Below are 55,211 nucleotides of genomic sequence, written 5' to 3'. Positions count from 1 at the left end.
TGATAACGCAACCTACACCCCGCGTCTGAAAGCTCAGTACGCTGATACAATCCGTGCCGCTCTGAAAGAAGAGTTCGGCTACAAGAACGATATGCAGCTGCCCAAGCTGGAAAAAATCGTTCTGAACATCGGTTGTGGTGCTGAGGCCGTCAAAGACTCGAAAAAAGCGAAAGCTGCTGTTGAAGATCTGACTGCGATTGCTGGCCAGCAGGCCGTTGCAACCAAGGCGAAGAAGTCAATCGCGGGTTTCCGCGTCCGTGAAGACATGCCGCTGGGTGCGAAAGTGACCCTGCGCGGTGACCGGATGTACGAATTCCTGGATCGTCTGATCACCATCGCGATGCCTCGCGTTCGTGACTTCCGCGGTGTGAAGCCGTCTTTCGATGGTCGTGGCAACTTTGCCATGGGCATGAAAGAGCACATCGTGTTCCCGGAAATCGACTTCGACAAGGTCGACGAGGTCTGGGGCCTGGATATCGTAATTGCCACCACAGCGAAAACCGACGCTGAAGCAAAGGCATTGTTGAAAGCGTTCAACATGCCGTTCAACGCGTAAGCGCCGGGAGGATTGAGACATGGCTAAGAAAGCAATGATCGAACGCGAAAAGAAGCGCGAACGCCTGGTGGCCAAATATGCCGCAAAGCGTGCCGAGCTGAAAGAAATCGCGAATGACGAAAGCAAGCCGATGGAAGAGCGTTTCAAAGCGCGTCTGAAACTGGCGAAACTGCCGCGCAACAGCTCGGCTACCCGTCTGCACAACCGTTGTCAGCTGACCGGTCGTCCTCACGCTTACTACCGTAAGCTGAAGGTCAGCCGTATCGCGCTGCGCGAGCTGGGTTCTGCTGGTCAGATCCCCGGCATGGTGAAATCGAGCTGGTAAGGGAGACATAGATATGAATGATCCTATCGGCGATATGCTCACCCGTATCCGCAACGCGCAAATGCGCGGCAAGTCCACCGTTTCCACCCCGGCTTCCAAGCTGCGCGGTTGGGTTCTGGACGTGCTGGCGGACGAAGGTTACATCCGTGGCTACGAAGCGACGACCGGTGAAAACGGTCATCCGGCCATCGAAATCAGCCTGAAATACTACGAAGGCACCCCTGTTATTCGCGAACTGAAGCGGGTCTCAAAACCCGGTCGTCGCGTATACATGGGCGTCAATGACATCCCGCAGGTCCGTCAGGGTCTGGGCGTGTCGATTGTCAGCACTCCGAAAGGTGTGATGTCGGACGCAAACGCTCGCTCCAACAATGTTGGCGGCGAAGTGCTCTGCACCGTCTTCTAAGGAGGTCTGTCAATGTCTCGTATTGGTAAAAAACCGGTCGAGCTGCCCAGCGGCGTTTCCGCCTCTGTGTCGGGTCAGACCATCGAAGTGAAAGGTCCGAAAGGCACCCGTAGCTTCACCGCAACCGATGACGTAACGCTGTCGGTCGAAGACAACGTTGTGCAGATCAACCCTCGTGGGATGTCCAAGCGCGCGCGCCAACAGTGGGGCATGAGCCGCACTATGGTTGCCAATCTTGTTGAAGGCGTGACAAACGGCTTCAAAAAAGAGCTGGAGATCCAGGGTGTTGGTTACCGGGCTCAGATGCAGGGCAACACCCTGAAGCTGAACCTCGGTTACAGCCACGATGTTGATTTCACTGCTCCGGAAGGTGTCACCATCACCGCGCCGAAGCAGACCGAGATCGTTGTGGAAGGTATCGACCAGCAGCTGGTGGGCGAAGTCGCGGCCAAAATCCGCGAATGGCGCCGTCCCGAGCCGTACAAAGGCAAGGGCATCCGCTACAAGGGCGAGTTCATCTTCCGCAAGGAAGGCAAGAAGAAGTAAGGACGCAAACAATGGCAAACAGCAAAAGAACCCTGTTTCTGAAGCGCCGCCTGCGCGTTCGGAACAAACTTCGCAAGGTCAACGCGGGTCGTCCGCGTCTGTCCGTACACCGTTCGAACAAGAACATCTCTGTTCAGCTGATCGACGACGTGCGTGGCGTGACCCTGGCCTCAGCCTCGACCCTGGAAAAAGATCTGGGTGTTGTCGGCAAGAACAACGTCGAAGCGGCGACCAAAGTCGGCGCGGCCATCGCAGAGCGTGCCAAGAAGGCAGGCGTCGAAGAGGCCTATTTCGATCGTGGTGGCTTCCTGTTCCATGGCAAGGTGAAGGCAGTTGCCGACGCCGCGCGTGAAGGTGGTCTGAAGATCTAAGACCTGCGGGCGGGTTTCGATCCGCCCCGATGATCCGGGGGCCTCGGCAATAGTCGGGGCTCACTTGGATTGAAGAAAACGGCGCCGTAAGCGCCACATGAGAAAAGGGATGCCAAATGGCAGAACGTGAAAACCGTCGGGGCCGTGGCCGCGACCGTGAAGAAGCACCGGAATTTGCAGATCGTCTGGTCGCAATCAACCGCGTGTCGAAAACCGTAAAAGGTGGTAAGCGCTTTGGCTTCGCCGCTCTGGTGGTTGTCGGCGATCAGAAAGGCCGTGTCGGCTTTGGTAAGGGTAAAGCGAAAGAAGTACCCGAGGCCATCCGTAAGGCGACCGAGCAAGCCAAGCGTCAGATGATCCGCGTGCAACTACGCGAAGGTCGTACTCTGCACCACGACATTGAGGGCCGTCACGGCGCTGGTAAAGTGGTCATGCGGACCGCACCTGAAGGTACCGGTATCATCGCCGGTGGTCCGATGCGTGCCGTGTTCGAAATGCTGGGCGTCAAGGACGTTGTGTCCAAGTCGCTGGGCTCGCAGAACCCGTACAACATGATCCGCGCCACCATCAACGGCCTGCAGAAAGAGCAGAGCCCGCGTTCGGTTGCCGCACGTCGTGGCAAAAAGGTTGCTGACATCCTGCCCAAGCGGGAAGAAGCACCAGCTGCTGCTGAAGCAGAAGCATAAGGAGAGCGACCCATGGCAAAAACCATCGTCGTCAAGCAGATCGGCTCCCCGATCCGCCGCCCCGCCGAACAGCGCGCAACCCTGATCGGTCTGGGCCTGAACAAAATGCACAAAACCCGCGAGCTGGAAGACACACCTTCGGTCCGCGGCATGGTCAACAAGATCCCGCATCTGGTTGAGATCATCGAAGAGCGCGGCTAAGCGCGATTTCGTTGTAGAATAAGAACGCCCCCGACCGGATCGGGGGCGTTTTTTATATTCCGGCCACCTTACCATCGAACTGGTTCTGGGTTTTTCGTATCATCAATCCCACGGGTTGCGCTGAACTGGCGCAGAGACCCGTGAATCCCAAAAGTAACATTGATTTTGAAAAAATGACGCAGATTGAGCTCAAGAGCAGTAAATTTCAAAACGGGTTTGGCTATGCGGTGCTGGCCTGTATCTGCATCGTCATCACCGCGGCGTACTGGCACGCGCAGAACCTCGGCGGCGGGGATCTTTGGCGCTATGACGAGTTTTATACCCATGACCGAACCCTGGGTTTTGCGGCGTTTCAGGACTGGTTTACAGTTTACAGCCTTGGCAAACCCTCACTCGAAAAGCCGCCCCTGCAATATTGGATGTCCGCGGGCCTGATCCAGGCAGGTCTGACCGATCTGATCGCGCTGCGCATACCCTCTCTGATCTTTGCAGCCGGAGCGATGATAGCCACCGCAGCGCTCGCGTATGTTATGTTTCCGCGTCAAGTTTGGCTGATGCCGATCTCGGTGTTGCTGTTGTCCACATCCGATCAATTCTGGCAATATTCAACCTCGGCGATGCTGGATGCGGGTGCGGTTTTTTTTGTAACGCTTGGTGTATTGTCGTTGTTCTTGTCGCTCAAGAACCCACGCTATTGGCCGACATTCCCGATTACTGTTTTTCTGGCCGGTTTGCAGAAGGGTCCGACACCGTTGGGGTTTCTGCTTATCGCTCTGATTGGTGTGGCGCTGACCTCGCGGTTCCATGGGGACAAACTGCGAGACATCGCCCGGAATCGACGTTTTCAGTACTCGGTTCTCGCTGCATTTTTCCTTGGGTTCATCTGGCAGATTTTCCAGCATGCAAAATATTGGGGGCAGGATAGGCTCAGCGGGTCGATCGAGGGTGAGATGATCAACCGCTTCATCCCCGAAAACCTGGAGTTCGTGTCTAGAACCATCTCCGGTTTCGACACGCTGATCCTGTATGACGAGCCCGTGATACGGCTGGCCGGTCTAGCAGGTCTACTGATGATTCCGTTCATCTATAGGACATCGGCCTATTTCGCCATGTCCTCGATCGCGGTCCTGTTTGTTTTGATCATGATCCTTGCCCAAGACAGCGTGTATGACCGCTATACACTCACGATTTTGCCTTTGTTGTGCGTCGGCGCGGCATGGTTGATCTTCTACATCTGCCGACGCCCTGTAATCGGATGCATTGCAGCGGTTCTGATTGTTGTTGCACTGGGCGGTCCGCTGCGACCGGTCGAGGTTCTGGCGCAATCGAAGTCGCGGGACTACGGCATGCCTATCGCCGAGATCCTTGGGCAATTAAACGACAGCTTTGAATCTGGTGAGACGGCAATCTTCTGCAGGCTCGAAAATCGGAACTTCCCCCGTGGCGCGGTGCACGTTCATGCGCCCAAGGCCGGACCGGGGCAGCATATCTATCTGCGCGGAGTGGACTCGCTTTCACGCGACATGCGCAAATACAAGGGCGGGCGGATACGTGGCCTGTGTCTGAAATCTGAGATCGACCTGCTCAGTCCGCATTTCGAGGGTGTAACAACCGAACCTGTGGGCGGCGGCTTTCATATTTGGACGGCTTCCCGTTATCGCCAGGCAATTTCCGAATGATAAGGCATATCGGCCAATACATTCGGCACCTGCGCTGTTTGCCTGTGCACCATCTCTTTGCAGGCCGAGTTGCTCTCGGATCGTCTGCCCGTGGCGTGAGTACACCTAGTTAGCCCACACACCGAAGCACCGCGCACGACTAATACCGATGATGATGACGGTTACACCTCATCGGAACCATAGTTTGATTGACATCTATTCTGTGTACGCCTCGGTCAGTTCCTGCCAAGTGGATTGAGTGCGCTCCAAGGTCGCCAGACTAATAATTCACTGGGCGAACCGATAAAAAAAGAGATTTCTTGGAACTTCGATAACCTTAGGAAATCAAGCGTTTTAAGCAGAAAACTTTGATGAACACGGTTAATTGTGCACGAAAAACACTCAATGTTAATTGAATATGAACGGTGTGTTCAAATGGTGTTTAATAGCTTTGGGCCAAACTCACTCTGCAAGTCAGGGTTGAAGACGATTCGACCAATGAGCCTTTGTTGAGAAGGGACCGAGAAATGGCTGAAACTGCAAACCAAGGTGCAGTTTGTGAAGTAGCTAGTGTAAAAAGTTGTTCAACGTCAAAACTGCACGAAAAAATACTTTCTAACTCGAAGCGGCGCGTGTCGAACTTCTGGAACTGCGAGTCTGGCTCTTTCACTGTAGAGGCTATGATCTGGATTCCGATGTTCTTTTTCTTGATGATTTTCGCCTTAAATGTCTCGATGGTTTTTGTGCAGGAATCATTAATTTTGCGCGTTGTCCAAACGGTATCGAGAGAGCACTCACTGGGTCTTTACCGCGACGATGCAGAAGCAGAACTCGATTTATCGAACCAGCTCTCGCACCTAGGTGCCAATGTCACCGTTGATGTGTCAAAATCTTTCAAGATGGCGACTGCATCAGTGCAAGTTCCAGCAGTTGATCTGATGCCAATGCAGTTCTTACGCAATACATTCAGCGGAGTTGAGATCGACGTAACAAGCAACCATCTCGTGGAGTTTTGAGATGAAACTCTCTGAATATCTCGCCAGTTTTTTCCTGAGTGACGAAGACGGATCGGCCACAATTCTGTCTCTGTACTTTTGCATTATATTGGTGGTCTTGGGGGGGTTAGCGATCGATTTCCAAAAGCGCCAAGCCGATAATCAAAGGCTGCAGAACGCGGCGGATTCTTCCGCTCATGCGGCGTTGTTGGCGCGTCAGACCAAGAGTGCCACGGACGCAAGGGCAGAGGGCATTGCCGTACTGACGAAGATGTTGCCCAGAACAAATATGGATACTGCGGTAAGATCAGCCGATTTCACATTTGGAACTTGGGATTTTGATAAGCGCACTTTTGTATCATCGCCCGTCGCGACCGAAGCCGTGCACGTCTATGCGGGAATGACGCAGGACCGAGGCAATCCAACTCTGAACTTCATTTTGTCTATAATTGGTTTTGACAGCTTTGATGTGGCTAGCGAAGCAATCTATGCCATGAAGCTCAAGCCATGTTCGTATCAAGGTCTCTTGGCTCAAGGCCCCCTTACAGTTGATTCTCAGAACTTCTATGGGCCGGGCTTTTGTATGCATTCCAACCAATATGTCAGTCTGAGGTCGAATAACTATTTCACGCCGGACAACTATGATGCAAATATCATGGGTGCCAAGGTCTCGATGCCTCATGCCGAAGATCTTCGTCTTCCTGATTCAGGCTTTGCGACAAACGCAAACCTTGAACATGCACGGACCGAAGGTTGGTACGATTTTTCCTCACTTAGCCAAATTCCTACGATCATCGACGAATTGACGACAGGCACCAGTGCGTTTACGCCTTCGACCGTTACCGAAGTGGCGGAAGATACGATTTCTGTAATGGAGATACGCCCTGAAGATATCACTTCCGGAAAGGCCTACAAGCATTCATGCTCAGGTGGCACTATTACGTTCAAGTCGGGTACTTATGAGAACTTCTCGATGGTAACCGATTGCAAAATCGAGTTTTCCTCGAACGTTGTGTTGGGGGATGCAACGATTGCCACAACCAACACGTCCGCACAATCTGTCTATTCGCATTCAGCATTACAGATGGGCAAGGATGACGACTGCGCGCCGGGCGGCGAAGCCAGCATTATCAGTATGGGCGGGTTTTATGCCAACGCAAACTTTTCTTCCTATGGTGGAACAGTCTGGACAGAGGGTGACATCTATTTTCATGCCAGAGCCAAGAAGATCGAAGGCATTACCATGAAGTCTTTGGGTTCTATTACCGGCACCTCGGAAGCAGAGATGAGAGTGTGTGATACCACCCCCATTTGGGAAGAATATGCCGAGTATGGGCCGCGTCTCGTAAGATAAAGATACAAGCCCAGGAATGGATCGCAATTAGGATATTCAGTCTGGGCTCAATCACATTTCGACGGGTGCGAATTGTGTACAGTATTTTCGTAACCAAGCCCCGACATTTAAGCCCTGACATTAAGGTCGCAGAACAAAGATGGCAGCTCGCATTGTCTGTAGACGACGGCTAATGCGAACCGGTGCTGTGAGCGCAACAAATGGCAGCCAAATTGCGCAATAAGTATCAAACTCGTCCCGCCATTCAGTTTTTGCATACCGGCTAGACCAAAACGCGCGTTGTTAGCGGTATCGAGCGCGCCTATCTCCCCCTTGTCCAATGAAGGAACAAATCAAGTGACATCGGGGAATACGCCCCGACATTCGAAAGGAATAAAGATATGGCACATACAGCTACACTGACACATGGCGGCTTCAACCTGAGCACCCGTATTGCGAACTTCATCGAGCGCGTAAAAGAAAACCGCGCCCGAGCGACCGAATACAACCGCACCTATACCGAGCTTCAGCGTCTGACCAACCGCGAACTGGATGATATCGGTATTCGTCGCTGCGATATCGCGGATATCGCGCGCGAGCATGCCTACTGCGGGTAACACCCCAACCACTCACCGTTGAAGAGGCGCCAATATGGCGCCTCTTTTGGTATTGGGGATGTGATTGAACAATACTTGCAACTGAGCGTGCAACGCTGTAGAGCGCTCCGGTGGATTTCCATCCACGAGAATCAAAACCAAAAAATGCCGTGGTTGGCCCATCACGCTTCGGGGGTCACATCCGGCTAAGGAGAAGCGATATGAAACTGCACGAATTGCGCGACAACCCAGGCGCCGCACCGAAACGCACCCGCGTTGGCCGTGGTCCCGGTTCCGGCAAAGGTAAAATGGGTGGCCGTGGTATCAAAGGCCAGAAATCCCGTTCGGGTGTGGCCATCAATGGCTACGAAGGCGGCCAGATGCCGCTGTACCAGCGCCTGCCCAAGCGTGGCTTCAACAAGCCGAACCGCAAGGAATTCGCCGTTATCAATCTGGGCCTGATCCAGAAATTCGTCGACGCCGGCAAGCTGGACGCCAAAGCTGCGATCACCGAGGATGCGCTGGTTGCCTCCGGTCTGGTTCGTCGCAAGCTGGACGGTGTCCGCGTTCTGGCCAAAGGCGAGATCAGCGCCAAAGTGAACTTGGAAGTAACCGGTGCGTCGAAAGCTGCTGTTGAGGCGGTTGAGAAAGCGGGCGGCTCACTTACGGTCACAAAAGCGGCTGCGGCAGAGTAAGCGCTTGTGAGCGGGCCAAGACCCGCTTACATAGACCACAGAGTTTTCCAAGACGCCGCCCGAGCCGGAAAACGGTTCCGGGCGGTGTTTTCATAAGAGAGACCGATTTATGGTATCAGCAGCAGAGCAAATGGCAGCCAACACAAGCTGGGCTGCCCTTGGTAAAGCCACCGATCTGCGCAACCGCATCCTGTTCACGCTTGCATTGCTGATCGTCTATCGTCTGGGCACCTTCATTCCGGTGCCTGGCATTGACGGTGCAGCCCTGCGCGAGTTCATGGAGCAGGCGGGGCAGGGCATCGGCGGCATGATTTCGATGTTCACCGGCGGGGCGCTGGGGCGGATGGGTATCTTTGCCCTCGGCATCATGCCCTACATTTCGGCCTCGATCATCGTACAGCTGCTGACATCGATGGTTCCCGCACTTGAGCAACTCAAGAAAGAGGGCGAGCAGGGACGCAAGAAGATCAACCAATACACCCGTTTCGGCACCGTGGCTCTGGCCACCGTTCAGGCTTATGGTCTGGCCGTTTCGCTGGAATCGGGCGATCTGGCAACCGATCCGGGCCTGTTCTTCCGTATGTCGACCATGATCACTCTGGTCGGCGGCACCATGTTCCTGATGTGGCTAGGTGAGCAGATCACTGCACGCGGCATCGGCAATGGTATTTCTCTGATCATCTTCGTCGGCATTATCGCCGAGGTCCCGGCTGCTCTGGCGCAGTTCTTTGCTTCGGGCCGCAGCGGCGCGATCAGCCCTGCCGTGATCGTGGGTGTGATCATCATGGTCATCGCGGTGATTACATTCGTGGTGTTCATGGAGCGGGCCCTGCGCAAGATCCACATCCAATACCCGCGCCGTCAGGCCGGTATGAAAGTCTATGAAGGCGGCTCCAGCCATCTGCCGGTCAAAGTGAACCCGGCGGGCGTGATCCCGGCGATTTTTGCAAGCTCGCTGCTGCTGCTCCCGGTGACGATCTCGACTTTCTCGTCGGGTGCCACAAATGGCCCGGTCATGTCGTGGCTGCTGGCCAACTTCGGCCCCGGACAGCCGCTTTATCTGCTGTTCTTCGCTTCGATGATCGTGTTCTTCGCCTATTTCTACACGTTCAACGTTTCGTTCAAGCCGGACGACGTGGCGGACAACCTGAAAAAGCAGAACGGTTTTGTGCCGGGTATCCGTCCCGGCAAGAAGACCGCCGAATATCTGGAATACGTGGTCAACCGCGTGCTGGTTCTGGGTTCGGCCTATCTGGCGGCCGTTTGTCTGCTGCCTGAAATCCTGCGGGGCCAGTTTGCTATCCCGTTCTATTTCGGCGGCACCTCGGTTCTGATTATCGTCTCTGTGACCATGGACACGATCCAACAAGTCCAGAGCCACCTGCTGGCGCATCAATACGAAGGGCTGATTGAAAAGTCCCAGCTGCGCGGCAAAAGCAAGAAACGCGGCAGAAAGGGAGCTGCTCGTCGATGAACATCATTCTTCTCGGCCCCCCGGGGGCAGGCAAAGGAACGCAGGCGCGTCACCTGGTTGAAACCCGCGGTATGGTGCAGCTGAGCACCGGAGACATGCTGCGCGAGGCCAAAACCTCGGGCACGGAAATGGGCCAGAAGGTTGCTGCGATCATGGACTCGGGCAAGCTGGTCACCGACGAGATCGTGATCGGCCTGATCGAAGAGAAACTGACCACCGAAAAAGGTGCTGGTTTCATCTTTGACGGCTTCCCTCGGACGCTGGCACAGGCCGATGCCCTATCGGCTCTGCTAACCAAGCTGGGCCAGTCACTGCATACGGTGATCGAGATGCGCGTGGACGATGACGCGCTGGTGGACCGGATCACGGCGCGATCAACCTGCGGCGGATGTGGTGAGGTCTACAACGACAACACCAAGCCGATTCCTGCGGATGGCAAATGCACCAATTGCGGCAAGGAAAATGACTTCGTCCGTCGTGCGGACGACAACGAAGACAGCCTGCGCACGCGCTTGATGGAATACTATAAGAAGACATCTCCGCTGATTGGCTATTACTACGCCAAAGGCGATCTGCGCCCGGTGAATGGGCTGGCGGATATCAAGGAAGTCACCGCTTCGATTGAGGCGGTTCTTGGCTGATATTAATATGGGCTTGACGGCACCGCCAAAAGCCCATATCGACCCCCATCCCTAAGGGGAATCAAGATCGCATGGGGGATTCGTCCCCAATGCCCCGACCACCTCGAATAATACTGGACCCTCTGGCGTCACTGCCACGGTCAAGTGTTGTGAAAAAAGGTTCCGGAGTTACGGAACCGCAACAAAAAGGAAAGTGACACGTGGCACGTATTGCCGGCGTAAACATCCCGACTGCAAAGCGGGTACCAATCGCCCTCACATATATCACCGGTATCGGAAACACCTCGGCCAAAGCGATCTGCGAAGCCGTAGGCATTGAAGCGCACCGTCGCGTCAACGAACTGTCCGACGCCGAAGTTCTGGCCATCCGCGAGCACATCGATGCGAACTTCACCGTTGAAGGTGACCTGCGTCGTGAAGTTCAGATGAACGTCAAGCGTCTGATGGACCTGGGCTGCTATCGCGGTCTGCGTCACCGCCGCAACCTGCCGGTTCGCGGTCAGCGTACCCACACCAATGCTCGTACTCGCAAAGGCCCCGCAAAGGCCATTGCCGGTAAGAAGAAATAAGGGAGGGTCTGACCGATGGCACGCGATAAGACTCGCATCAAGCGCAAAGAGCGCAAGAACATCGCATCGGGCGTTGCCCATGTGAACTCGACCTTCAACAACACCAAGATCCTGATCTCGGACGTACAGGGCAACGCCATTTCGTGGTCGTCTGCCGGCACCATGGGCTTCAAGGGATCGCGGAAATCGACACCCTACGCCGCTCAGATGGCTGCGGAAGACGCAGGCAAGAAGGCGCAGGAACATGGCGTCAAGACGCTGGAAGTCGAAGTTCAGGGCCCCGGTTCGGGTCGTGAATCGGCGCTGCGCGCGCTGGCTGCGGTGGGCTTCAACATCACGTCGATCCGCGACGTGACACCGATTGCTCACAACGGCTGCCGTCCGCCGAAGCGTCGTCGCGTCTAAGCGATTTTGAATTAGGCTGGGGCTGTGTTTTTGCACGGCCCCAGCACGTCATTTTGAACCTCGGGCGTCTGCACCTTGTTGGTCATGGGGCGCGGACAGGAATGGAGGGATTACATGATCCATAAGAATTGGGCAGAATTGATCAAGCCGACCCAGCTTGACGGCAAGCCGGGCAACGACCCTGCGCGTCAGGCAACCCTGGTTGCTGAGCCGCTGGAGCGTGGTTTCGGTTTGACTCTGGGCAACGCGCTGCGTCGCGTTCTGATGAGCTCGCTGCAAGGCGCGGCCATCACCAGCGTTCAGATCGACAACGTCCTGCACGAGTTCTCCTCGGTCGCGGGCGTGCGTGAAGACGTCACCGACATTATCCTGAACCTCAAGGGCGTATCCCTGCGCATGGAAGTCGAAGGCCCCAAGCGCCTGTCGATCAATGCCAAAGGCCCCGCCGTTGTCACCGCAGGCGACATCAGCGAAAGCGCCGGTATCGAGGTTCTGAACCGCGATCACGTCATCTGCCACCTGGACGATGGCGCCGACCTGTTCATGGAACTGACCGTCAACACCGGCAAGGGTTACGTCTCGGCTGAGAAGAACAAGCCCGAAGACGCGCCCATCGGCCTGATCCCGATCGACGCGATCTATTCGCCGGTCAAAAAGGTTGCCTATGACGTTCAGCCGACCCGCGAAGGTCAGGTTCTGGACTATGACAAGCTGACCCTGAAGATCGACACCGACGGTTCGATCACGCCGGAAGACGCGCTGGCCTTCGCCGCACGCATCCTGCAGGATCAGCTGTCAATTTTCGTGAACTTCGACGAGCCGGAATCGGCTGGCCGCCAGGACGAAGACGATGGTCTGGAGTTCAACCCGCTGCTGCTGAAGAAAGTGGACGAGCTGGAACTGTCTGTCCGTTCGGCAAACTGCCTGAAGAACGACAACATCGTTTACATCGGCGATCTGATCCAGAAGACCGAAGCCGAGATGCTGCGCACTCCGAACTTCGGCCGCAAGTCGCTGAACGAGATCAAGGAAGTGCTGTCCGGCATGGGTCTGCACCTTGGCATGGATGTCGAGGACTGGCCGCCCGACAACATCGAAGATCTGGCGAAGAAATTCGAAGACGCGTTCTAAGCGCGTCTTCCCCAATGCCCGGGTTGCCGGGGACTATATGGGCACTTCCGCCCCAAGGAGAGCCGGTGACACGCATCGCCGGCCAGACAAAGCAAAACGCGAAAGAAGGAACTAGAAAATGCGTCACGCACGTGGTTACCGCCGCCTGAACCGTACTCATGAGCACCGCAAGGCTCTGTTTGCAAACATGGCTGGCTCGCTCATCGAGCATGAGCAAATCAAAACAACTCTGCCGAAGGCAAAAGAACTGCGCCCGATCATCGAAAAGCTGGTCACTCTGGGCAAGCGCGGTGATCTTCACGCCCGTCGTCAGGCCGCTTCGCAGCTGAAAGAAGACAAAGACGTCGCAAAGCTGTTCGAGGTTCTTGGCCCCCGCTATGCCGAACGTCAGGGCGGTTATGTCCGCATCTTGAAAGCGGGTTTCCGCTATGGCGACATGGCTCCGATGGCGATCATCGAATTCGTTGATCGTGACGTCGACGCTAAAGGCGCGGCTGACAAAGCCCGCGTTGCTGCTGAAGAGGCTGCAGACGAATAATAAATTCTGACCATTTGGTCGGAAATAAACCTCCGCTCGGGCAACCGTGCGGAGGTTTTTCTGTTTTGAGGTTCAGATACGGGAATTGTCGGCCACGCCTATGCCTGCAGTGTGTCGACTAAGCTAGTCGCGGTCGCACAGTTCATCGGCTCTTGCATTCATGGCGCGGGCTTCGCATATCTTCGATCATTCCTGATTGGAGGTCACATGATCCGCAGTATTCTAGTGATAAGCCTGATGGTGGTGGCTGCGACTGCCTCAGCTGAAACGCGAGTGCCCCAATCACAGGCCGAGATTGGACTGGGTTTTGCCCCGGTAGTTCGGAAAGCTGCCCCGGCAGTGGTAAATATCTATGCCAAGATTATACGGGAAGGTCGAACCAATTCGCTGTTCTCAGACCCGTTCTTTCAGGACTTCTTTGGTCGGGGGTTTGGGGAGCCCCGTCAACGTATTCAGAACTCGCTCGGATCGGGCGTCGTTTTGTCGGAAGACGGCTATGTTGTGTCCAATTATCACGTGGTTGGGACAGCCACAGAGATACGGGTGGTGACCACGGACCGTCGTGAGTATTCGGCCAAGGTTGTGCTGGGCGATAAGGAAAGCGACATTGCCATCCTGCGGTTGGAGGAGGCGGGCGAGCTACCTTTTCTGCATCTGCGCGACTCCGATCATGTAGAAGTAGGTGAACTGGCGCTTGCGATCGGGAACCCGTTTGGGGTAGGGCAAACTGTGTCTTCAGGGATAATCTCGGGATTGGCGCGGACCGGTACAGCCACCGGTAATGCACGTGGATATTTCATCCAAACCGATGCGGCGATCAATCCCGGTAATTCCGGTGGTGCACTGATCGATGTGAATGGGGATTTGATCGGCATCAATACTTCGATTCTGACCCGGTCGGGAGGGTCAAACGGTATTGGATTTGCAATTCCGGCGAATTTGGTGGCGGAATTTCTACGTCAGGCGCGGGCAGGGAATGAAAGCTTCGTCAGCCCTTGGGCCGGTATGGCCGGTCAGCGCATGAGCGCGGATATTGCCGAGTCTTTAGGATTGGTCATCCCGATGGGCGTTGTGGTGTCGGACCTTCATGCGCTTAGTCCGCTGGCCGAAGCGGGCTTGCGGGTAGGCGATGTAGTCACGCATGTGGATGGGGATGAGGTGAATTCTCCAGCCGAGATGAAGTTTCGCATGGTGGTTGCCGGGGTGGGCGGCAAATCCGTGCTGACACGGCTACGGGGTGAGGAGCGTGCTGATATCGAAGTTGCATTGATCCGAGCGCCCGAAACGCCTGCCGCGAACGAGACGATTTTGGGCGAGGATACCGCGCTGCCGGGGCTTATAGTCTCCGGGGTCAATCCGGCGGTCATTGTGCGCCTCGGATTGAAGCTGTCTCAAACAGGTGTTGTTGTCGTCGATCCCGGACAATACGGCGCGCGGGCGGGCTTGCGTGCAGGGGATGTGCTTGAGGTTATAAACGGCGGCAAGATTGACGTGCCAGAAGATGTTGTTCAGGTTCTGACCGACCCGGGTCGCCGGGTTCAGGTTCAAATTGAACGCGGTGGGCGGACAATCTCATTGCGGTTCCGGATGTGATCCGTGAATGATCTGTTTGATACAGGGTCGAGCGAACCCACGGCTTCGCCGCACAGACCGCTAGCAGATCGGTTGCGTCCGCAATCCTTATCCGAGGTGATCGGGCAGGAACAAGTGTTGGGCCAGGATGCTCCGTTGGGAGTGATGCTGGCTTCTGGAAGCCTGTCGAGCCTGATCTTTTGGGGGCCTCCGGGCGTAGGTAAGACGACAATTGCCCGGTTGCTCGCGCAGGAAACTGATCTGCATTTCGTACAGATCAGTGCTATCTTTACCGGTGTTCCGGATCTGAAGAAGGTGTTCGAAGCCGCCAAGATCCGCCGTCAGAACGGGCAGGGCACTTTGCTGTTCGTTGACGAAATCCATCGCTTCAACAAAGCCCAACAGGACGGGTTTCTGCCGCATATGGAAGACGGCACGATCCTTCTGGTCGGCGCGACCACCGAAAACCCGTCCTTCGAATTGAACGCAGCGGTGCTCAGCCGATCTCAGGTGCTGGTGCTGGAACGTCTCAGCCTCGCTGATCTTGAACGCTTGACCCAACGGGCCGAGAAAGAGCTGGACCGTGCCTTGCCCCTAACCCCTGCGGCGCGCGAAGCGCTGCAGGAAATGGCGGATGGCGACGGGCGCGCGCTGTTGAACCTGATCGAACAGGTTGCCGCCTGGACCGTGGAAACCGCCCTGGATTCTGATGCGCTGTCGACGCGTCTGATGCGGCGGGCAGCGAAATACGACAAATCGGGGGACGAGCACTACAACCTTATTTCGGCCCTGCACAAATCGGTGCGCGGCTCGGATCCCGACGCGGCGCTCTATTGGTTCGCGCGGATGCTGACAGGGGGTGAAGACCCGCGCTATCTGGCACGCCGGATCACGCGAATGGCGGTCGAGGATATCGGACTGGCCGATCCGCAGGCGCAATCAATCTGTCTTCATAGCTGGGAAACCTACGAACGGCTGGGCTCGCCCGAGGGCGAATTGGCACTGGCACAAGCGTTGGTGTATCTGGCGCTCGCTCCAAAATCGAACGGGGCTTATGTGGGGTACAAGGCAGCGATGCGGTTGGCAAAACAATCGGGCAGTGAACCGCCGCCCAAACATATTCTTAACGCACCGACATCGCTGATGAAGGATCAGGGATATGGGGCAGGTTACGCCTATGACCACGATGCCGAAGATGGGTTCTCGGGTCAGAACTATTTCCCGGATGATATGAAGCGCCCGGTTCTCTATCAGCCGGTCGAGCGCGGTTTTGAGCGAGAACTAAAAAAACGGTTGGAGTACTTTGCCAAACTGAGAACGCAGCGCAATCCGGGCTAGGCTTGACTCTGCACCCGATGCGCGCGACAGACGCGCATGATTTCTAAGGCACTGAAACAAGCACAATCCGGGCGGATCAGCCGCGCGGAAAAAGGGGCAATGGCATGAGCGGCGTACAGGTGATCACCGTAGCAGAGGGCGATGGCGAACAGCGGTTGGATCGTTGGCTGCGCCGGCTGTTTCCCCATGTCAGCCAAGGCCGGATCGAGAAGATGTGTCGCAAGGGTGAGCTGCGCGTTGATGGCGGGCGGGTCAAAGCCGCGACTCGATTGGAGGTCGGGCAGTCCGTGCGTGTGCCCCCGCTACCGGATGCGGACCATAAGCCGGCAGTCGTAAAGCACCGTGTCTCGGACGCCGACGCAAAGATGATCCAGTCTTGCGTGATCTATAAGGACGATCACGTGCTGGCGCTGAACAAACCACATGGGCTGCCGGTGCAGGGCGGAAGCGGTCAGACGCGCCATGTGGACAGCCTGTCAGAAGCGTTGCGCTTTGGGTACGATGAGAACCCACGCCTTGTGCATCGGTTGGATAAGGACACATCTGGGGTGCTGTTGATGGCCCGCACGCGCGAAGCCGCCAAGGGGCTGACCGCAGCGTTCCGGCATCGCAACACCCAAAAGATTTATTGGGCGCTCGTTGCAGGGGTGCCGACGCCATATCTGGGTGAGATCAAGACCGGTCTGGTCAAGGCTCCGGGACATGGCAAACAGGGCGAAGGCGAGAAGATGATCGCTGTTCATCCGAGCGAAGTGAACGATACGCCCGGCGCAAAACGCGCGCATACGCTCTATGCCACGCTCTACCGTGTGGCGGGCCGGGCCGCATGGGTTGCAATGGAGCCGGTAACCGGCCGGACACATCAACTGCGTGCGCATATGGCAGCGATCGGCCACCCTATCATCGGAGATGGAAAATACGGTGGCTCGGGGCAGGAAAACCTCGGCGATGGTTGGGGGGCTCAGCTGGGCGGCATCATCAGCAAGAAACTTCATCTGCACGCCCGCAGCCTGTCATTTGAGCATCCGGAAACACGAAAACCCATCACGATCACAGCCCCATTGCCAGACCACATGAAGCACAGTTGGGATACACTTGGTTGGACTGAGGATCTAGCATCCGACGATCCGTTCGAGCAGCTGCGATGAGTGCGCCCTTGCGGCTGGTTCTGTTCGACGTCGATGGCACGCTTGTCGATAGTCAGGGTGCCATCGTGTCGGCGATGACTGCCAGCTTTCAGGCGCAGTCTTTGCCAGTGCCGAGCCGAAACGCAATCCTGTCCATTGTTGGCTTGTCTCTGCCCCATGCGATGGCAAATCTTGCGCAAGATCAGTCCGATCTGGTGCAGAACGCGCTAGTTGATGGCTACAAACAGGCCTATCACGCGCAACGGTTAGAGCAGGGCGCAGCCAGCTCGCCGCTTTATCCGGGCGCTCGGGAAGTAATTCAGGCACTCCATGATATGCCCGAGGTGCTGCTGGGCGTTGCGACCGGGAAATCCAAGCGTGGACTGGATGCGCTGCTAGAGGCGCATGGGTTGGAGCAGTATTTCATCACTCGGCAGGTGGCCGATCATCACCCGTCAAAACCGCATCCATCGATGATCGAAACGGCGCTGGCTGAAACCGACGTGGGGGCCGCTCATTCGGTCATGGTAGGCGATACCAGTTTTGACATGGAAATGGCTGCTGCCGCGCAGGTCGCAGGGATCGGAGTGAGCTGGGGATACCATGATCGATCAGCCCTGAGAGATGCCCAATACGTGATCGAGAGCTTCGAAGAATTGCCAATTACACTGGCCAACATCTGGGACTGAAAAATATGAGCGACTGGAAACCAAAACGCTTCTGGACCTCAGGCGCGGTCGTTGAGATCGACAACGGTTACACGGTTGAGCTGGATGGTCGTCGTGTCAAGACGCCGGCAAAAGCAGCGCTGGTTCTTCCCACGCATACCATGGCGCAGGCCATTGCGGATGAATGGGACGCGCAGGAAAAAGAGGTCGATCCGACCACGATGCCTTTCACCCGTTCGGCCAACGCGGCGATCGACAAGGTGCAGCATCAGCATGGTGAGGTTGCCGATATGCTGGCAGATTATGGTGATTCGGATTTGTTGTGCTATCGGGCGACGCACCCCGAGACTTTGCAAAACCGGCAGGCAAATGATTGGGACCCTGCTTTGGATTGGGCTGCCGATGCGCTGGGCGCACGATTAATTTCGCGCGTGGGCGTGGTGCATCAACCGCAAGACACAGAAACGCTGCAAACGTTGCGCGACCGGGTGCATGCGCTCAATGCCTTTCAATTGGCGGCGTTTCACGATCTTGTCAGTCTGTCCGGATCATTGATTCTTGGATTTGCCGTGGCTTTGGATTGGCGAGCGCCAGAGGAGATCTGGCATATTTCCCGGTTGGATGAGCTGTGGCAGATCGAACAGTGGGGTCATGATGACGAGGCACACGCTGCAGCCGAAGTAAAAAAAGCAGCGTTTTTGCATGCCAAGCGTTTCTTCGACATCTCGATCTGAGACTTTTTGAGCTCAAATCGTGATTTTGAGCCCCTTTTTGCCCAAATTGATCAATCGTTTTCAATGATCCAGCCCTTGACGTTTGTTGATGAATACGCCCAAACTCGGGCCACTAAAGGGGAGACACCTTTTGGGTAACCTTTCTGGCGCGTATAGTGCCGGATCGAACCGTCCCATAAAGGGATGGAAAATCAGGAAGAGGTAAAAATGAAAAAATCCGTAATCTTGGGCATGGCAACCATTGCCGGCCTGGCTGCTGGCGCAGCTGCGGCGGGGACTGTTGACGATGTCAAAGCACGCGGCAAGCTGAACTGCGGTGTGACCACCGGTCTGGTCGGCTTTGCTGCACCCGACGCGAATGGCGAATGGCAGGGCTTTGACGTCTCACTGTGCCGTGCTGTTGCAGCCGCTGTACTGGGCGATGCAAGCGCTGTTGAATTTGTCCCGACCACCGGCAAGACTCGCTTTACCGCGCTGGCTTCGGGTGAGATCGACATGCTGGCTCGTAACACCACTTGGACATTCAGCCGCGACGTAGACCTGAAGTTCGAATTCGTCGGTGTGAACTACTACGACGGTCAGGGCTTTATGGTTCCCAAAGCACTGGGCGTAAGCTCGGCCAAGGAACTGGACGGCGCAACCGTGTGCATCCAGACCGGCACCACAACCGAGCTGAACCTGGCGGACTTCTTCCGCTCGAACAACATCAGCTATGAGCCGGTTCCGATCGAAACCAACGCCGAAGCACAGCAGCAGTATCTAGCTGGCGCATGTGACGTTTACACCACCGACGCATCGGGCCTGGCTGCTACTCGCGCCACGTTCGAAAACCCTGGTGACCACGTCCTGCTGCCCGAAATCATCTCGAAAGAGCCTCTGGGCCCGCTGGTCCGTCACGGCGATCACGAGTGGGGCGACGTTGTCCGCTGGACTCTGAACGCTCTGGTTTCTGCTGAAGAGCTGGGCGTGACCTCGGCCAATATCGATGAGCTGAGCGCCGGCGCAGGTGACAACCCCGAAGTGAACCGTCTGCTGGGTACCGAAGGTACTCTGGGCGAAATGCTGGGTCTGGACGCTGACTGGGCTGCCAAGGCGATTAAAGCTGGTGGTAACTATGGCGAAGTCTTCGCCAAGAACATCGGTGAAGAAACTCCGATTGGTCTGGCTCGCGGCCTGAACGCACAGTGGACCGAAGGTGGCCTGCTGTATTCGCCGCCGTTCCGCTAAAATCCATTGGAAAGGGCGCAGGGCAACCTGCGCCCTTTTCTCATCAGAATGCTACGAGTTGCTCAAGAGTGGGGAGAACCCCGCCGACAATGAAGCGCTCGAAAAGCACGGGGATTCCTAAATATGTCAACTATGACTGACCCACCGAAAGCTGACTTTCGGTTGTCTATGCTCATAAACGACACCCGCTATCGCTCACTGACATTTCAGGTGATTGCGGCCGTCGTTATTGCGCTTTCCATCTGGTATCTTGGCAACAACCTGATCCAGAACCTCAGGGCCGCCGGCCTCAACATTTCCTACACATTTCTGGGCGACCCTTCGGGGTACGACATTAACCAGCGTTTGATTGAATATGACAGCCAGTCTTCGCATGGGCGCGCCGCTATTGTTGGAATTCTCAATACGCTGCTTGTCGCTGTTCTTGCCTGTGTTACAGCAACGGTGTTTGGTGTGATAGCGGGCGTATTGCGTCTGTCGAACAACTGGCTCGTGTCAAAGTTGATGGCCGTCTATGTCGAGATCTTCCGGAACATCCCGGTCCTGATCTGGATCATCATCATCTTCACAATCATGACGGCAGTATTGCCAGGGCCCAGAGCCTTCCGCGGCGATAACCCAACATCCAGCATGTTGTTTGACTTGTTCGCTTTCACCAACCGTGGTGTCTATATCCCGCGTCCGGAATTCGCCAATGGCTTGTTCAGCGCCACAATTTTGAATTGGGTTGTGGTGATCGTGTTTTTGGTCGGTTCTTGGTTTGCGTCTCGCGAAATTGAAAAACGCGCCACGCTGAAGCAGGAACAAACTGGTGAGCGTCCGAAAACCGGCCTTGTGAAACTGGCCGTTTGGCTGGTGCCTTTTGCGCTGCTGATGGCGGTGATGGGTCTGACTTGGAACATTCCCGAGCTGAAGGGCTTTAACTTCAGCGGTGGTATCAAAATCGGTGGCCCGCTGATCGCTTTGTGGTTTGCCTTGTCGATTTATACCGGTGCCTTCATCGCGGAAAACGTTCGCGCGGGTATTCAGGCGATCTCGAAAGGTCAAACCGAAGCTGCAGCTGCACTGGGTTTGCGCCCCGGGCGGATCATGAATCTGGTGATCCTGCCGCAAGCGCTGCGGGTGATCATCCCGCCGCTGATTTCGCAGTATCTGAACATCACCAAGAACTCGTCGCTGGCGATTGCCGTGGGCTATGCGGATATTACCGCAACGTTGGGTGGCATCACGCTAAACCAGACCGGTCGTGCGATCGAGTGTGTTCTGTTGCTGATGCTGTTCTATCTGACCGCTTCGCTGCTGATCTCAATGGTGATGAACGTCTACAACGCATCCGTCAAGTTGAAGGAGCGCTGAGCCATGGCTGATCAAACAACAAACCCGATCGCCTTTGTGGCCGATGGCACCATTCCTCCGTCGCCACCACCAGCGAACCAGACGGGTATTGTGAAGTGGTTGCGAGAGAATCTTTTCTCTGGCGCAACCAATACAATCCTGACTGTCCTGTCGCTGATGTTGATCTATGTGCTTCTGAAGAACACGTTGCCATGGATCCTGAATGGAGTGTGGAACGCGAACTCGCTTGCGGAATGCCGAGAGATTCTCGCCGGTAAAACAGGTGCGTGTTTCGCGGTTCTGACCGAACGCTGGCCTCAGCTTATCTACGGGTTCAAATACCCTACCGATGCGTATTGGCGGCCTAATCTGGCATTCGTACTGATGCTAGCGGCGGTTGCACCGGTCCTGTTCTTCGATCTACCGCGCAAACTACTGATCTTTACAGCCCTCTATCCCTTTATTGCCTTCTGGCTGATATGGGGTGGCACGATCTTGGTACCCTTCGTTGCCCTACTTGGCTGCGTTGCTGCGGGTGCTGTCTTTCAGAAGCTCGGGAAGAACAGTTTTGCCGCTGGATTTTTCGGGGCCATTATCGTTGCTTTGGTTGTCTGGAAGCTTGGCGGTGCTTTGATCCCAGAGGACGCGTCCGAGGGGGCATGGCTTTCCGCTGTTCCCAGCCGCGATCTAGGTGGCTTCATGCTCAACATGATGCTGGGCTTGGCCTGCGTTTCGTTGTCTGTCCCGTTAGGGATCGCACTTGCGCTGGGCCGTCAGTCGAACATGCCGCTGATCAAGTGGGTCTGCGTCATCTTCATCGAATTCATCCGTGGTGTGCCTTTGATCACACTGCTGTTTGTGGCTTCGGTGATGCTGTCGTATTTCTTCCCGCCTGACAGCACGGTCGACCTGTTCCTGCGCGTTGTGATCATGATCACCATGTTCTCGGCCGCCTATATTGCCGAGGTGATCCGCGGTGGTCTGGCAGCGCTTCCACGTGGACAGTACGAGGCAGCAGACAGTCTTGGTTTGGATTACCCGCAGGCGATGCGGCTTATCATCCTGCCGCAGGCATTGAAGATATCGATCCCCGGTATCGTGAACGTGGCCGTGGGCCTGTTCAAGGACACCACACTGGTTTCGGTCATCTCAATGTTCGATCTAGTGGGCATGATCCGGGGTCCCATCCTGGCGTCGACCGAATGGAACGGCGTCTATTGGGAACTTCTGGGCTTTGCCGCGCTTCTGTTCTTCGTCGTCTGCTACGGCATCTCTCAATATTCCCAGTGGCTCGAGCGTCGCCTTGCCACGGATCATCATTAAGGAGTTCAACATATGTCTGAACTTGCAATTGACCGCGAAATCGACCGCACCAAGATGCAGGTGAGCGACGAGGTCGCCATCGAAATCAACAACATGAACAAGTGGTACGGGTCCTTCCACGTACTGCGCGACATCAATCTGACCGTCAATCAGGGCGAGCGAATCGTGATCGCGGGGCCGTCCGGGTCTGGTAAGTCCACCCTGATCCGCTGCTTGAACGCGCTGGAAGAGCACCAGCAAGGCACGATTGTCGTGGATGGGACGGAACTGTCGAATGACCTCAAGAACATCGACAAGATCCGGTCCGAGGTTGGCATGGTGTTCCAGCACTTCAACCTGTTCCCGCATCTGACCATTCTGGAAAACTGCACGCTGGCACCGATCTGGGTACGTAAAACGCCCAAGAAAGAAGCCGAAGAACGCGCGATGCATTTCCTGGAAAAGGTGAAGATCCCGGATCAGGCGCTGAAATATCCCGGTCAGCTATCCGGTGGTCAGCAGCAGCGAGTGGCGATTGCTCGCTCGCTGTGTATGATGCCGCGGATCATGTTGTTCGATGAACCGACATCGGCGCTGGACCCCGAGATGATCAAAGAGGTGCTCGACACCATGATCGAACTGGCCGAGGAAGGCATGACCATGCTGTGTGTGACCCACGAGATGGGTTTCGCACGCCAGGTTGCCAACCGTGTGATCTTTATGGACGCAGGCCAGATCGTGGAACAGAACGAACCGGAAGAGTTCTTCAACAACCCTCAGAGCGAACGGACCAAATTGTTCCTAAGCCAAATTCTGGGTCATTGAACCGAGACCAGAAGATCAGAAAGGCGGGGTTTACCCCGCCTTTTTTTATTCCAGCAATTCGCGGGGGATTGTAAATCCAAGGACTTCACCACTTCCCCAACGAACCGAAGTCCAATCCGGTGCTTCAAAGTGGATAACCGTCGTTGCGCCGGTCGGATAATCGTAGAAGCGCGGATGGTTCGGGGCTTGGTGTACTAATCGATGTGCAAACTCTGCAATACCGGGATTATGGCCTAGCATGAGCACGGTCTCTGCCAAAGCCGACGAAAGCGCCTCAAACATTTGGTCGGGCCCGGCAAGGTAGAGGCCGGGGGTAAAGGACAGCTTTGATGCGCTTAGCCCCAACCGGTTCCATGTCTCCCGCGTGCGTTGTGCTGTTGAGCTGATGACTTCATCTGGTAACCAACCATTGCTTTGTAACCAGCGGCCGATCGCAGGAGCCGACCTTCGTCCGCGTTTGTTCAGTGGCCGGTCGTGATCTTGGACAAATGGATCTTGCCAACTGGATTTCGCATGGCGGGTCAGAATCAGAGTTCGGGTCATGATCGAAAAAAGGCGTTCATGTGATGCGCCGACTGTTCGGGTTGACGCTCGGCACCTGCGCTGACAGGGCAGGCGCGCCGCGCGATACACCCATCGTTCAGGCAGTCTTGTCCAGCTTCAGTACCCAGATATCCTTTGCAGGCGGCCACATCGTAGAAGCTGTGCGTATTCAGCGCTTCTACCGGACAGGTGGTCGCGCAAGGGGCGGGGCATTCAATACATGGGGATTCCTGTAAGTTGTGCGGGATCGTAAATTCCCCAGTGAAATGCAAAGCACCACGGAATGAAATCATCATTCCCACAGTATCGTGCACCAGTGCCCCTACCGGGCTGCTGAACGTGCGCCCGGAGTTTAGTGCCCAATCAATGAATGGCGCGTAAGGTGGGCCGCCAAACGGATAGTGTGCTGCGGCTGACAGGTCCTGTGCCAGTTCACCAATAACTCGCTTTGACCACCGGTCTACAGGATCGGGTTGACCATCCCTCCACTCAGGCGATGCAGCCAGAGTGGGCCAGAACGCTCCTGCCGTCCCCAGCAGGATCAATGTCCCACCGTCCAGTTGTTTGGCTCCCGACACGCGCGGATGTTGTGCACCCATAACTATCAGCCCAACCTGAGTGGCTGCTCGTTCGACATTGGCGTAGGTCATCGACGGCGAAAGGGCAGAACCAGGCTCCATCCCAGTTTTGTTGGTCGATCGTCCTGCCATTCCAATCCCACGCTCATTTGTTCGTGCCCGTCCCGAGGTTGTGCAATGTAAGTCCCCAGCATTCGGTCCCAAATAGACAGTGCAAAGCCATAATTGCTGTCATGTTCTGTTCGGAACACCGAATGATGTACGCGATGCATATCGGGTGTCACAAGAACCCTACGTACCACAGCGTCAACAGCAAGGGGGAGCTTCAAGTTTGAATGATTGAACAACGCTGTGCCATTAAGAAGGATCTCAAACAGGATCACAGCCAGGGCGCTGGCGCCGAGCAGATAGATTAGCCCGATTTTCAGGATCATGGACAACGCGATTTCAACAGGGTGAAAGCGGACTGCAGTAGTGACGTCCATGTCTCGGTCGGCGTGATGCACACGATGTAGCCGCCAAAGGATTGGCACCTTGTGGGTAATCAGATGCTGTAGCCAGATTGCAAAGTCCAGAATCAGCAAACACAGAATAAGCTCAACCCACCCTGGCCAAGCGAGCCAATTAAAAACGCCCAATCCATTTTTCCCGGCATCAATGGCAGCGCCAACTGCCAATAAGGGCAACCCAATCGCCATAGTCCTGAGCATCAGTGTGTTCAAAACAGTGATTGATAGATTGGTTAGCCACCGATTTTTTCGCGGACAGGTTCTTAGGCGTTTTGGCGCAATTGTCTCTGCCGCCGCAAACACAACAAACAGGATCAAAAACACGCTTAGGCGAAATAGGGGCTCGTTCTCCATACATTCACAATCGAGCATGTTAATGCCCGGTGCAAGATGTCGAAGATCACTATGGCGTTAATCCGGGCGGATCAGGGATCCGGCACCGTGTTCCGTAAACAGTTCGAGCAACACCGCATTTGGCGCGCGCCCGTCCAGTATTACTACTGCCCGAACACCGCTATGAAGCGCGTCCAACGCGGTTTCTGTTTTGGGGATCATTCCACCCGCGATGGTGCCTTCCAGCGTCATCTCGCGGATCTGACCGGCTTTCAGTTCGGTCACGACCTCTCCGGCGGCATTCTTGACGCCCGAAACATCGGTAAGCAGCAGAAGGCGATCTGCCTTAAGTGCCGAGGCAATCGCGCCAGCCGCGGTGTCGCCGTTGACGTTGAACGTTTCACCATTCTGGCCCGCACCAAGCGGGGCAATCACGGGGATCACGTCATGTGAGAACAGGTCATGCAGAACCTTTGGGTTCATCTTGGACGGTGAGCCCACAAATCCCAGCGATGGATCGGTCTGATCGCAAATCATCAGGTTTGCATCCTTGCCCGACAAACCCACAGCCGAGCCGCCCTGACCGTTGATCGCCTGTACGATACGCTTGTTTACAAGGCCGGACAGAACCATCTCGACCACCTCAACAGTGGCTTTGTCAGTCACACGCTTGCCGCCGACAAATTCGGACTGAATGTCTAGCTTGCCCAGCATGGCGTTGATCATAGGACCGCCGCCATGCACTATGACGGGGTTTACACCGACTTGCCGCATCAGAACAACGTCGCGCGCAAAGCTTTCCATCGCCTCGTCGCTGCCCATGGCGTGTCCACCCAGCTTGATAACAACGATGGCCCCGTCATAGCGCTGCAGGTAGGGCAGGGCGCTGTTCAAGGTGGCTGCGGTGGCGATCCAATCCCGATTCATATCTCTTGTCTTCATGGCTGAGGTCCCTCTGGGCACCCGTGTTAGGGTCTTTGAGCGGTGCTGCCAAGAGCCAAGCTATTCCAGATGCGCGATGATCGAGCGCAGGGTGGGAATTCCGTCGCCTTTCTCGGATGATGTTAACACGATCTCGGGGAAGGCTGCGGGGTGTTTGGCAAGCGCGCTGCGTACTTGCTGCAGCACCTTCTCGCGGTCGTTGGCTTTTACCTTGTCGGCTTTGGTCAGAACGCATTGAAACGTGACAGCGCTGGTGTCCAGCAGCTTCATAATCTCTGCGTCGACCGGCTTTACCCCGTGGCGCGAGTCGATCAGCACAAAGGTGCGGCGCAGGGTTTGACGGCCGCTGAGATATTTTTTCAGCAACCGCTGCCACTTTTCGACGACCTTGACCGGCGCATTGGCGTAACCATATCCCGGCAGGTCAACCAAATAGAGATCAGGTCCTTGAGTGAAAAAGTTGATCTCTTGTGTGCGGCCCGGCGTGTTTGATGCACGCGCCAGCCCTTTGGTCCCAGTCAGCGCGTTGATTAAGCTGGACTTGCCCACGTTTGAGCGCCCTGCGAAGCAGACTTCCAGCCGGTCAGGTGCGGGCAGGCCGTCCATGGCGACCACGCCTTTGACGAACTCGGATGGTCCGGCAAACAGTTTGCGCCCGGTTTCTGTTGCGAATGCGTCAGGGGATTCGGCCAATGGAAAACGAAGAGCGGTCACAGTACCTGTACCTCGTCGCCGGGGCGGATGCTGCCGCCTTGCAGAACCTCAGCGTAGACCCCGAAATCCTGATGATTCCAATTGCCGAGCGCGCCCAGCGTATCGGCATCGCGTTCACCCGTCTCGGGGTTGGCCGTCGTGGCCAAACAACGCGTTATGCGTTCACGGATGTGAAAGATCACCTCGCCAATTCGTATATTGCGGCCCAGCCAGTCGAATTCCTCCCACAGTGGCAGGCCATCGAACCAGATGTTGCCACGCCAACGTGCAATCGAAAGATCACGGCCCAATTTCTGTTCGACCGCACGGTGCGAGGCCATATTGCACAGGCTGATCGATGGGAAATCGCTATCGGTCATCCCGCGACCGGGAACGCGGATGATGCGGGCCGAGGCGGCCCGGTCTGTCGGCATCAGTGGCCTCACCCAATCAAGAAATTTGTCTTGTTGCGTGTCGGGCTCAAAACTCAGATCGGGGCGGTTGGGATGGCGCAGCGTGACCGTGTCACCCTGTAGATGCGCTGAGATTGCCATCAACTGAGGCGCCTTCGCGCCGCGGCTGAAATTGTTGCAGGGCACCCATTCCGACCCATCCGCTTTGGACGCCTCATGCGCAACCGCCCAAATACGATCCCCGGGCATGGTCTGCCCGGGGGTCATGGTGATGTGATCAAGGCTTTCGCGCCCGTGACTTTTTATCGGGTGCCGCCACAAAGCGGTTACTGTTCCGCTCATTTGTCATCCGTCTTTGGGGTGCGCTTGAAGCCAGACTTGATGTTTCCGAATACGTCAGGTTTGTAGCCTTGGCTGCGCATGATCAGATATTGCTGGGTGAATGTGATCGTGTTGTTCGCGATCCAGTAGACCACCAACCCGCTGGCAAAGCTGCCCAGCATGAACATGAACACCCAAGGCATCCAGGCAAAGATCATCGCCTGTGTCGCATCGGTTGGTGCCGGGTTCAGCTTTTGCTGCAGCCACATCGAGATACCCAGTAACAACGGCAGGATGCCGATGAAAATCAGCGCCATGAACGTTTCTGGTTGTGGGCCAGCCCAGGGCAACAGGCCGAACAGGTTCATGATCGAGGTCGGATCCGGCGCGCTGAGGTCCTGGAACGGGCCAAACCAGGGGGCTTGGCGCAGTTCGATGGTGACGAAGATCACCTTGTATAGCGAGAAGAAGATCGGAATCTGCATCAGGATTGGTAAACAGCCAGCGGCCGGGTTTACCTTTTCCTTCTTGTAAAGCTCCATCATGCCTTGCTGCATCTTCTGGCGGTCGTCCCCTGCGGCTTCTTTCAACGCCTCCATCTGCGGCTGCAGTTCCTTCATTTTCGCCATCGAGACGTAGGATTTGAAGGCCAGCGGGAAGAGGATTGCCTTGATGATCAGGGTCAGGCCGATGATGGACCAGCCCATATTGCCGATCAGAGCATTGATATTGTGCAGCAGCCAGAAGATCGGCTTGGTCAGAAAGAAGAACCAGCCCCAGTCGATGCTGTCGATGAATTTCTGCACGCCTTCAGCCTGATATTCACGAATGGCTTCCCATTCCTTGGCACCGGCGAACAGGCGGGTCGTGACCTCGGCGGTTTCACCTGGGGCGACAGTCAGTGTCGGCAGGACCGTCTCGGTCTGATAAATTTTGCGGCGCGAGTCGTATTTGGCGGCTGCTTTGAAAGCTGACCCGGGTTCGGGGATCAGTGTAGTCATCCAGTAATGGTCGGTAAATCCGATCCATCCATCTTCCTTGACCTGATAGACCTCGGCCTGGGCCCTTTCATTCGGGTCGATATCGAAATCGCGGACATCGCCATAATCGACCTCGGACAGTGTGCCATCCGACATGCCAATCACGCCTTCATGCAAGATGAAGAAATTCTTCAGGCCCGGAAGATTGCCATCTTCGCCAATACCGTGCCGGGCGAGAATGCCATAAGGGGCCATGCCCACCTCGGACTGGGTCGCGTTTTCGACCGATTGGGTCACGGTGAACATGTAGTCCTGATCGACCGAGATGATCCGGCGGAAGGTCAGGCCATTGCCGTTGTCCCAGGCAAGCGTGATGGGGCTGTCTACACCCAGTTTCTCTCCCTGCTCCAATGTCCATAGTGTATTGGGGCCGGGAACGTCCGCACCTGCCAGGCCTGCGCCTGGGGCCCAGCCATAAATGGCGTAATATGCTGATTCCGACCCGACCGGAGACAGCAATTCGACAATGGGCGCTCCTTCTTCGATCGAAACCTTGTAGTCTTTCAAGAACAGCTCATCGATCCGCCCGCCCGACAGGGACAGGCTGCCCTCCAGGCGGGGCGTGTCGATTTGCACCCGAGGGGCTTGTTCCTCTGGCAGAGTCTCTTCGGTGGTTGCGGTTGCTTCACCAACAGTGCTGGTGGCACTGGGTGTCTGCACCTCGTCCCCTTCAAGGGCGGTAATTTCAGCCTCTTCCTGTGTCACCGATGGTTCGGGCGGTGGAAACAAGACGAACCAGACAAGGATCACCAAAAAGCTGAGCGCGGTTGCAAGGATGAGGTTCTTATTCTGATCGTCCATCGGGGACAGCCACCTTGAGCAGTGAAACACACCCGGTGGGTTCAACAGAGTGCAGCCCCAAAGGTCAAGCGGAATCGCCTCATAAATCGCCGCAGTAACGGATTTGGCGCAATGAAATGACCGATTTCATCCCATTTTGCCGCCGATCCTGGGCGCGCCTTTAAGCTGATTACGATGGGCAGTGATCCATTGCATCGTCTGTTCGAACGGCATCGGTTTGGCAATCCCGAACCCCTGCACGTGATTGCTGCCCAACTGTGCCATCAATGCGTGTTCACCCGGGGTTTCGACACCTTCCGCAAGAGTCTCAAGATTCAACCTTTCAGCCATCGTCAGAATCGCGCTGACAAGCTGCTGCTGACTGGGATCCTGGTCGGATTTTGCCACAAAGGTCCGGTCGATCTTGATGCGCGAAACGTCAAATCGTTTGATTGACGCGATCGAGGCATGACCGGTTCCAAAATCATCCAGATCGATACAACACCCAAGAGCCGCCATGTCTGTCACGTTTCTCGTTATCACGTCATCGGGTCGGCGCGAGAACACGGTTTCCAGAATCTCGACCGCCAATCTGTCTGGTGTCAGTTCAAACTGGTCCAGTTCCCACTTCAATCGATCAATCAGGTTGGGATTGCGAAGTTCATCAGACGAGAAATTGATACCTATCCGAGGAATGATCGCATCGGCGCTATCCCAAGTGCGCAGGGCCTCGAAAGCGTGGTGGCGCATGACCTGACCCAACCGCTCCATCAGTTCGGCTTGTTCTGCGAAGGGCAAGAATACCTGAGGGCCAAGCACACCTTTGCCAGGATGCTCCCACCGTGCCAGCGCTTCGAACCCGGTTATGTTGCCAGTGTCAGTTGACACTTGAGGCTGGAACCAGGGCCGGATTTCCCCATTGTCCAATGCAGCCTCGAACTCTTTGCGCAAGTTGGCTCGAACCAGAGATCGCCGGCGGGTTCTCGTTGAATAGGCGCGGATTGTCGAAGGCCCGCTTCTCTGGGCCTCGGCAAGGGCAGCCGTGGCGGCCCCTATCCATTCATCAGCTTCAGCCTGGCGCAGATCCGACATTAGGCAAAACCCGATCGAACAGGACTGATACACGCCAACTCCGTTTAACAAGAGCGGTTCTTCGACGGCGCTTTGCAGGCGGCCTGACATTTGAATGCAGGCTTCGAGATCCAGATGCGGTGAGGGATTAAGACCAATCAAAAACCGATTCTGGTCAATCTGGCAAAAGATGTCCTGATTGCGAATGATCGAAAGAACGCGATCGCGGAATTGTTGTTTCGCATGATCGGCTGCGGCCTGCCCGTGTAGATCCAGAAGGTCGGCAAAATCGTCCAGGGCTATAGCGATGCAGGCGGCATTCTCGCCTCGGCTACGTGCTGACTCGTTCAAAATCTGCAGTTCGGATTGAAAAACATCATGAGTCACCAGGCCGCTGGGGCGCATTCCCGCGCTATGGGCGGTGTAGGACCGGCTGCCCCATATTCCGGTTGCGGCAAACATAAGCGGCAGGCCAAGCGCCGCCATGAAAAGGGCACGTTCACCACCCAGCCAGAACGCTGCCAGACAGATGGCTGGCAAAAAGGCCAGGACCTGTGGTCCGGTCAGGATAACTCGCAACAGATCGAGATATTTATTAACAGAGAGAAAATTCCGCATCGGTTTTACGGCCTTTGGCTTGGGCAAGGATCGCGCAGGCCAACCGTAGGAAATCAATCTGAGTCACTCGTTAACGCAACTTGGGAATTTCCGCCGGATTTTCGTCGTTTTGAATCTGTCCGGTCGAAAGGTTCATAAAATCAAAAAGTTTCGGGTCGAGCAGGTGCGACGGTCTGGCATTTGTCAGCGCCCGGAACATCACCTGACGTCGCCCTGGCGCATTTTTTTCCCACTGGTCCAAAATCTGTTTGACCTGTTGGCGTTGCAGCCCGTCCTGGCTGCCGCACAAATCACATGGGATGATGGGATAGTTCATCGCCTTTGCAAATTTCTCGCAATCCGCCTCGGCCACATGGGCGAGGGGGCGATAGACAAACAGATCCCCCTCTTCATTGACCAGTTTGGGCGGCATGGTCGCAAGACGGCCCCCGTGGAACAGGTTCATGAAAAAGGTCTCAAGAATATCGTCGCGGTGATGGCCCAGCACGACTGCTGAACACCCTTCTTCGCGCGCGATGCGATAGAGGTTGCCCCGCCGTAAACGCGAGCACAGGGCGCAATAGGTGCGGCCCTGGGGGACCTTATCCACCACAATCGAATAAGTATCCTGATATTCGATCCGATGCGGCACTCCCATGCGTTCGAGGAACTCGGGAAGAACAGTGGCCGGGAAACCCGGCTGACCCTGATCCAAATTACAGGCCAGCAAATCGACTGGCAGCAGCCCGCGCCATTTTAGTTCGTGGAGCACTGCCAGAAGGGTATAGCTATCCTTGCCGCCCGACAGACAAACCAACCACCGGGGCGTTTTTCTATCACTGGTGCGGTCCACCATCCCGTATTGATCAATGGCCTCACGCGTCTGGCGCACAATGCGCTTGCGCAGTTTCTTGAACTCGGTGGTCGAGGGCGCTCCGGCAAAGAGCGGATGGATATCGTCAGCTTCGTCGAACATGGGGCGGGCCTATCGCAGTTGAGTGAACCGGGCAAGGGTGAGCGTTATTCGTCGTCGGGAACCGGATCATATCCATCGCTGCCCCATGGATGGCAGCGTCCAATGCGCCGCGCAGCCAGCCATGTGCCCTTGATGGGACCATGTTTTTCCAGCGCCTCCAGCGCGTAGGCCGAACAGGTTGGTTGGTACCGGCAATTGAAACCAACCCATGGGCTGAAGATCAGCCGATAGGCCCGGATAGGTAGGGCGAGGATATGGGCAAACAGGGTCATTTGGCGCCATGCACTTTGCGCAGGGCAAAGCGCAAATCATCTTTCAGTGCCTCAAAGGGCCGGGCGGCAGTGACCTCGGCACGGCCGATTAGGACGTAATCCCACCCTTCGCGTCCCTGAATGGGAAGAACTGCCCGCGCGGCCTCGCGCAATCGGCGCTTGGCGCGGTTGCGGGCCACGGCGTTGCCGACTTTCTTGGAACAGGTAAATCCGACGCGAATACCCGTCGCTTCATCCGTGCCGCGCTTTCGCGCTTGCACCATCATCGAGGCGGAGCCATGCCGTTTCGCCCGCGCTGCTTTAAGAAAATCAGAGCGATTCTGCAGAACAGTCAAAATTTCATGCGCGCAAACGGACGCCGCCGGGGGCTTGACCCTCGGCTGGTTTGTACCATCCTCAGGGGCCTCCGGCGGCGTCATGTTCATAACCTGATCAGTGAGCGGTTTACGCGCTCAGCGATTTGCGGCCACGTGCGCGGCGCGCGTTCAGGATTTTGCGGCCGGCTTTGGTAGCCATGCGCGCGCGGAAACCGTGGCGGCGTTTGCGAACCAGGTTCGAAGGCTGATAGGTGCGTTTCATCGCTCCGTCTCCAATCTATAGCGGTCGGGTGCGGCGCGGATTCGCCTGGCCCTAGTGTTCGAAGCCCGTCCTCTACTGGGTCACGGGAGTTAAGTCAAACCCCTAGGTGGGGGTTTCGCCGCCTTTTGCAACAATTCTGTAACCGGCACCAGCAAAAGGTTTCAAGTCGCAGGTATTATTGCCCGAATTCGTCACATTCCGGGCCATAAACATCAACGCCGCGTGAGGTCCCTGTTGTGCGGGCCCAAGGCATCGCATGTTGGTGCCAGAATGAAACGCACCAAACCGGACACTGTAATGAGTGATACAACTCAGACCCCGCGCAGCGGACCTGCGCGTCATATCCCTTTGCTGGTGATTCTCGTCGTCGCTGCGGTGGGTTTCTTTACCTTGGGCGATTACCTGACATTTGAGACCTTGCGCGACAACCGCGAGGCGCTTTTGGCGTGGCGGGATGCCAACTATTTGGCGATGGTTGCTGCCTTTATTGGCATTTACATCGTGATCGTGGCCTTCTCATTGCCCGGAGCTGCGGTGGCATCGATGACCGGGGGCTTCCTGTTTGGTCTCTTCGCCGGGACCGTGTTCAATGTTGTTGCAGCTACGATCGGGGCCTCAGCCATCTTCCTTGCAGCGCGCTGGGGGTTGGGCGAGTCACTCACGGCGCGGCTGGAATCCTCGGAAGGGACGGTCAAGAAACTGAAAGACGGCCTGCGTGAGAATGAGATCTCGGTTCTCTTCCTGTTGCGCCTGGTGCCTGTGGTGCCGTTCTTCGTGGCCAATCTGGTGCCTGCATTGGTTGGCGTGAAATTTCGGAACTTCCTGATCACGACTGCGCTGGGCATTATCCCAGGCGGCATCGTCTATACTTGGATTGGCGTCGGGCTCGGGGGTGTATTTGACCGGGGTGAGACGCCGGATGTTTCGTTGCTGTGGGAGCCGTTTGTCATTGGGCCCATCATCGGCTTGTGTGTTCTGGCGGCGCTGCCGATTGTTATCAAATCCCTCCGTGGCCGAAAGGACGCCTGATCCATGCAAGAGATAAAGACCGATATCCTGGTGATCGGCGCCGGGTCGGGCGGATTGTCCGTTGCTGCCGGGGCCAGCCAGATGGGGGCGGATGTCGTCCTGCTGGAGGGGCACAAGATGGGAGGTGACTGCCTGAACTTTGGCTGCGTTCCCTCCAAGGCCCTGATTGCCAGCGGTAAGGCGGCACATGGGCAAGCACACGCTTCGGCCTATGGGGTCGCGGACGTGGCGCCGCAGGTCGACTATGCCGCTGCAAAGGATCATGTGCATGACGTGATTGCTCAGATCGAACCGATGGACAGTCAGGAGCGTTTCGAGGGTTTTGGTGTCAAGGTAATCCGGGAATACGGTAGCTTTATATCGCCAACACAGGTTCAGGCTGGCGATCACCTGATCACAGCCCGCCGCGTTGTTGTGGCCACCGGGTCTTCGCCGCTGGTGTCACCATTGCCGGGTCTGGATCAGGTCACCTATTTTACCAATGAGACTATCTTCGACCTGCGCGACAAGCCCGCGCATCTGCTGATCATCGGTGGCGGCCCGATCGGCATGGAGATGGCGCAGGCGCATATCCGTCTGGGCTGTAAGGTCACGGTGATAGAAGGCCTAAAGGCGCTGGGCAAAGACGACCCCGAAGCCGCAACCATCGTGTTGGACAGCCTGAAGGCGGAAGGCGTCGCGATTCATGAAAACGCCATGGTGGCTCAGATCAGAGACAATGCGGGTGCCATAGAGGTCGTGACCGAGAATGGAGAGATTCACGCTGGTTCACATTTACTGCTTGCCGTTGGGCGCAAGGCCAACGTTGATCGCCTAAATCTTGAAGCTGCCGGGATTGAGCGTACTCGCACCGGTATCAAGGTCGACGACTCACTGCGAACTACCAACCGCAAGGTCTATGCTATCGGAGATGTCGCAGGTGGTCTGCAATTTACCCATGTGGCAGGCTATCAGGCGGGGGTTATCATTCGCTCAGCCCTGTTCGGGTTACCGTCAAAGGCGAAGACAGCACATATCCCCTGGGCGACATATACCGACCCGGAACTGGCACAGGTGGGGCTTAGCGAAGCGCAAGCGCGTGCCCAACACGGAGACGCGGTGGAAATTGCCCGTTTCGATTATCACCATAATGACCGGGCGATTTCCGAACGGAAAACGAAAGGCTTTATCAAGGTGATGGTAGTTAAAAGTCGCCCCGTCGGTGCAACAATCGTAGGGCACCAAGCCGGTGAACTGATCAACTTGTGGTCGCTGGCACTCGCAAATAACCTAAAGATGGGGCAGATCGCTGCCATGGTCTCGCCCTATCCGACGATCGGAGAGCTTAACAAACGGGTGGCGGGTGCCTATTTCACGCCAAGGCTGTTTGAGAATCAAACGGTTAAGAAAGTGGTCAGATTCGTCCAGCGCTGGATTCCCTGACCTAAGGAGGAGCGCATAGTGAACTCGCTGTCGGGCCGATTTCTGATCCTGACGACGGTCTTCGTGATGTTGGCCGAAGTTCTGATCTTTGTGCCATCGATCGCGCGCTTTCGTGAAGATTTCCTGCTGAACCGGCTCGAGCGTGCCCAGATCGCTTCGTTGGCGTTGCTGGCTGATGATATGCTGGCCGACGAGCTTGAGGCAGAACTGCTGGTCAATGCGGGTGTTTACAACGTCGTGCTGCGCCGCGACGAAGTGCGCCAGCTCATGCTGTCTTCACCCATCCCGGATCGGATCTCCAAAACCTTCGATCTGCGCGATGCCAGCGCCTGGGTGCTGATCCGCGACGCGACTCTGCGGCTGTTTACGCCCGAAAACGAGGTCATTCGCGTTCTAGGCGCGCCAGTCAAGGATGCTGGCCTGCTGATAGAAGTAACAATGGATAGCGACCCGTTACGAATGGCGATGACGGATTACGGGCTTCGCATTTTGGGCCTGTCCTTTGTGATTTCTATCATTACCGCCTCATTCCTGTTTCTTGCCGTGCGCGTGGTTCTGGTACGCCCGATCAAAAGTGTGGTCGGCTATATGCAACGCTACGCGAGCGCACCCGAGGACGCGCGCGGAATTATCTCACCCAATTCCAAGGTGACGGAACTGCGCGAAGCCGAAGAGGCATTGCAGATGCTTCAAACTGATCTGACACAAGCCTTGAAGCAACGCGAACGCCTCGCGCAATTGGGAGGTGCGGTGGCTAAGGTTAGTCATGATTTGCGCAACATTCTGACTTCGGCCCAGCTGTTTACCGACCGGATTGAGGCGAGTAATGACCCGCTGGTGGCTCGTATGGCGCCAAAACTTGTCAATTCGATCACCCGCGCCGTCTCATTATGCGAAAACACACTGGCTTTTGGTCGCGCGGAGGAGCCCGCTCCGACACTGACCATGTTGCGCCTGCGTGAGATTGCTGAGGATGTTGCGACCAGCGAGAGGCTCGCGCTGGCGAATGCCTGTGTCGAGATCGTAAATGAAGTGCCCGAAGATCTTGTTGTCCGTGCGGACCCCGAACAGATTTTCAGGGTCATTATGAACCTCGTACGCAATGCACGACAGGCGCTGTCTACTTCTGGAAAACCGGGTCGCATTTCCGTAAACGCCTCCGAGCAGGAAAAGGATTGGTGTATCGAAATCAGCGATACGGGCCCTGGTCTTCCGCCAAAGGCCAAAGAGAATCTGTTTACACCCTTTCAGGGGGGGGTGCGTAAAGGCGGCTCGGGTTTAGGATTGGCCATCTCACAAGAGTTGGTGCGTGGACATGGCGGGGAGTTGTTTCTGAAAACCACCGGACCCGAGGGAACAACCTTTGAAATAAGGCTCCCACGTGGTGATATGACTTTTTGAAGTTTTTTTAAAGAATCGGCTTGCACGCCCGTGGCCTCAGGTCTAAATACCGCCTCACCAACGCGGACCGATAGCTCAGCTGGATAGAGTACTTGACTACGAATCAAGGGGTCGGGGGTTCGAATCCTCCTCGGTCCGCCACTTGGTGCTTGTTGAACGTCACACGAACCTGACCCAACCGTCACAGTTGGACCAGAAACAAGGTGGACGTTCGACACTGGAAGGCACCCCAAAAAATTCTCCTATTGGAAACGAAAACAGTGCTTGAGCTGCTGATCAGTTGCTGGAGCTAGAAATTAGTTCCAACTTCTTGGGTGTTGGTTAGCTGTTACTCGCGGCCCATAGCCGTCATCCATCGATACGATGAATCGCTGCGTCCGTATTCCGCCTTGCAGTTGTTTGTATTCGATCGACGCCTCACGGTCTCGCGTCCACAGGCATCCGAATTGCGTCAGACTATCCGATGCGCTGGCTTCTGAAAAACTCAAAAATATATAGCATTTTATCAGAATGCTTTTACCATGTGGTCAAATTTGGGGGAGGATGAATGCTCGACATTATCATCAGACAAGCCCACCTGCCAGATGGCCGAGGGCCGCTGGATATTGCGATCAAGGGTGACCGCGTCGCAGAAATTGCCACCAAGATCGAGGCTAACGCGGGCGAAGAAATCGATGCGGCTGGGCGCTTGGTTTCACCCCCCTTTACCGACCCACACTTCCATATGGATGCGACCCTGAGCCTTGGATCGCCTCGCATGAACGTCTCGGGGACTCTATTGGAAGGCATTGCGCTTTGGGGTGAGCTGAAGCCCCTGCTGACACCTGAAGCAGTGATTGACCGCGCCATGCGATATTGCGACCTTGCCGTATCGCAAGGGTTATTGGCTATCCGTTCGCATGTGGATGTTTCATCCGCACCTTTGGTTGGCGTTGAAGCACTGTTGGAGGTCCGCAAGCAGGTCGCCCCCTATATTGATCTGCAACTGGTAGCATTCCCGCAAGATGGTCTTTACCGAGCACAAAATGCGGAAGAGAACTTGATCCAAGCCCTTGATATGGGTGTCGACGTGGTAGGTGGCATCCCGCATTTTGAGCGTACGATGTCGGAAGGTGCCCGGTCGGTTAGGAGACTGGCCGAGATAGCGGCGGACCGTGGCCTGATGCTGGATTTGCATTGCGATGAAAGCGACGATCCATTGTCGCGACACGTGGAAACCTTGGCCTATGAGACCACGCGCCTTGGGCTTGGCGGGCGAGTTACAGCAAGCCATGTCACGGCAATGCATTCCTATGACAATTATTATGCCTCGAAGCTTATTCCTCTGATTGCGGAAAGCGGCATGAACGTAGTGCCCAACCCGCTCATCAACATAACGCTGCAAGGTCGCTCAGACACCTATCCGCGCCGTCGGGGGCTGACCCGAGTGCCAGAGCTGCGCGCGGCAGGTGTAAACGTCGCCTTCGGGCAAGATTGCACAATGGATCCATGGTATTCGCTTGGGTCTGCCGACATGTTGGAAGTGGCCCATATGGGCGTACATGCAGTGCCCATGACATCCCGAGAGGCGATGGAGTGGGCTTTTACATCCGTCACCCAGAACGGCGCCAAGGCTATGGGCCTGCCTGATCCCACAATCCGCAAGGGCGGCCCTGCCAATTTGGTTTTACTGCAAGCGCGTGACCCGATTGAAGCTGTTCGCATGAAAGCCACCCGCCTTGCCGTCATCAAAAACGGAAAGGTGCTGGCCCGCACAGAACCCCGAATGGCCGCGCTTTCTTTGCCCGGTCGCCCCACGACCCTGGACCCCGCCGATTATGCGCCCAGGCCCAATACTCATGAAGCTAAATAACAAGAACAATTGCCACCAACAGAAGAGGATCTACCAATGAAAATCACCACAACCCGCCGTCAACTGATGGTCGGCGCTGCGGCCACGCTGGCCCTGCCGGCTTATGTCCGCCGCGTGAATGCACAATCAGCGACCCGAGTCGCCGGCGTGCATATGTCTCCGGTTGAAAACGCATGGAACAGCCGTATCCATGTGGCGATGCAGGAGGCTGCCGATGCTGGTCTGATCGAGTATGAGTTCTCAGAGGGGGTGGCTCCGACAGACTATCCCCGTGCGATGCGCGAGTATGCCGAAGGTGGTGCGCAAATCATTTGGGGCGAGTCCTACGCCGTGGAACGCGAAGCACGCGAAGTGGCGGGTGATTACCCCGACACTGCGTTTCTGATGGGGTCTTCCGGCGGGCCGGAAGGTGACAACTTTGGTGTCTTTGGGACCCGCAATCACGAGGCAGCCTATCTTGCCGGGATGCTCGCGGGCCAAATGTCAGAAAGCAACGTTTATGGCTCGGTCGGTGGCTATCCGATCCCCGAGGTGAACCTGCTGATTAACGCTTTCCGCATGGGCGTGAGTGAAGTGAACCCGGACGCCACATTCGTCAATGGCTTCATAGGTGCATGGTTCGATCCGGCTCGCGCGCAGGAAGCAGCGATTGCCCAGATCGATGCGGGAGCGGATATCCTGTTTGGCGAACGCATTGGTACCGCGGACGCAGCCCAAGCGCGTGGTGTGAAGGCCATCGGTTCTCTTATCGACTATACACCGCGCTACCCGGGTACGGTCTTTGCCAATGCGATATGGAACTACGGACCTACCATTGAGGCAATCGTGGCTGATGTTCAGGCCGGCAATCCAACCGGGCGCAATTACACGGAATATTCCTTTATGGCCCATGGCGGCAATGAGCTGATTTATGTCGCCGACGAAGTACCTGCTGACGCCATACCTGGGATGGAGGCCAAACAAGCCGCGATCCAATCCGGCGAATGGGACGTACCGATTGACGAAAGCGAACCCTCCTGATCCCGAGGGTTTTGACGTGACCGATGCCACGGCTCTTGCAGCTGCCATTTCGGCGGGGCAGATCGCTGCCTACGACGTGATGGAAGCCAGTGTTGCCGCCTGTTGCGAACGGGCGGATTTGGGGGCCGTGGTTTATCTGGACGAAGATATGGCACGCGCCGGGGCAAAGGCGGCAGACGCATTGCCGCCAGACCAACGCGGACCATTTCACGGGGTTCCGTTCTTAGTAAAAGATCTTGGTGGTTTTGCCAAAGATCTTCCTGCGACGGCGGGGTCCTCGGCAATCCGTGCACAGGGGTGCAAACCCGAGAATGACAGCCATCTGCTGCAAGGTCTCCGTCAGACCGGGCTGATCCCTTTTGGCCTGACTGCAACACCTCCGTTTGGCCTATCCCTGACATGCGAGCCTGATGGCATGGCTGCGACTCGCAACCCATGGAATTCGTCGCTGACGCCCGGTGGTTCATCCGGTGGTGCCGCAGCGGCGGTTGCTGCGGGAATCGTTGCCATTGCGCATGCCACGGATGCAGCCGGGTCTATCAGGGTACCCGCTGCTTGCTGTGGTTTGACTGGGCTCAAGCCTTCTCGTGACGCGGTGCCCGGTGGCCCTGATTTTGCCAATCACCTGATGGGGATCGCATCTGAATTGGTCCTGGCGCGGTCAGTACGCGATGTGAAGACCGCCTTTGAGGCGGTAGCCCAGCCGATGACCCCGGCCCATCTGCCGGAACGCCCCCGTGTCGCAGTGGCATTGCCGGAGCGTTGCGGAGCTGTCCAGTGCCAGGCCGCAAAAGCTGCTGCAGACGCGCTGCGCGATACAGGCTGTGAGGTGTATGAAGTTCGCGCCCCCGACCGGTTGGGGGCCGAAGCTCATGCAATTGCCCGAACCATACTGGCCGTTTCGTTGGCCGAGTGGCTGACAGCCCTCAGGATCCCTGATGATAAGATTCCACCGCTTGCCGCGGCCATGGCTGCCGAGGGTCGGGCAACACCTGCCACAGCGCTTTTTGCGGCCTCACGACAGCTCGTACGTCTGACAAATCGCGCTAACAAACTTTTCAGGTCTGCTGATGCCATCCTGATGCCGGTCCTTTCGTCTGCGCCGCCCGTAGTTGGTACTTTGGACCTGTCTGGCACTGCTCCCGATAAACACATGGCGCAGCTGGAGGCTTTTGCCCCGAACGCGGCAATTGCCAATGTCGCGGGCCTGCCTGCTTTGGCGTTGCCTTTTGGCATGGCTAACGGCTTGCCGCTTGGTGTTCAGCTGGTCGGTCCACCCGGTGCTGATTTCGCGTTGCTGAAACTTGGTGCATTGATCGAGGCCCGCGCGCCCGCAATTCCTTTTCCGCACCCAATCGTAGGGTTGCCCGCATGACTAAAGTTCTGGAACTACACGACATTACTAAGCGTTTTGGTGCGCTTACTGCAAATGACGATGTGACCCTCACACTGGAGGAAGGGGAAATCCTTGCGCTGTTGGGTGAAAATGGTGCGGGTAAGACGACGCTGATGAATATCCTGTTCGGCCATTACGCAGCCGACGAAGGCTCGGTCAGGGTATTTGGAAAAGAGCTGCCCCCGGGCCTGCCGCGAGCAGCGATCGAGGTGGGTGTGGGGATGGTGCACCAGCACTTCACGCTTGCGGGCAACCTCACGGTTTTGGAAAACGTCATGCTTGGTTCCGAACCCCTGACGCGCGCACGTTCTGCCCGGATTGAGGCGCGTAGGAAATTGTTGCAAATCGCAGAGCGGTTCGGACTGCCCGTGAACCCCGAATCCAAGGTCAGGTCACTGTCCGTGGGTGAGCGCCAGCGCGTCGAAATTCTCAAAGCGCTCTATCGCGACGCGCGCATACTGATCTTGGATGAACCTACCGCCGTTCTAGCCCGGCCCGAGGCGATGCGCCTGTTCGAGACGCTGCGCGATATGACGAAAGAGGGCCTCTCGCTTATCTTCATTAGCCACAAGCTGCATGAGGTCATGGCAGCCTCTGACCGTGTGGTGGTGCTTCGTGGTGGTAAGATGGTCGCAGAACGCAATACACCTGAAACCACACCTGAAGAATTGGCGGAACTGATGGTTGGCCGCAAGGTGGAACGGCCTATACGTCATGACCACGAGATCGGCGCGCCGGTTCTGGTTGCTAACAATGTTCGCGTGGAAGAGGGTGGTGAGGTACGGCTGGATGAAGTGTCATTCACCGTCCATGCTGGTGAGATCCTTGGTATCGTCGGTGTTTCTGGCAATGGGCAGGCCTCGCTTGGTGGATTGCTGTCTGGGTTGGTTCACCCAATCGCCGGAAGATTGACACTGCTGGACGAAGATATCGGCCATCTGGGGCCGCGCGGCATGATCCGCGCTGGCGCAGGTCGGGTGCCGGAAGACCGGCACGCAGAAGGTGTCGTGGGTGAGTTGAGCCTGTGGGAAAACGCGGTGCTTGAACGGCTGCGCACACCGGAATTTTCGCGTAGGGGCTTCGTTCGGCAACGCGCGGCCCGCGAATACACTTCGGGCTTGATCGAACGTTTCGATATCCGAGGCGCCGCTCCTGATACGCGAACGCGGCTATTGTCCGGGGGTAATATGCAAAAGCTGATCCTTGGTCGGGTCCTGACCAACGGGCCGCGCTTTGTGCTCGCAAACCAGCCGACGCGAGGTCTTGATGAAGGGGCAATTGCTTCGGTTCATGCCGAGCTTTTGGCAGCACGGGCCGAAGGTGCCGCGATCCTGCTCATTTCGGAAGAATTGGAAGAAGCTGTGGCCCTGTCAGACCGAATACAGGCCATCGTAAAAGGTCGCTTGTCAGAACCGATATCGGCTTATGAAGCCGACCCACAACGCCTTGGCCTGATGATGGCAGGTGTCTGGAAGGAAAATGATGATGCGGCTTGAACGACGCTCGCATGTGCCGCTGCACCTTGCGATCACTGCACCACTGGCCGCGATCTTAACTGCATTGCTTTTGGCCGCAGGTCTCATCGCTGCTGCCGATGTAAATCCGCTAACGGCTTATGGCGAAATGGTGAATGGCGCATTCGGCTCGCGCCTTTCCATCGCCGAGATGCTGACCCGCGCTACTCCGCTTGTCTTTACGGGGCTTGCCGCTGCTGTCGCCTTCCGAGCGCGGCTTTGGAACATCGGGGGCGAGGGACAGTTCTTTGTTGGGGCGCTGATCACCGCTTGGATTGGTCATTCACTCGAAATTCCAGGGTGGATCGGTGTTCCGATCTTGATGTTCGCAGGCATGGCGGCGGGAGCGGCCCTGTTGGCAGGACCTGCCTTTTTACGCTTGCGTTTCGGCGTAGATGAGGTGGTGACAACCCTGCTGCTCAACTTCATCGTGATCCTTTTCGTTGGCCTCATGATTGAGGGTCCTATGCGCGATCCGCTGGCCTTTGGGTGGCCCTCTTCGGTGCCCGTAGACGGGGATTACCGCCTTCCGGATCTGATCCCCCGTACACGTCTTCATATCGGGCTGCTTGTTGCTATTGCTGCAGCAGGTGCTGTTTGGCTGATCCTTGCGCGTACTGTTTTTGGGGCTGAAACACGCGCCGCAGGCTTAAACGCCAGTGCCGCAGCCTTTGCCGGAATTTCCCTGCCCCAAACGATCATGGGTGTAGCTCTGCTTTCGGGCGCGCTGGCAGGGCTTGCCGGGTCTGTCGAAGTCATGGGGGTCACTGCGGGTGTCACCACCACTATGAGCCCCGGATTTGGTTATGCGGGCATTGTCGTCGCTATGCTCGCGGCTTTACATCCGGCCGGAGTGGTCGCTGCCGCTGTTTTCGTCGCCACCGTCTTTGTCGGGGCCGACGCCATGAGCCGTGCGACGGGTGTTCCCAGTTTCATTGCCGATGTGATTGTGGCGCTGTGCCTACTCACCATGATCGTGGCCCTTCTTTTCACAACCTACCGGGTGCGCCGATGAGTGATGCAATTGATCTGCTGCTGAATACCAGTCTTTGGGCTTCGGTGCTGCGTATTGCGACACCGCTCATATTTGGTGTTCTTGGCGCGTTGCTTTGCGAACGTTCGGGCGTGCTCAACCTGGGAATCGAGGGGATCATGACCATGGGGGCAATGAGCGGTTGGCTTGTCGTTTACATGGGCGCACCATTGCTTGTAGGCCTCATTTTTGCAGCGCTTTGCGGCGCCATGATGGGATTGCTTCATGCCATACTGACAGTTCCACTTGGGCTTTCGCAACACGTCTCAGGGCTGGGCATAACGTTGTTTGCATCCGCTTTAGCCTATTACCTGTACAGGTTGCTTGTTGAGGTGGGAGGTCTTCCCCCTACCATCGAGGCTTTTAAGCCGCTCGAATTTCCGGTCCTGTCAGATGTTCCCGTTTTGGGACCGATCCTGTTTTCCCAAGCTTTGCCGACCTATCTGGCGCTCACTGCGGTGGCTGTGATGGCCTATGTTCTTGCCCGCACGCCGTTGGGGTTGGCCATTCGTATGACCGGTGAGAACCCTCATGCGGTTGAGGCGCAAGGGTTGAACCCGATCCGTATCCGTATAGGCGCAGTTGTTGTCGGTTCGGCCTTGATGGCGGTGGGCGGGGCCTTCCTGACCACAACTGCGTTCAATAGCTTTTTCCCGGGCATGGTGCAGGGGCGCGGTTGGATTTGCATTGCGTTGGTAGTTTTTGCCAGCTGGCGGCCGGGTAAGGCTCTGATTGGCGCGCTGTTGTTTGCGTTCTTCGATGCATACCAGCTGCGATTGCAGACAACGGTTGAGGGTGTGCCATATCAGTTGTTCCTTATGGCGCCGTATGTACTTTCGATCGTTGCGCTCGTCCTTGTCGCCCGCAGAGCCGAAGTACCCGCAGCGTTGATGGCACCCTACCGACGCGGTGAACGTTAGTGGCATTCGTTCGCTCATATTGGCCGGCACCAACGAAATTCCAGGGAAAGTATTTGTTCAAGGTGAACATGAAAAACTGGGTATTCGATATTTGACCGAATTCCGGAGACCTCCGAGCGCGCGATGCAATGTTTCAGGCGTATGCGTAGTTTGCAGAAATTCGCCTCCGTCCATTCCTCCGTCTACAACCACTTCAACCAGGAATGATCGCTAGCCAGCCGAGACACCTTCAAGCTGACCCGGGCCTTTGCTCTTAGCGAATGGCGTCAACTTTGTTCCGGATAGGTTCGCGGTTTCTCAGGCAAACTGAGACTGGTTCGAACTCGTCTGACAGCACCGTCTAGATCAAGAGTGTTTTCTACGCGACCTCTATTTTCGACTAAGTATGCGTTGCCATGCCAATGTTTGATCCCAAAGGATTGATCGATGAAGATGTATATGCGGTGATAGTGAAGGACTGTCGACCCTAAACCCAGTACGCCCTAAAACACGGATAATACTAAACTAAGGTTCTCCTTTTTTCCTCAATACGTCTCCTCATACAAACGGCAGCGAGCATCCGTTTCCAATTCTGCTGTTCTTGTAATCTCAGACTGTTTATGTGTGCGATAGACCTGCGCAAAACCGTCCGGGAACCAACCTGTTGCCACTGGGTTGCTCACGTACCGGTCCAGCGCCTCTTCTAAGGTTTGCGGCAGCCGCACGATGCCCTTTTCGGCCAATTCAGAGGCGTTCAGCAGCGATAAATCATCTTCTGTCGGGGTCGGCGCAGCCAAGCCTTCTTCGATGCCTTGTGCTCCGGCGAAAACAATAGCTGCCAATGCCAGGTGGGGTGAGGCTGCCGCGTCGGCAGCACGGTATTCGATGTTGAATTGCCGAGCGATTGAGATCGGATCCTTGGCCGTCACAGGACAAATCCGCAACGACGCCTCGCGGTCGCGGAATCCCAGATTGTTGAAAGCAGCAGACCAACGATGCGGTGTCAGGCGTTCATACGAGATCACCGAAGGCGCAGTCAGGGCCAAAATCGCATCCAGATACTTCAGAACTCCGGCAGCGAAAGCACTCGTCAGGTCCGACATGCCGCACGGCCCATCTTTGGTGTAGGTCAGCGGCGCGCCCTGATCATCCACAAAGCTCATGTGGATATGGACTCCGTTACCAACACTCGCGACATCGCGAATAGGGGTATAGGTGGCCCGCTCGCCATAGACCTGCGCAGTCGCATAGGTCAGTTCGCGCACCATGACGGCCGCGTCCGCCGCGCGCACCCCCAGTTCGGGGCCGATGACGACCTCATATTGGTTTGGGCCATATTCCTTCATAATCGAATCCGGTTTCAGACCGACCTGAGAAATCGCGTTGATCAAAGTCTCACACAGATCACGCTGCAGGCCAAAGCCCCGGTGGCCATAGGCTTCGTTGGCCTGAGTTGGCGGATCTTTCAACTGGAACTCATGCTCGAAGGCGGCCAGCAAATTTGCTCCTGAGACCTCGTGCAGCCGCTCCAGCGCCGCCCTCAAGAGACTGCGCGTGCAGAAGTCCCACGGGTCTCCGTCCAGCGTGACGATATCGCCCATAAGAAAGTGCAGACCAGAGTCTTCGCCGAACTCGACCTTTGCCTCGGCCGTGGCGTCCGGGATCAGAAGAAGATCGCCCAGCGCGCCAAACGGGCTTTCAGCAATTCCGTCAAAACAGTTGATCTGAACGTTGGTGGGTGTCCACCCGATCCCGCGCTGCAACCGCTTGTTCAGTTGATCCGCCGGAAAGGCCTTGCCCCGCAATTTCCCGGCAAGGTCTGAGGTGGCGACAAACATCAAGGGGGTTTTGGGCATCATGGGTTAGGGTCCTGATTGTGGGATCGCATGGCATCCCAGGCTTCGATGCGGGATTTCGTCTGGTCCCAGTTGTCTTCGGCGATGCGGGTCACCAGCGCCTCGGTGACGGCAAGGGCCGCTGTGTACGTATCCCAGAGCGTGCCGCTTTCGATTGGAACTGGCAAGATTTCTGCCGCATGCCGGGATATGGGCGACAACCATTTGTCTGTCATGAGGACAACGCGAACCCCTCGATCCTGCGCGGCTGTCGCGGCCAATCGCGCCAGCGCAGGTTGGTAACGGCGAAAATCGACCAGAAACAGGATATCCGCAGGCTTCATCCGTAGCAGGTATTCCGGCCAGACCTCATTGTTGGCCGGAAGATGATACACGCCGCTGCGGGTTTGGCGCAGATGAAAAGACAAATGCTGCGCGATGGTGTCACTGATCCGACCGCCCAATATATAGACATCGTTCTTAGGTTGGCTCAGTACCGAGCATATGCGCTGAAACTGCGCCTCGGTGATACCTTCTGCCGACAGCGCCATCTGCGACGAGGCCCGCGCGATGAAGTCGCGTAAGAACCCGCCATCGACACTGCGCCCTTCGCCGTGCAGATCAGTAGGCGAGCGTTGGCCCTCTTTCAGCTCGGACAACAGGGCACGCTGGAATTCCTGATAGCCCCCCAATCCGATCTTGGTAACAAACCGAGAGATCGACGGGGCCGAGACCTCGGCGCGCCGGGCGAGTTCCTGGATCGTGACCAGACCCGCATAGGGGTAGTCGCTCAGCAATGCAGCGGCCAGCTTGCGCTCGCTCGCGGTCATGCGTTCAGCCTTCGCTTCAATTCTCTGCCTAACAAGCAAGCGGCACCTCCTGATCTGAATGGATCGCATGGAATAAAAATTTCAGTCAATCTATTTTTTATTGACTCTGAAAAAACTTGTTCTCTAACGTAGGCCGCATGAAGACATCAGTCGCAACCCAAGAACTGCTGGTCACCGGGGATCCGGCCCCGGTAGAATGGGTGAATCGTGACAGTGATGCGAAGATCGCGCTACTCTGCGAACACGCCGGGCGCGCAATCCCGCAAAAGCTAGGCGATCTGGGTGTCTCGGAAGAGGTGCAAGCCAGCCATCGCGGTTGGGACATCGGGGCCGAGGCCGTGGCCCGGCAATTGGCTGACCGCCTACGGGCCCCTTTGATCTTGCAGCGCTATTCCCGGCTTGTGATTGATTGCAACCGCCCGATCGAGGCCCCGGATTCAATTCCGCCAAACAGCTTTGGAGAGCAGATCCCAGCCAATCTGAACTTGACGGCTGCGGATCGCGCTGCGCGCCAGCGCGAGATTATGGCCCCTCTGAACGGTGCCATTGAACATATGCTGGACCGGGCGCCGCGCGTGCTTGCGGTGTCGATCCACTCCTTCGCCGCACAGGTCGATGGTGAGACGCGACCTTGGCACGCTGGATTTCTGACCCGCGTTGACTCGACCACGGGACAAGCCGCTATCGACCATATCTCGGCCCTACGTCCCGATCTGCACATGGCGTTAAACCAGCCCTATCAGATCGACAGTGAAAGCGACTGGTTCATACCGCGTTTCGCCGAACCGCGCGGACTGGCGCATTCGCTGGTCGAAATCCGCAATGACCTGATCCGCGATGCAAAAGGCGTCGAGGATTGGGCGCAGCTTCTCGCCGAGGCCTTTACCCGGATATTGGAGACCAAGACGTGACCTTGACCCGCAATGTTCCACTGATCCCATCGCAATCTGCCCTGTTGTTCATTGACGTGCAGAACTATTCGGCACATCGCGACGGCGCCGAATTCAAAGACCTGCCCGCAGCTGAGTTCAATGAGAAATACGGCTGGTTTTTCGATCAACTGGACACCCGCGTGATCCCGAACATGCAGGCCATACAGGCCGCCTGCCGCACTGCCGGCGTCGAGGTCATGTATACCAATATCGAAAGCCTGACACTCGACGGGCGGGATCGGTCGCTGGACTATAAGATCACGGGCTTTCATGTTCCCAAGGGCAGCTGGGACGGAAAGGTCATTGACCAGATCGCGCCCCAAAGGGATGAGATCGTGCTGCCGAAGACGTCTTCTTCGGTGTTTGTGTCCACGCATGTTGACTATATCCTGCGCAACCTTGGAGTCCGTCAGATCGTTTTGTCTGGTCTTTTGACGGACCAATGCGTGGAAAGCGCCATCCGGGACGCGTGTGATCTGGGCTACCTTGTCACTCAAGTCGAAGACGCCTGCCTGACCCATACGCAGGATCGGCACGATAATTCTCTGCGTGCGATCAAGGGCTATTGCCGACAGATCACCACAAAGGAACTGGTCGAGGAATTGGCCGGTGCTTGAACTGAACGGTATCACCAAGACTTTTGGGGGTGTCCACGCCGTCGAGGATGTGACCATGTCCGTCGCACCAGGCGAGGTGCGCGGTTTGATCGGCCCCAATGGTGCAGGCAAGACAACGCTGGTCAACCTGATCTCTGGTCTGCTGACCCATTCGGCAGGAAGCATGTTGCTGGATGGCGAGCCGCTGGACCACCTGCGCGCCCACGAACGCGCGGTTCGCGGCGTGGCGCGGACGTTTCAGAACCTGCGGGTCTTTCCAAGCCTCAGCGTCGCGCAGAACATCGACGTCGCCCGCTATTCTGGCCGGGGCGCTGAAATCGTCGAGGCCGCGATCCCGGAGTTCGGCCTTTCGGACAAGCTCAACCAGAACGCCGGGTCGTTGGCGTATGGTCAACTCCGGAGGTTGGAGATCGTTCGCGCGCTGGCGCTGAACCCACGTGTCCTGATGTTGGACGAACCCGCCGCGGGGATGAACGAACAGGAAACGGAAGCTCTAGGCAGGTCTCTGACATGGGTTCGAACACATTCGGACAGCGCGATTTTGGTAATCGACCACGATCTGAAATTCATCATGTCGCTTTGTGACAAGATCACCGTTTTGAATATGGGCGCCATCATTGCCGAAGGCGCCCCCGAAGAAATAACCAAGAACCAAGAGGTTATCGACGCTTATCTTGGCGAAACCGATGAACGTGCCGCGTGACGCAGGCGGCTTTCAACAGGAGAACAAGTATGAAAAAGTTGACCCTTACGACTCTGACCGCCATGAGCCTGGCCCTACCCGCGGTCGCCGAAGATACGATCAAGATCGGACTGGGTGTACCGATGACTGGTGATCTGGCTATCTATTCCGAATACCTGGGCGCGCGCTGCATGGCGGATATGATCAACGCCGAAGGCGGCGCTGGTGGCAAGAAGATCGAAGTTCTGGTGCAGGATTCCGCTGGCGACACGCAGGCCGCCATTTCGTTGGCGCAGAAGTTTCTGGACGAAGGCGTCGTTATGCTGGGCACCACGCCGTTCTCAGACACGATGATCCCGGTCGCTCAGATTGCCCAACCTTACGGCGTTTCCATCTTCCAGCCGCAATCCACGCAGGTCGAGATGCACGCGGGCATCGTCGACAACTTCTTTACCGGCGTCTCGCCTGATCCGTTCACGGCAACGGCGGCTGCGAACCACGCGCTCGGCGAAGGGGTCAAGAACGTGGTTCTGCTGACCTCGGATGAAGGCGGATCGTGGTCCGCGCGTACCCCGCTGTGGTTCGGTCAAGTGATCGAAGAGGGCGGCGGCAAGGTGCTGGCCAAGATGAATTTCAGCTTTGGCACATCGGACTGGTCGCCTCAGATCGCGGACATGAAAGCACTGGGTGAAGAGATCGATGCCGTTTATATTTCGTCGATCATGCCTGATATCGGTGTACTCGTGCGGCAGCTGCGCAGCGCTGGTATCGACGCCTGGGTGGTCGGCTCGGATGGGTTTGACGATCCATCCCTGGATGCAGTCGCGGCTGATGATCCTGCGATCCTCGACAAGGTTTTCTTTGCCACGCTGGCCCCCAGCCATAACGAAAGCGCCGTGGTTAAGTTCATGGCCGATTGCAAGGAGTTGGGCCACGACGTCCCCGGTTTGTTCCCGGCCACCGGTGCCGACACGGTCAAGGCCGTTGCCTGGGCGGTTGAAACCTCGGGCAGCAGTGACCCGGCGGTGATTGCGGAAACGATCCGCACAGCGGAGTCGATCCCCGTTCTGACAGTCGACAGCATTTCGTTCAAGGACACGAAAACCTATGCCCAGCGCACGATCCCTGTGATTGGCTACAAAGATGGCAAGCGGGTTCTGATCTCGAACGAAATTCCCGAAAACACACCGAAAGACTGGAACTGAGTCAAAAGACGGGGGCGGTTCCAGCCCCCGTTTCCAAACCCATGTTGAATGTTGAAAACCTGATAGTTTCTCACGGTCCGATCGAGGCCGTGCACGGCATCTCTTTCGCCGTGGACAAGGGCCGCTGTGTGTCCTTGCTGGGTCCCAATGGCGCGGGCAAAACCTCGACCATCTCGGCGCTGATGGGTGTGGTCAAGTCCTCGGGCCGGGTCACCTTTGACGGGGCCGATATCCCTTCGCTGCCTGTGGAAGCACGCGTGCAGGCGGGCATGTCCGTGGCCCCCGAAGGACGCCGCATCTTCTCGAACCTGAGCGTCGAGGAAAATCTGGTTCTCGGTGGCGCCATGCGCTCTGACCGCACGGCTAAGGACGCCGATATCGCCCACTGGCTTGAGACCTTTCCAATCCTTGGCGAACGCAGGGACCAGCCAGCCGGTACCTTGTCGGGCGGAGAGCAGCAGATGCTGGCCATTTCCCGCGCCTTGATGACACGACCAAAAATCCTGCTGCTGGACGAACCCAGCCTGGGTCTGGCCCCAAAAATCGTAAGCCAGATCTTCCAGATGATCGAACAGCTGAAAGCACAGGGAATGACGATCCTGCTGGTTGAACAGAACGCAACGCAAGCGCTGCGCCTGTCGGACTACGCCTACCTACTGAACAACGGGCGGATCGTGGCCGAGGGGACGAAGGAAACACTGGGCCAAAGCAGCGCGCTTATGGCGGAACTGACGGGGATCGCCTGACATGGAATACGTGGCCCAGCAGATGATGAACGCGCTTGCCTTTGGTGCGGAATATGCGCTGATTGCACTCGGTCTGGCGATTGTCTTTTCGATCATGGGGCTGGTGAACTTTGCCCATGGTGAGGTGATCGCGGTTGGCGGTTACACGATGGTGGCCTTTGCTGCGCTGGCGTTGAACAACCCCTTTATCGTCATAGGCGGAGCTATCGCGGCTGCGATCCTGATGTCCCTGTTGCTGGAACGCGTGGCGTTCCGACCCGTGCGATACGCAGATCCGACAACCGGCCTGCTGACCGCCTTTGGTGTTTCGATCATTCTGCAGAATGTGTTTCTGCTTGCCGTCTCACCTCGCCCAGTGGCCGTGACGTCGCTGTATTTCTTAGACTGGCCCGTGCAGCTTTTGGGCGTTCAAGTATCTTCCCTTCAGGTGTTCGAGGCGGTGACAACGGTGCTGGTGATCGTCGGGCTGATGCTGTTTCTCAAGCGCACGACACTGGGTCTGGCAATGCGCGCCGCCTCGCTGGATTTTGAGATGGTCCGCATGGTCGGCGTCAGATCCAACAGGGTGTTTGCGGTGGCCTTCATGGTGTCGGGCCTTCTGGCTGGGCTGGCCTGTATTTTCATTATGGCGCGGCGCGGGTCGGTTGATCCGCATCTGGGGTTTAACCCAGTCCTCAAGGCCTTCGTGGCCTGCGTCGTCGGAGGATTCGGCAGCCTGCCCGGAGCCGTGCTGGGCGGCTTTCTTCTCGGCGCGATCGAGGTTGCCATGCTAGTCCTGCTACCGCAGGAATATGGCGGTATGAAAGACGCTTTTGTGTTTGGAATCATCGCCCTTGTCCTGGTTTGGAGGCCCGATGGCATCCTGTCGCCTCCGACTGAGAAAGGGGACAAGATATGATCCTGAATCCCAGTCAGAAACGCGGACTGGTGGGCGCTGCGATCCTGGCCGCAGTATTGATCACGATTGGGCTGGTCGTGACCTATTTCGGCTCTCGCTATCAGCTTCGGCTGGTCTACAGCGCCTACGTGAACCTATTGGTTGTTCTGGCCATGCAGGTGTTCATGGGCAATGCGCGCCTGACCAACCTCAGCCACAGTGCCTTCATGGGGATCGGTGCCTATGTGGCCGCAATTTGCGTAACGCCGGTGACGGTCAAATCCATCTCTTTGCCGGATGCGCCTTGGGGGTTGAATGCCTTCTCGTTGGATCCGGTCAGCTCGGCCCTACTTGCCATTGCGATCACCGCCGTTCTGGCCCTGATCGTCGGACTATTTGTCGTGCGCCTGACAGGGTCCGGCGTGACCATCTTTTCCCTTGCCGTCCTGGTCATCGTGCATTCTGTATTCCTGTACCGCACCGACATTTTCAAAGGGAACCAGGCGTTTTTCGGCATTCCACAGGTGTTTTCACTGACGTCTATCGTGATCTTGTCCGTGTTCGTTGTGTTCATCGTGCGCCTGTTTCGCGAAAGCCGTTGGGGTATCCAGCTGCGTGCCTGCGCCGATGATGAGGTCGGAGCCGCCGCAATGGGTGTGAACATTCGCAGGTTGCGCCTGATTGCCTGGGTCTTGTCGGCCATCCTGCTTGCGGTCGCCGGGATTGCTTACGCCTATTTCCTTGGCACGATTAGCGCGCGGCCCTTCTATTTCAACCACGTCTTCTTGACACTCGCCATGCTGATCCTTGGGGGAATGAGAACGGTTACAGGTGCGGTCCTGGGCACGCTTCTGATCTCGTTCGGGTTGGAATGCGTGCGCTGGCTGGAAACCGGTCCAATCCTTTTGGGCATCGACCTGCCCGAAGTGCTGGGCTTGTCAGGCATTGCGTTGGGAACGGTCATCGTACTGACTATGGCCCTGCGCCCTGGAGGGATCATGGGTGATCAAGAAATCGAAGACCTGGTTCTCAAAAAACAGGAGTAAGTCATGGGTTGCAACCACACTATTCACAAACACAACCATCATTTCGGCTGGGACAACTCCATCGAACCCGTTCTGAGCGTCGACCCCGGTGAGACCGTCGAGGTCGAAACCATCGACAGCTCGGGCGGGCAGTTGAACGCTTCCTCGACAGTGGCCGACCTGGGTACGCTGTCCTTCGACGCGGTCAACCCGGTCACAGGGCCGATCCACATCGAAGGGGCTCAGCCCGGCGACACGGTTGCTGTGACCTTCCTGGATTTCAAACCCTCGGGCTGGGGTTGGACCGCCAACATCCCCGGCTTTGGCCTGCTGACCGATCAGTTTCCCGAGGCGGCCCTGCATATCTGGAATTATGACGCCAATGCGATGACACCCACCCTGTTTGGCCCGGGCGGGAAAGTGCCGCTGAAGCCGTTCGTCGGCACAATCGGGTTGGCGCTGGCCGAGCCGGGTCTACATTCTGTCGTCCCACCGCGTCGGGTGGGCGGCAATCTGGACATCCGCGACAATTGCGTGGGTACAACGCTATACCTGCCGGTGGAAGTGGCTGGTGGGATGCTGTCGTTGGGAGATACCCATGCCGCGCAAGGTGATGGAGAGATTTGCGGCACTGCCATTGAAAGCCCAATGGACGTGGCACTTAAGGTCGACCTCATCAAAGGCGAAAACCTACCTTTCCCAAGATTTGAAACCAATGGCCCCGTCACTCGCCATTTCGATGCTGCCGGGTACAAGGCGACAACCGGCATCGGCGAGGACCTGATGCAAGCTGCTCGCGATGCGGTCTCGGGAATGGTCGATTGGATCGCGGCCACGACGGGGATGTCTGCGCTCGACGCCTATATGCTCTGCTCGGTGTGCGGCGATCTCCGGATCAGTGAGATCGTGGATATCCCGAACTGGACAGTGTCGTTCTACTTTCCGAAATCCGTTTTAGACTAAAGAATGAAACGACTGTTAGACCCTGCTCTGGATCCGTGCTTGAGCCTAGGCGATGTATGAAACTACCGGTTCCGAAGAAAATCTGCACGCGCATGTTCCAATCGAATTTCCCGGAAGTTTAGGGATCGAAAACGATTGATATTGGTAAAAAACTCTACCTACTACACCTTGTGTTTACGGCGATAGCCCCCAAATCCGCCACTCCGCTGCGTCACTCGTTTTGGCACAATTCAGCCGCCAGCCAGATGGCTTGAGCCTTTGTTTCTAAAGGACGCATTTGAGAAGCTAGCCGCTTCTGGGTCAGAAATGCTTGACGTTTGGGTCAGAATTGAATGACGTGGCTGACCGATTTATTAAGGTTTTGGCTGTCGATTGAGTCAAATATCAGTGACGTTCCACACTTTTATTGAACGTCAGACGGCTTTGACTTTCGCGTCATAAACTGACCTAACAACCCCTTGTCATACGCCCGCAGACTGTTTCGTTTGATCTGACTTCAGCTAGCATATCAAAGTCCCGCTGTCAGCAGAGGTGCAGAAACAGTTCAGCGCTGACGTTCGATTGGATCTTTGTTAATTGCTGCTTTGCGGACAAAGCCGGGGGTGTGTCGCCCGCCAAACGCAGATCACATGCTAATCGTCGATCGCATTGCGGGCAAAACAGCTACCGGATTACTGTATCAAAAATGCGTTCGCCCTGCTCGTCAATCACCTGCTTTGCCTTGGTGATGCTGAAGCTCTCAGCCAGATCTCGGCTTTCAAAGACATCCGCCCGGATCACCGCATGAGTTTTGCGATCTCCGTCGATGGTCTTTTCGATACGGGCCGAAAGGCGATACTTGCCACCTTCGGCAATCAGGTCGGGGAAGATATCGAATCCTTTGTATCCGACCGGCTCAGGATTCGATTTTTCGCCGCCGCCGAAGAGTTTTGTAAAGAGTGACACGGACCGCCTCCTTTCAGCGTTGCTCGGATCAGAGACTAACGCTGCTCGGGACGGGGTTGAAGCGCGCTGTGTGGTTGATTCACCGGT

Annotated in this window: 60 protein-coding genes, 1 tRNA gene and 1 pseudogene (2 of these 62 running past the window's edge); 47 read left to right on the top strand and 15 right to left on the bottom strand. The window is 56.5% G+C overall.

Going from position 1 to position 55,211, the window contains the following annotated elements:
- Positions 1-3 carry the 3' portion of a 50S ribosomal protein L24 gene (rplX, locus tag ACR0DU_RS14710; RefSeq protein ID WP_010437096.1) on the top strand. Its footprint begins 309 nt before the window's first position, so the window shows 3 of its 312 coding nt (coding positions 310-312); the start codon falls outside the window, past its left edge; it ends in the stop codon at positions 1-3.
- On the top strand, positions 1-556 hold the 3' portion of the coding sequence (gene rplE / locus ACR0DU_RS14705; RefSeq protein ID WP_480875547.1) for a 50S ribosomal protein L5. The gene continues 5 nt to the left of window position 1, outside the view; 556 of the gene's 561 nt are visible here — the last part of the coding sequence; the start codon falls outside the window, past its left edge; it ends in the stop codon at positions 554-556. The genes rplX and rplE overlap by 8 nt, the downstream gene beginning before the upstream one ends.
- Positions 557-575: 19 nt before the next feature.
- Positions 576-881, top strand: coding sequence for a 30S ribosomal protein S14 (gene rpsN / locus ACR0DU_RS14700; protein WP_010437098.1), 306 nt, complete (start codon positions 576-578; stop codon positions 879-881).
- 13 nt (positions 882-894) lie between these two features.
- A complete protein-coding gene (rpsH, locus tag ACR0DU_RS14695; protein WP_010437099.1) occupies positions 895-1,287 on the top strand; it encodes a 30S ribosomal protein S8 in 393 nt (130 codons plus the stop codon).
- Between the two features lie 12 nt (positions 1,288-1,299).
- The gene (gene rplF, locus ACR0DU_RS14690) at positions 1,300-1,833 is read left to right on the top strand and encodes a 50S ribosomal protein L6 (RefSeq protein WP_319546251.1); all 534 of its coding nucleotides are present in this window, start codon (positions 1,300-1,302) and stop codon (positions 1,831-1,833) included.
- Between the two features lie 11 nt (positions 1,834-1,844).
- Entirely contained in the window at positions 1,845-2,204 is a 360-nt protein-coding gene (gene rplR, locus ACR0DU_RS14685; protein WP_010437103.1) for a 50S ribosomal protein L18, read from the top strand.
- A 116-nt stretch (positions 2,205-2,320) separates the two neighbouring features.
- The gene (rpsE, locus tag ACR0DU_RS14680; RefSeq protein WP_010437107.1) at positions 2,321-2,890 is read left to right on the top strand and encodes a 30S ribosomal protein S5; all 570 of its coding nucleotides are present in this window, start codon (positions 2,321-2,323) and stop codon (positions 2,888-2,890) included.
- A 12-nt stretch (positions 2,891-2,902) separates the two neighbouring features.
- Positions 2,903-3,091: a 50S ribosomal protein L30 gene (gene rpmD, locus ACR0DU_RS14675; RefSeq protein WP_008757946.1), complete on the top strand. Its 189-nt coding sequence runs from the start codon at positions 2,903-2,905 to the stop codon at positions 3,089-3,091.
- 173 nt (positions 3,092-3,264) lie between these two features.
- Entirely contained in the window at positions 3,265-4,770 is a 1,506-nt protein-coding gene (locus ACR0DU_RS14670) for an ArnT family glycosyltransferase (protein WP_480875543.1), read from the top strand.
- Between the two features lie 506 nt (positions 4,771-5,276).
- A complete protein-coding gene (locus tag ACR0DU_RS14665; RefSeq protein ID WP_480875541.1) occupies positions 5,277-5,765 on the top strand; it encodes a TadE/TadG family type IV pilus assembly protein in 489 nt (162 codons plus the stop codon).
- 1 nt (position 5,766) lies between these two features.
- The gene (locus ACR0DU_RS14660) at positions 5,767-7,098 is read left to right on the top strand and encodes a TadE/TadG family type IV pilus assembly protein (RefSeq protein WP_480875538.1); all 1,332 of its coding nucleotides are present in this window, start codon (positions 5,767-5,769) and stop codon (positions 7,096-7,098) included.
- 380 nt (positions 7,099-7,478) lie between these two features.
- Positions 7,479-7,694: a DUF1127 domain-containing protein gene (locus ACR0DU_RS14655; protein ID WP_010437116.1), complete on the top strand. Its 216-nt coding sequence runs from the start codon at positions 7,479-7,481 to the stop codon at positions 7,692-7,694.
- A gap of 200 nt (positions 7,695-7,894) precedes the next feature.
- A complete protein-coding gene (gene rplO, locus ACR0DU_RS14650) occupies positions 7,895-8,368 on the top strand; it encodes a 50S ribosomal protein L15 (protein WP_010437119.1) in 474 nt (157 codons plus the stop codon).
- A gap of 109 nt (positions 8,369-8,477) precedes the next feature.
- Positions 8,478-9,842 carry a preprotein translocase subunit SecY gene (secY, locus tag ACR0DU_RS14645; RefSeq protein ID WP_480875535.1) on the top strand — a complete coding sequence of 455 codons (1,365 nt, stop codon included), beginning with the start codon at positions 8,478-8,480 and terminating at the stop codon, positions 9,840-9,842.
- Positions 9,839-10,483 carry an adenylate kinase gene (locus tag ACR0DU_RS14640; RefSeq protein ID WP_170781602.1) on the top strand — a complete coding sequence of 215 codons (645 nt, stop codon included), beginning with the start codon at positions 9,839-9,841 and terminating at the stop codon, positions 10,481-10,483. The genes secY and ACR0DU_RS14640 overlap by 4 nt, the downstream gene beginning before the upstream one ends.
- A 200-nt stretch (positions 10,484-10,683) precedes the next feature.
- A complete protein-coding gene (gene rpsM / locus ACR0DU_RS14635; RefSeq protein WP_008757392.1) occupies positions 10,684-11,052 on the top strand; it encodes a 30S ribosomal protein S13 in 369 nt (122 codons plus the stop codon).
- 15 nt (positions 11,053-11,067) lie between these two features.
- The gene (gene rpsK, locus ACR0DU_RS14630; RefSeq protein WP_170462414.1) at positions 11,068-11,457 is read left to right on the top strand and encodes a 30S ribosomal protein S11; all 390 of its coding nucleotides are present in this window, start codon (positions 11,068-11,070) and stop codon (positions 11,455-11,457) included.
- A 114-nt stretch (positions 11,458-11,571) separates the two neighbouring features.
- Entirely contained in the window at positions 11,572-12,588 is a 1,017-nt protein-coding gene (locus tag ACR0DU_RS14625; protein WP_010437127.1) for a DNA-directed RNA polymerase subunit alpha, read from the top strand.
- A gap of 118 nt (positions 12,589-12,706) precedes the next feature.
- Positions 12,707-13,126, top strand: a complete 420-nt coding sequence (rplQ, locus tag ACR0DU_RS14620; protein ID WP_010437128.1) for a 50S ribosomal protein L17 — start codon at positions 12,707-12,709, stop codon at positions 13,124-13,126.
- Between the two features lie 207 nt (positions 13,127-13,333).
- Positions 13,334-14,719, top strand: a complete 1,386-nt coding sequence (locus ACR0DU_RS14615; protein ID WP_480875531.1) for a trypsin-like peptidase domain-containing protein — start codon at positions 13,334-13,336, stop codon at positions 14,717-14,719.
- A gap of 3 nt (positions 14,720-14,722) precedes the next feature.
- Positions 14,723-16,036 (top strand): replication-associated recombination protein A, encoded by a 1,314-nt coding sequence (locus ACR0DU_RS14610; protein WP_170544307.1) that lies wholly within the window; start codon positions 14,723-14,725, stop codon positions 16,034-16,036.
- A 104-nt stretch (positions 16,037-16,140) separates the two neighbouring features.
- On the top strand, positions 16,141-17,184 hold the full coding sequence (locus ACR0DU_RS14605) for an RluA family pseudouridine synthase (RefSeq protein ID WP_170478221.1): 1,044 nt from the start codon (positions 16,141-16,143) through the stop codon (positions 17,182-17,184).
- Complete coding sequence (locus ACR0DU_RS14600; protein ID WP_480875528.1) at positions 17,181-17,852, top strand: HAD-IA family hydrolase; 672 nt, start codon at positions 17,181-17,183, stop codon at positions 17,850-17,852. Before ACR0DU_RS14605 ends, ACR0DU_RS14600 begins: the two co-directional genes overlap by 4 nt.
- Positions 17,853-17,857: 5 nt before the next feature.
- Positions 17,858-18,565, top strand: coding sequence for an ATP12 family chaperone protein (locus tag ACR0DU_RS14595; RefSeq protein ID WP_480875525.1), 708 nt, complete (start codon positions 17,858-17,860; stop codon positions 18,563-18,565).
- A gap of 207 nt (positions 18,566-18,772) precedes the next feature.
- Entirely contained in the window at positions 18,773-19,792 is a 1,020-nt protein-coding gene (locus tag ACR0DU_RS14590) for an amino acid ABC transporter substrate-binding protein (RefSeq protein WP_010437135.1), read from the top strand.
- 123 nt (positions 19,793-19,915) lie between these two features.
- A complete protein-coding gene (locus ACR0DU_RS14585) occupies positions 19,916-21,148 on the top strand; it encodes an amino acid ABC transporter permease (protein ID WP_170478212.1) in 1,233 nt (410 codons plus the stop codon).
- Positions 21,149-21,151: 3 nt separating this feature from the next.
- Positions 21,152-22,450, top strand: coding sequence for an amino acid ABC transporter permease (locus ACR0DU_RS14580; RefSeq protein ID WP_170781596.1), 1,299 nt, complete (start codon positions 21,152-21,154; stop codon positions 22,448-22,450).
- Between the two features lie 12 nt (positions 22,451-22,462).
- On the top strand, positions 22,463-23,254 hold the full coding sequence (locus tag ACR0DU_RS14575) for an amino acid ABC transporter ATP-binding protein (RefSeq protein ID WP_029621560.1): 792 nt from the start codon (positions 22,463-22,465) through the stop codon (positions 23,252-23,254).
- Between the two features lie 45 nt (positions 23,255-23,299).
- Here ACR0DU_RS14575 and ACR0DU_RS14570 read toward each other — a convergent pair whose 3' ends face one another.
- From ACR0DU_RS14570 to rpmH, 12 genes are all read right to left on the bottom strand, one after another.
- Positions 23,300-23,797, bottom strand: coding sequence for a SixA phosphatase family protein (locus ACR0DU_RS14570; protein WP_480875521.1), 498 nt, complete (start codon positions 23,795-23,797; stop codon positions 23,300-23,302).
- Entirely contained in the window at positions 23,794-24,447 is a 654-nt protein-coding gene (locus ACR0DU_RS14565; RefSeq protein WP_480875519.1) for a ferredoxin, read from the bottom strand. The genes ACR0DU_RS14570 and ACR0DU_RS14565 overlap by 4 nt, the downstream gene beginning before the upstream one ends.
- Positions 24,444-25,238 (bottom strand): sterol desaturase family protein, encoded by a 795-nt coding sequence (locus tag ACR0DU_RS14560; protein ID WP_480875517.1) that lies wholly within the window; start codon positions 25,236-25,238, stop codon positions 24,444-24,446. Before ACR0DU_RS14560 ends, ACR0DU_RS14565 begins: the two co-directional genes overlap by 4 nt.
- A 57-nt stretch (positions 25,239-25,295) precedes the next feature.
- A complete protein-coding gene (gene argB / locus ACR0DU_RS14555; protein WP_480717274.1) occupies positions 25,296-26,159 on the bottom strand; it encodes an acetylglutamate kinase in 864 nt (287 codons plus the stop codon).
- Positions 26,160-26,219: 60 nt separating this feature from the next.
- Positions 26,220-26,873, bottom strand: a complete 654-nt coding sequence (gene yihA, locus ACR0DU_RS14550; RefSeq protein ID WP_480457135.1) for a ribosome biogenesis GTP-binding protein YihA/YsxC — start codon at positions 26,871-26,873, stop codon at positions 26,220-26,222.
- Positions 26,870-27,607 carry an MOSC domain-containing protein gene (locus ACR0DU_RS14545; protein ID WP_319546266.1) on the bottom strand — a complete coding sequence of 246 codons (738 nt, stop codon included), beginning with the start codon at positions 27,605-27,607 and terminating at the stop codon, positions 26,870-26,872. Before ACR0DU_RS14545 ends, yihA begins: the two co-directional genes overlap by 4 nt.
- Positions 27,604-29,427, bottom strand: a complete 1,824-nt coding sequence (gene yidC, locus ACR0DU_RS14540) for a membrane protein insertase YidC (RefSeq protein WP_480875513.1) — start codon at positions 29,425-29,427, stop codon at positions 27,604-27,606. Before yidC ends, ACR0DU_RS14545 begins: the two co-directional genes overlap by 4 nt.
- 126 nt (positions 29,428-29,553) lie before the next feature.
- Positions 29,554-31,095: an EAL domain-containing protein gene (locus ACR0DU_RS14535; RefSeq protein WP_480875511.1), complete on the bottom strand. Its 1,542-nt coding sequence runs from the start codon at positions 31,093-31,095 to the stop codon at positions 29,554-29,556.
- A 70-nt stretch (positions 31,096-31,165) separates the two neighbouring features.
- Entirely contained in the window at positions 31,166-32,050 is an 885-nt protein-coding gene (gene ttcA / locus ACR0DU_RS14530) for a tRNA 2-thiocytidine(32) synthetase TtcA (RefSeq protein ID WP_480875508.1), read from the bottom strand.
- Positions 32,051-32,094: 44 nt separating this feature from the next.
- The gene (gene yidD / locus ACR0DU_RS14525; protein WP_010437166.1) at positions 32,095-32,322 is read right to left on the bottom strand and encodes a membrane protein insertion efficiency factor YidD; all 228 of its coding nucleotides are present in this window, start codon (positions 32,320-32,322) and stop codon (positions 32,095-32,097) included.
- Positions 32,319-32,741, bottom strand: a complete 423-nt coding sequence (gene rnpA, locus ACR0DU_RS14520) for a ribonuclease P protein component (RefSeq protein ID WP_170781587.1) — start codon at positions 32,739-32,741, stop codon at positions 32,319-32,321. The genes yidD and rnpA overlap by 4 nt, the downstream gene beginning before the upstream one ends.
- Before the next feature lie 25 nt (positions 32,742-32,766).
- Positions 32,767-32,901 carry a 50S ribosomal protein L34 gene (gene rpmH / locus ACR0DU_RS14515; RefSeq protein WP_005980833.1) on the bottom strand — a complete coding sequence of 45 codons (135 nt, stop codon included), beginning with the start codon at positions 32,899-32,901 and terminating at the stop codon, positions 32,767-32,769.
- Positions 32,902-33,198: 297 nt separating this feature from the next.
- Between rpmH and ACR0DU_RS14510 the strand changes: the two genes are divergently transcribed.
- The 11 genes and pseudogenes from ACR0DU_RS14510 to ACR0DU_RS14460 form a co-directional block, all read left to right on the top strand.
- Complete coding sequence (locus tag ACR0DU_RS14510; protein WP_170478176.1) at positions 33,199-33,930, top strand: TVP38/TMEM64 family protein; 732 nt, start codon at positions 33,199-33,201, stop codon at positions 33,928-33,930.
- Between the two features lie 3 nt (positions 33,931-33,933).
- Positions 33,934-35,352 carry a dihydrolipoyl dehydrogenase family protein gene (locus tag ACR0DU_RS14505; protein ID WP_480875504.1) on the top strand — a complete coding sequence of 473 codons (1,419 nt, stop codon included), beginning with the start codon at positions 33,934-33,936 and terminating at the stop codon, positions 35,350-35,352.
- A 15-nt stretch (positions 35,353-35,367) separates the two neighbouring features.
- Positions 35,368-36,753 carry a sensor histidine kinase gene (locus ACR0DU_RS14500; protein WP_480875570.1) on the top strand — a complete coding sequence of 462 codons (1,386 nt, stop codon included), beginning with the start codon at positions 35,368-35,370 and terminating at the stop codon, positions 36,751-36,753.
- A 64-nt stretch (positions 36,754-36,817) separates the two neighbouring features.
- A tRNA-Arg gene (locus tag ACR0DU_RS14495) sits at positions 36,818-36,894 on the top strand.
- 406 nt (positions 36,895-37,300) lie between these two features.
- Positions 37,301-38,605, top strand: a complete 1,305-nt coding sequence (locus ACR0DU_RS14490) for an amidohydrolase family protein (RefSeq protein WP_480875501.1) — start codon at positions 37,301-37,303, stop codon at positions 38,603-38,605.
- 36 nt (positions 38,606-38,641) lie between these two features.
- On the top strand, positions 38,642-39,625 hold the full coding sequence (locus tag ACR0DU_RS14485; RefSeq protein ID WP_480875498.1) for a BMP family protein: 984 nt from the start codon (positions 38,642-38,644) through the stop codon (positions 39,623-39,625).
- Positions 39,603-41,000, top strand: coding sequence for an amidase (locus tag ACR0DU_RS14480; protein ID WP_480875497.1), 1,398 nt, complete (start codon positions 39,603-39,605; stop codon positions 40,998-41,000). Before ACR0DU_RS14485 ends, ACR0DU_RS14480 begins: the two co-directional genes overlap by 23 nt.
- Positions 40,997-42,517 (top strand): ABC transporter ATP-binding protein, encoded by a 1,521-nt coding sequence (locus ACR0DU_RS14475; protein ID WP_480875496.1) that lies wholly within the window; start codon positions 40,997-40,999, stop codon positions 42,515-42,517. Before ACR0DU_RS14480 ends, ACR0DU_RS14475 begins: the two co-directional genes overlap by 4 nt.
- Positions 42,507-43,550: an ABC transporter permease gene (locus tag ACR0DU_RS14470; RefSeq protein ID WP_480875494.1), complete on the top strand. Its 1,044-nt coding sequence runs from the start codon at positions 42,507-42,509 to the stop codon at positions 43,548-43,550. Before ACR0DU_RS14475 ends, ACR0DU_RS14470 begins: the two co-directional genes overlap by 11 nt.
- Complete coding sequence (locus ACR0DU_RS14465; protein WP_480875492.1) at positions 43,547-44,488, top strand: ABC transporter permease; 942 nt, start codon at positions 43,547-43,549, stop codon at positions 44,486-44,488. Before ACR0DU_RS14470 ends, ACR0DU_RS14465 begins: the two co-directional genes overlap by 4 nt.
- Positions 44,489-44,602: 114 nt before the next feature.
- A pseudogene (locus tag ACR0DU_RS14460) lies at positions 44,603-44,773 on the top strand (IS6 family transposase); the annotation flags it as partial.
- A 239-nt stretch (positions 44,774-45,012) separates the two neighbouring features.
- Here ACR0DU_RS14460 and ACR0DU_RS14455 read toward each other — a convergent pair.
- On the bottom strand, positions 45,013-46,323 hold the full coding sequence (locus ACR0DU_RS14455; RefSeq protein ID WP_480875567.1) for a type I glutamate--ammonia ligase: 1,311 nt from the start codon (positions 46,321-46,323) through the stop codon (positions 45,013-45,015).
- Positions 46,323-47,201, bottom strand: a complete 879-nt coding sequence (locus ACR0DU_RS14450; RefSeq protein WP_480875490.1) for a MurR/RpiR family transcriptional regulator — start codon at positions 47,199-47,201, stop codon at positions 46,323-46,325. Before ACR0DU_RS14450 ends, ACR0DU_RS14455 begins: the two co-directional genes overlap by 1 nt.
- A 68-nt stretch (positions 47,202-47,269) precedes the next feature.
- On the opposite strand from ACR0DU_RS14450, the gene ACR0DU_RS14445 reads away from it, so the two are divergent.
- The 8 genes from ACR0DU_RS14445 to ACR0DU_RS14410 are packed head-to-tail and all read left to right on the top strand — an operon-like array spanning position 47,270 to position 54,179.
- Positions 47,270-48,043, top strand: coding sequence for an N-formylglutamate amidohydrolase (locus tag ACR0DU_RS14445; protein WP_480875488.1), 774 nt, complete (start codon positions 47,270-47,272; stop codon positions 48,041-48,043).
- A complete protein-coding gene (locus tag ACR0DU_RS14440) occupies positions 48,040-48,681 on the top strand; it encodes a cysteine hydrolase family protein (RefSeq protein ID WP_170780980.1) in 642 nt (213 codons plus the stop codon). Before ACR0DU_RS14445 ends, ACR0DU_RS14440 begins: the two co-directional genes overlap by 4 nt.
- Positions 48,674-49,384 (top strand): ABC transporter ATP-binding protein, encoded by a 711-nt coding sequence (locus ACR0DU_RS14435; protein WP_170780981.1) that lies wholly within the window; start codon positions 48,674-48,676, stop codon positions 49,382-49,384. Before ACR0DU_RS14440 ends, ACR0DU_RS14435 begins: the two co-directional genes overlap by 8 nt.
- A 29-nt stretch (positions 49,385-49,413) precedes the next feature.
- Positions 49,414-50,568, top strand: a complete 1,155-nt coding sequence (locus ACR0DU_RS14430) for an ABC transporter substrate-binding protein (RefSeq protein ID WP_170475434.1) — start codon at positions 49,414-49,416, stop codon at positions 50,566-50,568.
- A 41-nt stretch (positions 50,569-50,609) separates the two neighbouring features.
- Positions 50,610-51,314, top strand: a complete 705-nt coding sequence (locus ACR0DU_RS14425; protein ID WP_480875485.1) for an ABC transporter ATP-binding protein — start codon at positions 50,610-50,612, stop codon at positions 51,312-51,314.
- Between the two features lies 1 nt (position 51,315).
- Positions 51,316-52,212, top strand: a complete 897-nt coding sequence (locus tag ACR0DU_RS14420) for a branched-chain amino acid ABC transporter permease (protein ID WP_010437443.1) — start codon at positions 51,316-51,318, stop codon at positions 52,210-52,212.
- Positions 52,209-53,237 carry a branched-chain amino acid ABC transporter permease gene (locus tag ACR0DU_RS14415; protein WP_480875484.1) on the top strand — a complete coding sequence of 343 codons (1,029 nt, stop codon included), beginning with the start codon at positions 52,209-52,211 and terminating at the stop codon, positions 53,235-53,237. Before ACR0DU_RS14420 ends, ACR0DU_RS14415 begins: the two co-directional genes overlap by 4 nt.
- A 3-nt stretch (positions 53,238-53,240) precedes the next feature.
- Complete coding sequence (locus ACR0DU_RS14410) at positions 53,241-54,179, top strand: acetamidase/formamidase family protein (RefSeq protein ID WP_170771359.1); 939 nt, start codon at positions 53,241-53,243, stop codon at positions 54,177-54,179.
- 663 nt (positions 54,180-54,842) lie between these two features.
- On the opposite strand, the gene ACR0DU_RS14405 is transcribed toward ACR0DU_RS14410, so the two are convergent.
- Positions 54,843-55,124: an HlyU family transcriptional regulator gene (locus ACR0DU_RS14405; RefSeq protein WP_480875481.1), complete on the bottom strand. Its 282-nt coding sequence runs from the start codon at positions 55,122-55,124 to the stop codon at positions 54,843-54,845.
- Between the last annotated feature and the right edge of the window lie 87 nt (positions 55,125-55,211).

It is taken from the genome of Ruegeria sp. G2, assembly GCF_056533505.1.
Note: the sequence above shows the minus strand (reverse complement) of the source record. Positions and strands in the feature narration are given on the sequence as shown.

What these genes read in the sequence shown, in the direction of transcription:
- rpsN (WP_010437098.1), top strand. Translation starts at nt 576, where the DNA reads ATGGCTAAGAAAGCAATGATCGAACGCGAAAAGAAGCGCGAACGCCTG.
- ACR0DU_RS14475 (WP_480875496.1), top strand. Translation starts at nt 40,997, where the DNA reads ATGACTAAAGTTCTGGAACTACACGACATTACTAAGCGTTTTGGTGCG.
- rplO (WP_010437119.1), top strand. Translation starts at nt 7,895, where the DNA reads ATGAAACTGCACGAATTGCGCGACAACCCAGGCGCCGCACCGAAACGC.
- ACR0DU_RS14455 (WP_480875567.1), bottom strand. Translation starts at nt 46,323, where the DNA reads ATGCCCAAAACCCCCTTGATGTTTGTCGCCACCTCAGACCTTGCCGGG.
- ACR0DU_RS14665 (WP_480875541.1), top strand. Translation starts at nt 5,277, where the DNA reads ATGGCTGAAACTGCAAACCAAGGTGCAGTTTGTGAAGTAGCTAGTGTA.
- ACR0DU_RS14600 (WP_480875528.1), top strand. Translation starts at nt 17,181, where the DNA reads ATGAGTGCGCCCTTGCGGCTGGTTCTGTTCGACGTCGATGGCACGCTT.
- ACR0DU_RS14585 (WP_170478212.1), top strand. Translation starts at nt 19,916, where the DNA reads ATGTCAACTATGACTGACCCACCGAAAGCTGACTTTCGGTTGTCTATG.
- ACR0DU_RS14470 (WP_480875494.1), top strand. Translation starts at nt 42,507, where the DNA reads ATGCGGCTTGAACGACGCTCGCATGTGCCGCTGCACCTTGCGATCACT.
- ACR0DU_RS14425 (WP_480875485.1), top strand. Translation starts at nt 50,610, where the DNA reads ATGTTGAATGTTGAAAACCTGATAGTTTCTCACGGTCCGATCGAGGCC.
- ACR0DU_RS14450 (WP_480875490.1), bottom strand. Translation starts at nt 47,201, where the DNA reads ATGCGATCCATTCAGATCAGGAGGTGCCGCTTGCTTGTTAGGCAGAGA.
- ACR0DU_RS14660 (WP_480875538.1), top strand. Translation starts at nt 5,767, where the DNA reads ATGAAACTCTCTGAATATCTCGCCAGTTTTTTCCTGAGTGACGAAGAC.
- yidD (WP_010437166.1), bottom strand. Translation starts at nt 32,322, where the DNA reads ATGACCCTGTTTGCCCATATCCTCGCCCTACCTATCCGGGCCTATCGG.
- ACR0DU_RS14505 (WP_480875504.1), top strand. Translation starts at nt 33,934, where the DNA reads ATGCAAGAGATAAAGACCGATATCCTGGTGATCGGCGCCGGGTCGGGC.
- rpmD (WP_008757946.1), top strand. Translation starts at nt 2,903, where the DNA reads ATGGCAAAAACCATCGTCGTCAAGCAGATCGGCTCCCCGATCCGCCGC.
- ACR0DU_RS14670 (WP_480875543.1), top strand. Translation starts at nt 3,265, where the DNA reads ATGACGCAGATTGAGCTCAAGAGCAGTAAATTTCAAAACGGGTTTGGC.
- rplF (WP_319546251.1), top strand. Translation starts at nt 1,300, where the DNA reads ATGTCTCGTATTGGTAAAAAACCGGTCGAGCTGCCCAGCGGCGTTTCC.
- rpsK (WP_170462414.1), top strand. Translation starts at nt 11,068, where the DNA reads ATGGCACGCGATAAGACTCGCATCAAGCGCAAAGAGCGCAAGAACATC.
- rnpA (WP_170781587.1), bottom strand. Translation starts at nt 32,741, where the DNA reads ATGACGCCGCCGGAGGCCCCTGAGGATGGTACAAACCAGCCGAGGGTC.
- yidC (WP_480875513.1), bottom strand. Translation starts at nt 29,427, where the DNA reads ATGGACGATCAGAATAAGAACCTCATCCTTGCAACCGCGCTCAGCTTT.
- ACR0DU_RS14565 (WP_480875519.1), bottom strand. Translation starts at nt 24,447, where the DNA reads ATGACCTACGCCAATGTCGAACGAGCAGCCACTCAGGTTGGGCTGATA.
- ttcA (WP_480875508.1), bottom strand. Translation starts at nt 32,050, where the DNA reads ATGTTCGACGAAGCTGACGATATCCATCCGCTCTTTGCCGGAGCGCCC.
- ACR0DU_RS14535 (WP_480875511.1), bottom strand. Translation starts at nt 31,095, where the DNA reads ATGCGGAATTTTCTCTCTGTTAATAAATATCTCGATCTGTTGCGAGTT.
- ACR0DU_RS14595 (WP_480875525.1), top strand. Translation starts at nt 17,858, where the DNA reads ATGAGCGACTGGAAACCAAAACGCTTCTGGACCTCAGGCGCGGTCGTT.
- ACR0DU_RS14605 (WP_170478221.1), top strand. Translation starts at nt 16,141, where the DNA reads ATGAGCGGCGTACAGGTGATCACCGTAGCAGAGGGCGATGGCGAACAG.
- ACR0DU_RS14655 (WP_010437116.1), top strand. Translation starts at nt 7,479, where the DNA reads ATGGCACATACAGCTACACTGACACATGGCGGCTTCAACCTGAGCACC.
- ACR0DU_RS14575 (WP_029621560.1), top strand. Translation starts at nt 22,463, where the DNA reads ATGTCTGAACTTGCAATTGACCGCGAAATCGACCGCACCAAGATGCAG.
- ACR0DU_RS14590 (WP_010437135.1), top strand. Translation starts at nt 18,773, where the DNA reads ATGAAAAAATCCGTAATCTTGGGCATGGCAACCATTGCCGGCCTGGCT.
- ACR0DU_RS14430 (WP_170475434.1), top strand. Translation starts at nt 49,414, where the DNA reads ATGAAAAAGTTGACCCTTACGACTCTGACCGCCATGAGCCTGGCCCTA.
- ACR0DU_RS14615 (WP_480875531.1), top strand. Translation starts at nt 13,334, where the DNA reads ATGATCCGCAGTATTCTAGTGATAAGCCTGATGGTGGTGGCTGCGACT.
- ACR0DU_RS14465 (WP_480875492.1), top strand. Translation starts at nt 43,547, where the DNA reads ATGAGTGATGCAATTGATCTGCTGCTGAATACCAGTCTTTGGGCTTCG.
- rplR (WP_010437103.1), top strand. Translation starts at nt 1,845, where the DNA reads ATGGCAAACAGCAAAAGAACCCTGTTTCTGAAGCGCCGCCTGCGCGTT.
- ACR0DU_RS14485 (WP_480875498.1), top strand. Translation starts at nt 38,642, where the DNA reads ATGAAAATCACCACAACCCGCCGTCAACTGATGGTCGGCGCTGCGGCC.
- ACR0DU_RS14545 (WP_319546266.1), bottom strand. Translation starts at nt 27,607, where the DNA reads ATGAGCGGAACAGTAACCGCTTTGTGGCGGCACCCGATAAAAAGTCAC.
- argB (WP_480717274.1), bottom strand. Translation starts at nt 26,159, where the DNA reads ATGAAGACAAGAGATATGAATCGGGATTGGATCGCCACCGCAGCCACC.
- ACR0DU_RS14580 (WP_170781596.1), top strand. Translation starts at nt 21,152, where the DNA reads ATGGCTGATCAAACAACAAACCCGATCGCCTTTGTGGCCGATGGCACC.
- secY (WP_480875535.1), top strand. Translation starts at nt 8,478, where the DNA reads ATGGTATCAGCAGCAGAGCAAATGGCAGCCAACACAAGCTGGGCTGCC.
- ACR0DU_RS14445 (WP_480875488.1), top strand. Translation starts at nt 47,270, where the DNA reads ATGAAGACATCAGTCGCAACCCAAGAACTGCTGGTCACCGGGGATCCG.
- rpsE (WP_010437107.1), top strand. Translation starts at nt 2,321, where the DNA reads ATGGCAGAACGTGAAAACCGTCGGGGCCGTGGCCGCGACCGTGAAGAA.
- ACR0DU_RS14415 (WP_480875484.1), top strand. Translation starts at nt 52,209, where the DNA reads ATGATCCTGAATCCCAGTCAGAAACGCGGACTGGTGGGCGCTGCGATC.
- ACR0DU_RS14490 (WP_480875501.1), top strand. Translation starts at nt 37,301, where the DNA reads ATGCTCGACATTATCATCAGACAAGCCCACCTGCCAGATGGCCGAGGG.
- rpmH (WP_005980833.1), bottom strand. Translation starts at nt 32,901, where the DNA reads ATGAAACGCACCTATCAGCCTTCGAACCTGGTTCGCAAACGCCGCCAC.
- ACR0DU_RS14420 (WP_010437443.1), top strand. Translation starts at nt 51,316, where the DNA reads ATGGAATACGTGGCCCAGCAGATGATGAACGCGCTTGCCTTTGGTGCG.
- rpsH (WP_010437099.1), top strand. Translation starts at nt 895, where the DNA reads ATGAATGATCCTATCGGCGATATGCTCACCCGTATCCGCAACGCGCAA.
- ACR0DU_RS14510 (WP_170478176.1), top strand. Translation starts at nt 33,199, where the DNA reads ATGAGTGATACAACTCAGACCCCGCGCAGCGGACCTGCGCGTCATATC.
- rplQ (WP_010437128.1), top strand. Translation starts at nt 12,707, where the DNA reads ATGCGTCACGCACGTGGTTACCGCCGCCTGAACCGTACTCATGAGCAC.
- ACR0DU_RS14640 (WP_170781602.1), top strand. Translation starts at nt 9,839, where the DNA reads ATGAACATCATTCTTCTCGGCCCCCCGGGGGCAGGCAAAGGAACGCAG.
- ACR0DU_RS14560 (WP_480875517.1), bottom strand. Translation starts at nt 25,238, where the DNA reads ATGGAGAACGAGCCCCTATTTCGCCTAAGCGTGTTTTTGATCCTGTTT.
- ACR0DU_RS14625 (WP_010437127.1), top strand. Translation starts at nt 11,572, where the DNA reads ATGATCCATAAGAATTGGGCAGAATTGATCAAGCCGACCCAGCTTGAC.
- ACR0DU_RS14570 (WP_480875521.1), bottom strand. Translation starts at nt 23,797, where the DNA reads ATGACCCGAACTCTGATTCTGACCCGCCATGCGAAATCCAGTTGGCAA.
- ACR0DU_RS14410 (WP_170771359.1), top strand. Translation starts at nt 53,241, where the DNA reads ATGGGTTGCAACCACACTATTCACAAACACAACCATCATTTCGGCTGG.